The 57,671-nt window shown below is 73.2% G+C and carries 47 protein-coding genes (2 of these 47 only partly in view); 23 read left to right on the top strand and 24 right to left on the bottom strand.

What is annotated here, in order from left to right; all coding sequences use genetic code 11:
- The 3 genes in view from Cus16_RS08955 to Cus16_RS08945 are tightly spaced (each overlapping or abutting the next) and all read left to right on the top strand, a layout consistent with a single transcriptional unit that may run on beyond the window.
- On the top strand, window positions 1-354 hold the final stretch of the coding sequence (locus Cus16_RS08955; protein ID WP_069712272.1) for a DUF4350 domain-containing protein. The gene continues 951 nt to the left of window position 1, outside the view; only the last 354 of its 1,305 coding nucleotides appear in the window; the start codon falls outside the window, past its left edge; it ends in the stop codon at window positions 352-354.
- Entirely contained in the window at window positions 351-1,343 is a 993-nt protein-coding gene (locus tag Cus16_RS08950) for an AAA family ATPase (protein WP_069712271.1), read from the top strand. Before Cus16_RS08955 ends, Cus16_RS08950 begins: the two co-directional genes overlap by 4 nt.
- Window positions 1,343-2,701, top strand: coding sequence for a DUF58 domain-containing protein (locus tag Cus16_RS08945; protein WP_069712270.1), 1,359 nt, complete (start codon window positions 1,343-1,345; stop codon window positions 2,699-2,701). Before Cus16_RS08950 ends, Cus16_RS08945 begins: the two co-directional genes overlap by 1 nt.
- Window positions 2,702-2,707: 6 nt before the next feature.
- Here the strand turns inward: Cus16_RS08945 and Cus16_RS08940 are convergent, their stop codons facing one another.
- Window positions 2,708-3,703, bottom strand: coding sequence for a stage II sporulation protein M (locus Cus16_RS08940; protein ID WP_069712269.1), 996 nt, complete (start codon window positions 3,701-3,703; stop codon window positions 2,708-2,710).
- A gap of 77 nt (window positions 3,704-3,780) precedes the next feature.
- Here Cus16_RS08940 and Cus16_RS08935 point away from each other — a divergent pair, with 77 nt between their 5' ends.
- Window positions 3,781-4,650 carry an RDD family protein gene (locus tag Cus16_RS08935; RefSeq protein WP_069712268.1) on the top strand — a complete coding sequence of 290 codons (870 nt, stop codon included), beginning with the start codon at window positions 3,781-3,783 and terminating at the stop codon, window positions 4,648-4,650.
- Between the two features lie 166 nt (window positions 4,651-4,816).
- Here Cus16_RS08935 and ahcY read toward each other — a convergent pair whose 3' ends face one another.
- Both ahcY and Cus16_RS08925 read right to left on the bottom strand, forming a co-directional pair.
- A complete protein-coding gene (gene ahcY, locus Cus16_RS08930) occupies window positions 4,817-6,295 on the bottom strand; it encodes an adenosylhomocysteinase (RefSeq protein WP_069712267.1) in 1,479 nt (492 codons plus the stop codon).
- A 107-nt stretch (window positions 6,296-6,402) separates the two neighbouring features.
- Window positions 6,403-6,618 (bottom strand): DUF3499 family protein, encoded by a 216-nt coding sequence (locus Cus16_RS08925; RefSeq protein WP_069712266.1) that lies wholly within the window; start codon window positions 6,616-6,618, stop codon window positions 6,403-6,405.
- 80 nt (window positions 6,619-6,698) lie between these two features.
- Between Cus16_RS08925 and Cus16_RS08920 the strand changes: the two genes are divergently transcribed.
- Window positions 6,699-7,139, top strand: a complete 441-nt coding sequence (locus Cus16_RS08920) for a hypothetical protein (protein ID WP_069712265.1) — start codon at window positions 6,699-6,701, stop codon at window positions 7,137-7,139.
- A gap of 22 nt (window positions 7,140-7,161) precedes the next feature.
- Here the strand turns inward: Cus16_RS08920 and Cus16_RS08915 are convergent, their stop codons facing one another.
- From Cus16_RS08915 to manA, 5 genes are all read right to left on the bottom strand, one after another.
- Entirely contained in the window at window positions 7,162-8,565 is a 1,404-nt protein-coding gene (locus Cus16_RS08915) for a DUF5719 family protein (RefSeq protein ID WP_069712264.1), read from the bottom strand.
- Window positions 8,562-11,444: a glycosyltransferase family 2 protein gene (locus tag Cus16_RS08910; protein ID WP_069712359.1), complete on the bottom strand. Its 2,883-nt coding sequence runs from the start codon at window positions 11,442-11,444 to the stop codon at window positions 8,562-8,564. The genes Cus16_RS08915 and Cus16_RS08910 overlap by 4 nt, the downstream gene beginning before the upstream one ends.
- Before the next feature lie 120 nt (window positions 11,445-11,564).
- Window positions 11,565-11,903, bottom strand: coding sequence for a WhiB family transcriptional regulator (locus Cus16_RS08905; RefSeq protein ID WP_083263849.1), 339 nt, complete (start codon window positions 11,901-11,903; stop codon window positions 11,565-11,567).
- A 179-nt stretch (window positions 11,904-12,082) separates the two neighbouring features.
- Window positions 12,083-13,045 carry a UDP-glucose 4-epimerase GalE gene (gene galE, locus Cus16_RS08900; protein ID WP_069712357.1) on the bottom strand — a complete coding sequence of 321 codons (963 nt, stop codon included), beginning with the start codon at window positions 13,043-13,045 and terminating at the stop codon, window positions 12,083-12,085.
- 54 nt (window positions 13,046-13,099) lie between these two features.
- Entirely contained in the window at window positions 13,100-14,308 is a 1,209-nt protein-coding gene (gene manA / locus Cus16_RS08895) for a mannose-6-phosphate isomerase, class I (RefSeq protein ID WP_069712263.1), read from the bottom strand.
- A gap of 41 nt (window positions 14,309-14,349) precedes the next feature.
- Between manA and Cus16_RS08890 the strand changes: the two genes are divergently transcribed.
- Both Cus16_RS08890 and Cus16_RS08885 read left to right on the top strand, forming a co-directional pair.
- Window positions 14,350-16,482: an acyltransferase family protein gene (locus Cus16_RS08890; protein WP_069712262.1), complete on the top strand. Its 2,133-nt coding sequence runs from the start codon at window positions 14,350-14,352 to the stop codon at window positions 16,480-16,482.
- Window positions 16,483-16,532: 50 nt separating this feature from the next.
- Window positions 16,533-17,912 carry an O-antigen ligase family protein gene (locus tag Cus16_RS08885; protein WP_141718891.1) on the top strand — a complete coding sequence of 460 codons (1,380 nt, stop codon included), beginning with the start codon at window positions 16,533-16,535 and terminating at the stop codon, window positions 17,910-17,912.
- A gap of 34 nt (window positions 17,913-17,946) precedes the next feature.
- Here the strand turns inward: Cus16_RS08885 and Cus16_RS08880 are convergent, their stop codons facing one another.
- Window positions 17,947-19,293, bottom strand: a complete 1,347-nt coding sequence (locus tag Cus16_RS08880; RefSeq protein ID WP_141718890.1) for a hypothetical protein — start codon at window positions 19,291-19,293, stop codon at window positions 17,947-17,949.
- Window positions 19,294-19,405: 112 nt separating this feature from the next.
- Between Cus16_RS08880 and Cus16_RS08875 the strand changes: the two genes are divergently transcribed.
- Entirely contained in the window at window positions 19,406-20,692 is a 1,287-nt protein-coding gene (locus Cus16_RS08875) for an O-antigen ligase family protein (protein WP_141718889.1), read from the top strand.
- Window positions 20,693-20,863: 171 nt separating this feature from the next.
- Here Cus16_RS08875 and Cus16_RS08870 read toward each other — a convergent pair whose 3' ends face one another.
- Window positions 20,864-23,353 (bottom strand): glycosyltransferase, encoded by a 2,490-nt coding sequence (locus Cus16_RS08870; protein WP_069712259.1) that lies wholly within the window; start codon window positions 23,351-23,353, stop codon window positions 20,864-20,866.
- Window positions 23,354-23,596: 243 nt separating this feature from the next.
- Here Cus16_RS08870 and Cus16_RS08865 point away from each other — a divergent pair, with 243 nt between their 5' ends.
- Window positions 23,597-24,886, top strand: coding sequence for a glycosyltransferase (locus Cus16_RS08865; protein ID WP_069712258.1), 1,290 nt, complete (start codon window positions 23,597-23,599; stop codon window positions 24,884-24,886).
- A 127-nt stretch (window positions 24,887-25,013) separates the two neighbouring features.
- On the opposite strand, the gene Cus16_RS08860 is transcribed toward Cus16_RS08865, so the two are convergent.
- Together Cus16_RS08860 and Cus16_RS08855 are read right to left on the bottom strand one after the other, a co-directional pair.
- Window positions 25,014-27,551, bottom strand: a complete 2,538-nt coding sequence (locus Cus16_RS08860; RefSeq protein WP_069712257.1) for a hypothetical protein — start codon at window positions 27,549-27,551, stop codon at window positions 25,014-25,016.
- A complete protein-coding gene (locus tag Cus16_RS08855) occupies window positions 27,551-27,997 on the bottom strand; it encodes a hypothetical protein (RefSeq protein ID WP_069712256.1) in 447 nt (148 codons plus the stop codon). The genes Cus16_RS08860 and Cus16_RS08855 overlap by 1 nt, the downstream gene beginning before the upstream one ends.
- Before the next feature lie 354 nt (window positions 27,998-28,351).
- Between Cus16_RS08855 and Cus16_RS08850 the strand changes: the two genes are divergently transcribed.
- The 5 genes from Cus16_RS08850 (at window position 28,352) to Cus16_RS08830 (ending at window position 33,625) form a co-directional block, all read left to right on the top strand.
- On the top strand, window positions 28,352-29,254 hold the full coding sequence (locus Cus16_RS08850; RefSeq protein WP_069712255.1) for an ABC transporter permease: 903 nt from the start codon (window positions 28,352-28,354) through the stop codon (window positions 29,252-29,254).
- A gap of 3 nt (window positions 29,255-29,257) precedes the next feature.
- Entirely contained in the window at window positions 29,258-30,487 is a 1,230-nt protein-coding gene (locus Cus16_RS08845; RefSeq protein WP_069712254.1) for an ABC transporter ATP-binding protein, read from the top strand.
- Window positions 30,406-31,545, top strand: coding sequence for a glycosyltransferase (locus Cus16_RS08840; RefSeq protein ID WP_083263841.1), 1,140 nt, complete (start codon window positions 30,406-30,408; stop codon window positions 31,543-31,545). The genes Cus16_RS08845 and Cus16_RS08840 overlap by 82 nt, the downstream gene beginning before the upstream one ends.
- A 74-nt stretch (window positions 31,546-31,619) precedes the next feature.
- Window positions 31,620-32,768: a glycosyltransferase family 4 protein gene (locus Cus16_RS08835; protein ID WP_069712252.1), complete on the top strand. Its 1,149-nt coding sequence runs from the start codon at window positions 31,620-31,622 to the stop codon at window positions 32,766-32,768.
- Window positions 32,765-33,625, top strand: a complete 861-nt coding sequence (locus Cus16_RS08830; protein ID WP_069712251.1) for a glycosyltransferase family 2 protein — start codon at window positions 32,765-32,767, stop codon at window positions 33,623-33,625. The genes Cus16_RS08835 and Cus16_RS08830 overlap by 4 nt, the downstream gene beginning before the upstream one ends.
- 166 nt (window positions 33,626-33,791) lie before the next feature.
- Here Cus16_RS08830 and Cus16_RS08825 read toward each other — a convergent pair whose 3' ends face one another.
- From Cus16_RS08825 to Cus16_RS08810, 4 genes are all read right to left on the bottom strand, one after another.
- Window positions 33,792-35,513: a glycosyltransferase gene (locus Cus16_RS08825; protein ID WP_069712250.1), complete on the bottom strand. Its 1,722-nt coding sequence runs from the start codon at window positions 35,511-35,513 to the stop codon at window positions 33,792-33,794.
- A gap of 99 nt (window positions 35,514-35,612) precedes the next feature.
- Window positions 35,613-36,476, bottom strand: a complete 864-nt coding sequence (gene rfbA / locus Cus16_RS08820; protein ID WP_069712249.1) for a glucose-1-phosphate thymidylyltransferase RfbA — start codon at window positions 36,474-36,476, stop codon at window positions 35,613-35,615.
- Window positions 36,477-36,489: 13 nt separating this feature from the next.
- Window positions 36,490-37,098, bottom strand: a complete 609-nt coding sequence (locus Cus16_RS08815; RefSeq protein WP_069712248.1) for a dTDP-4-dehydrorhamnose 3,5-epimerase family protein — start codon at window positions 37,096-37,098, stop codon at window positions 36,490-36,492.
- 24 nt (window positions 37,099-37,122) lie between these two features.
- On the bottom strand, window positions 37,123-38,832 hold the full coding sequence (locus tag Cus16_RS08810; protein WP_189319562.1) for a glycosyltransferase family 39 protein: 1,710 nt from the start codon (window positions 38,830-38,832) through the stop codon (window positions 37,123-37,125).
- Window positions 38,833-38,987: 155 nt separating this feature from the next.
- Here Cus16_RS08810 and Cus16_RS08805 point away from each other — a divergent pair, with 155 nt between their 5' ends.
- The 5 genes from Cus16_RS08805 to Cus16_RS08785 all read left to right on the top strand — a co-directional run bounded on the left by Cus16_RS08805 (window position 38,988) and on the right by Cus16_RS08785 (window position 44,417).
- Window positions 38,988-39,929, top strand: a complete 942-nt coding sequence (locus tag Cus16_RS08805; RefSeq protein WP_069712246.1) for a glycosyltransferase family 2 protein — start codon at window positions 38,988-38,990, stop codon at window positions 39,927-39,929.
- Window positions 39,929-41,497: a DUF2142 domain-containing protein gene (locus tag Cus16_RS08800; protein WP_069712245.1), complete on the top strand. Its 1,569-nt coding sequence runs from the start codon at window positions 39,929-39,931 to the stop codon at window positions 41,495-41,497. The genes Cus16_RS08805 and Cus16_RS08800 overlap by 1 nt, the downstream gene beginning before the upstream one ends.
- Window positions 41,498-41,632: 135 nt before the next feature.
- The gene (gene rfbB, locus Cus16_RS08795) at window positions 41,633-42,619 is read left to right on the top strand and encodes a dTDP-glucose 4,6-dehydratase (protein WP_069712244.1); all 987 of its coding nucleotides are present in this window, start codon (window positions 41,633-41,635) and stop codon (window positions 42,617-42,619) included.
- Window positions 42,616-43,467, top strand: coding sequence for a dTDP-4-dehydrorhamnose reductase (gene rfbD / locus Cus16_RS08790; RefSeq protein WP_069712243.1), 852 nt, complete (start codon window positions 42,616-42,618; stop codon window positions 43,465-43,467). Before rfbB ends, rfbD begins: the two co-directional genes overlap by 4 nt.
- Before the next feature lie 53 nt (window positions 43,468-43,520).
- Window positions 43,521-44,417, top strand: coding sequence for a lysylphosphatidylglycerol synthase domain-containing protein (locus Cus16_RS08785; RefSeq protein WP_141718888.1), 897 nt, complete (start codon window positions 43,521-43,523; stop codon window positions 44,415-44,417).
- 117 nt (window positions 44,418-44,534) lie between these two features.
- Here the strand turns inward: Cus16_RS08785 and Cus16_RS08780 are convergent, their stop codons facing one another.
- Window positions 44,535-45,668, bottom strand: a complete 1,134-nt coding sequence (locus Cus16_RS08780; protein ID WP_069712241.1) for a glycosyltransferase family 4 protein — start codon at window positions 45,666-45,668, stop codon at window positions 44,535-44,537.
- Window positions 45,669-45,802: 134 nt separating this feature from the next.
- Between Cus16_RS08780 and Cus16_RS08775 the strand changes: the two genes are divergently transcribed.
- Window positions 45,803-46,945, top strand: coding sequence for a glycosyltransferase family 4 protein (locus tag Cus16_RS08775; RefSeq protein WP_069712240.1), 1,143 nt, complete (start codon window positions 45,803-45,805; stop codon window positions 46,943-46,945).
- A gap of 71 nt (window positions 46,946-47,016) precedes the next feature.
- Here Cus16_RS08775 and purE read toward each other — a convergent pair whose 3' ends face one another.
- From purE to Cus16_RS08755, 4 genes are all read right to left on the bottom strand, one after another.
- On the bottom strand, window positions 47,017-47,526 hold the full coding sequence (gene purE, locus Cus16_RS08770; RefSeq protein ID WP_223246565.1) for a 5-(carboxyamino)imidazole ribonucleotide mutase: 510 nt from the start codon (window positions 47,524-47,526) through the stop codon (window positions 47,017-47,019).
- Between the two features lie 9 nt (window positions 47,527-47,535).
- Window positions 47,536-48,651: a hypothetical protein gene (locus tag Cus16_RS08765; protein ID WP_069712239.1), complete on the bottom strand. Its 1,116-nt coding sequence runs from the start codon at window positions 48,649-48,651 to the stop codon at window positions 47,536-47,538.
- Window positions 48,652-48,709: 58 nt separating this feature from the next.
- Entirely contained in the window at window positions 48,710-50,170 is a 1,461-nt protein-coding gene (locus Cus16_RS08760) for a glycoside hydrolase family 6 protein (protein ID WP_069712238.1), read from the bottom strand.
- A gap of 128 nt (window positions 50,171-50,298) precedes the next feature.
- A complete protein-coding gene (locus Cus16_RS08755; protein ID WP_069712237.1) occupies window positions 50,299-51,435 on the bottom strand; it encodes a 5-(carboxyamino)imidazole ribonucleotide synthase in 1,137 nt (378 codons plus the stop codon).
- 141 nt (window positions 51,436-51,576) lie between these two features.
- Here Cus16_RS08755 and Cus16_RS08750 point away from each other — a divergent pair, with 141 nt between their 5' ends.
- Window positions 51,577-52,077 (top strand): GtrA family protein, encoded by a 501-nt coding sequence (locus Cus16_RS08750; protein WP_069712236.1) that lies wholly within the window; start codon window positions 51,577-51,579, stop codon window positions 52,075-52,077.
- A 48-nt stretch (window positions 52,078-52,125) separates the two neighbouring features.
- Window positions 52,126-53,742, top strand: a complete 1,617-nt coding sequence (locus tag Cus16_RS08745) for a DUF2142 domain-containing protein (protein ID WP_069712235.1) — start codon at window positions 52,126-52,128, stop codon at window positions 53,740-53,742.
- Window positions 53,743-53,856: 114 nt separating this feature from the next.
- Here Cus16_RS08745 and Cus16_RS08740 read toward each other — a convergent pair whose 3' ends face one another.
- The 3 genes from Cus16_RS08740 to Cus16_RS08730 are packed head-to-tail and all read right to left on the bottom strand — an operon-like array spanning window position 53,857 to window position 56,627.
- Window positions 53,857-55,164 (bottom strand): UDP-glucose dehydrogenase family protein, encoded by a 1,308-nt coding sequence (locus Cus16_RS08740; RefSeq protein ID WP_069712234.1) that lies wholly within the window; start codon window positions 55,162-55,164, stop codon window positions 53,857-53,859.
- A gap of 52 nt (window positions 55,165-55,216) precedes the next feature.
- The gene (locus Cus16_RS08735) at window positions 55,217-55,765 is read right to left on the bottom strand and encodes a PH domain-containing protein (protein ID WP_069712233.1); all 549 of its coding nucleotides are present in this window, start codon (window positions 55,763-55,765) and stop codon (window positions 55,217-55,219) included.
- Window positions 55,766-55,769: 4 nt separating this feature from the next.
- The gene (locus Cus16_RS08730; protein WP_083263837.1) at window positions 55,770-56,627 is read right to left on the bottom strand and encodes a biotin--[acetyl-CoA-carboxylase] ligase; all 858 of its coding nucleotides are present in this window, start codon (window positions 56,625-56,627) and stop codon (window positions 55,770-55,772) included.
- A gap of 75 nt (window positions 56,628-56,702) precedes the next feature.
- Here Cus16_RS08730 and Cus16_RS08725 point away from each other — a divergent pair, with 75 nt between their 5' ends.
- On the top strand, window positions 56,703-57,671 hold the 5' portion of the coding sequence (locus Cus16_RS08725) for an acyl-CoA carboxylase subunit beta (protein WP_069712232.1). Its footprint extends 627 nt past the window's final position; only the first 969 of its 1,596 coding nucleotides appear in the window; its start codon is at window positions 56,703-56,705; its stop codon lies beyond the right edge, outside the window.

Below are 57,671 nucleotides of genomic sequence, written 5' to 3'. Positions count from 1 at the left end.
GGCCGGGCCCGGCTCTACGCCCGCACCCGCGACCGGACGCACGCCCTCGACACCCTCCGGATCGCGGCCATCCGACGGACCGCACGCCGGCTCGGTCTCCCACCGGGGGCACACGTCGACGAGGTCGTGCGCGCCGCCGCCCGCGCGACCGGGCGGCCGGACACCGCCGTCGGTGCCGTCCTCGTGGGTGGGCCGACGCACGACGACCGCGCCCTCGTCGACGGCGCCGCGGCCCTCGACGAGCTCGAGCGGGCCGTCCGCACGGCGACCGGCGAGGTGGCCGCCGGCTCCACCGCGACCGCACCCACGACCACACCCACGACCCACCGCAACCGACGAGGAGCACGACCGTGACCGATCCGTCCCCCGCCCACACCCCGACGGCCGCCGTCCCGGACCCGCTCCGGGAGGCCTTCGGTCGCCTGCGCGCCGAGGTCGGCAAGGCCGTGGTCGGGCAGGAGGGCGCCGTGTCCGGCATGATCGTCGGCATCCTGGCGCAGGGGCACGTGCTGCTCGAGGGCGTCCCCGGGGTCGCGAAGACCCTGCTCGTCCGGAGCGTCGCGGCAGCGATGTCGCTCGACACCAAGCGCATCCAGTTCACGCCCGACCTGATGCCCGGCGACGTCACGGGATCGCTCGTCTTCGACGCGTCGACCGGCACCTTCCCGTTCCGTGAGGGACCGGTGTTCACGAACGTGCTGCTGGCCGACGAGGTCAACCGGACGCCGCCGAAGACGCAGTCGGCGCTGCTCGAGGCGATGGAGGAGCGCCAGGTCAGCGTCGACGGCGAGGCACGCCCGCTCCCCGAGCCCTTCCTCGTCGCCGCGACGATGAACCCGATCGAGTTCGAGGGCACCTACACGCTGCCCGAGGCACAGCTCGACCGCTTCCTCGTGAAGCTCACGCTCGAGGTGCCCCCGCGGGACGTCGAGTGGCAGGTCCTGCGCCGGCACGCGGACGGCTTCGTCGCGCGGGACGTCCGCTCCGCCGGGATCCGACCGGTGCTCGGCGCCGACGAGGTGCTCGCGGCACAGCGGGCGGTCCGCGCGGTCCGAGCACGGGACGACGTCCTCGCGTACGTGGTCGACCTCGCCCGCGCGACACGACAGGCGCCGTCGGTCCGGGTCGGCGTCAGCCCGCGCGGCGCGACCGCGCTCCTCGCCGCGGCGAAGGCGTGGGCCTGGCTCACCGGGTACGACGCCGTCACCCCGGACCACGTGCAGGCGATGCTCCTGCCGGTCTGGCGGCACCGGCTCCGGGTGGCCGCGGACGCCGAGCTCGAGGGCGTCGGTGCGGAGGGCGTGCTGCAGCAGGTCGTCGAGCAGGTCCGGGTCCCGTTCTAGTGGCGGTCTCCGGTCGGTTCGTCGCGCTCCTCGCCGTCGCGATCGTCCCCGTCGTGCTGCTCGGGAGCGCGTGGGCCGGTGTGGCGTGGGTGGTGGTCGTCGTGCTCGCCGCGGGGCTCGACGTCCTGCTCGCCGCGGACCTGCGGCAGGTGCGGGTCGAGCGCCGGATGCCGCGGCTCGCGCGACGGGGCACGACCGCCGACGGCACCCTCGTCCTCGTCAACGACGGCTCCCGCACCCTGCGCGCCCTCGCCCGGGACATGTGGGAGCCGTCCGCGGGTCAGACGCCCCGACGACTCCGCGCGACGGTGCCCTCCGGGGAGCGCCGCGCGCTCCGCGTCCGCTTCGCACCGTTCCGCCGTGGGCGGCGCTCGACCACCGGTGTCGCCGTCCGGGCCGCCGGCCCCCTCGGGCTCGCCGCCCGGCAGCGGGTCGTCGCGGCGCCCGCGGAACTCGTCGTCACGCCACCGTTCCGCTCACGCCGCCACCTGCCCTCGCGGCTCGCGCGGTTGCGGGAGCTCGACGGCGAAACCACCCTGCAGCTCCGCGGCCACGGCACCGAGTTCGACTCCCTGCGTGACTACGTCCGCGGCGACGACGTGCGGTCGATCGACTGGCGCGCCACCGCCCGACGACAGGACCTGGTGGTCCGCACCTGGCGTCCCGAGCGCGACCGACGGGTCGTCGTGGTCGTCGACGGCGGTCGGGCGGGAGCCGGTCGGGTGGAGGACGAGCCCCGACTCGACACGTTCATCGAGACGGCGCTCCTCCTCGGCGCGCTCGCGTCGGCGGCGGGCGACCGCGTGGACCTCGTCGTGCTCGACGACGGCGTGCGCCAGCGGGTCCACGGCGCGACGCGGACCGACGTCGTCCGGCGCTTCGGCGAGGCCCTCGCCCTCGCGGAGCCCGGGCTCGCGGCGACGGACTGGGCGGCGGTGCCCGGCCTGGTCGACGCGGTGACGACCTCGCGCTCCCTCGTCGTGCTCGTCTCCAGCCTCGACTCCGTCGGCGCCTCGGCGGACCTGCTCGCCGTGCTCCCGCGGCTCACGCGGCGGCACGCCGTCGTCGTGACCAGCGTCACCGACCCGACCGTCGAGCGGATGGCGGACGGGGTCCCGGAGCCGGGACGCGCGGAACCGGACCGGCGGGGCGGACGGGTACCGGGCCTCCCGTCCGGGTCCGGTGCCGAACGCGACGTGTACCGACGCGCTGCGGCGACCCGCACGCTGCTCGACGCGGACGGTGTCGGGGACGTCGCGCGTCGCGCCGGGGCCGAGGTCGTCCGCGGCACGCCCGAGCAGGTCCCGCCGGCCGTGGCGGACGCGTACGTCCGCGCCAAGGCGACCGGGCGGCTCTGACGCCGGTCAGCCGGCGGTGAGCGCGGTCGCGCCGCGCTCGAACTCCTCGACGTCACCGCGCTCGCCCGCACGGTGCGCGCGGCCGCCGAGCACCCACTGGTACCAGAGCACCGCGGCGAGGGCGACCGTGCCGATGCCGATCTTGACCGGCCACGGCCACTCCTGGCGGGTGACGACGCCCTCGACGAGGCCGGAGAGCAGCAGCGTGAGGACCAGACCCACCGCGACGGTGATCAGCGCTCGGCCGTCCTCGGCGAGCGCCTGGGCCCGCGTCCGCGCGCCGGGGGCGACCCAGGACCAGGCGATCATCAGACCGGCTCCCCCCGCGAGGAAGACCGAGTACAGCTCGAGCTGTCCGTGCGGCGCGATATACAGGAAGAAGTCCCCGAGCCGGCCCTGCGAGTGCATGATCGCGGCGGACACGCCCAGGCTCACGGCGTTCTGCACGATCGAGACGGGCACGTAGAGGCCGGTGATGCCGAAGGCCACCATCCGTGCGGCGATGAAGGCGTTGTTCGACCACACCTGCGCCGAGAACGCGCCGAGACCGTGGTCCGAGTAGTACGCCTGGAAGTCCTCGGTGGCGTACTGCCGGAGTGCCGCCGGTGAGCCGAAGGTTGCCGTGGCGCCGGGGGTGGTCGTGATCCACACGGCCACGATCACGGCGATCGCCGCGGTGGCGGCGCCCACCCACAGCGTCGTCCAGCGGATGCGGTACATCGCCGCGGGGAGCTGGCGGACGAAGAAGGCCGAGAGCGCCGTCAGCGGGTCGACCGGCGTGCCCGTGAAGCGGAGCCGTGCCCGCGACACCACGAGGGACAGCCGGTCCCCGGTCGCCGTGCGGGGTGCTGCGCCGCGGATGCGGGCGAGGTCGGTGGCGGCCTCCTGGTACCCGGCGACGAGCCGGTCGGCGTCCGCCCCGGAGGTGCGGCGGGTCCGGGCGAGCCGGTCGAGCTCCTGCCAGCGGTCGCCGTGCACCGCGCTGTAGGCCTCCAGGTCCACGTGACTCCCCACCGTCCCGAGCACGCCCCGCCGGATCCGCCCGCGCGGTCGGCGACGTGCTCCGTCAGAATGATCCCATGTCGAAGACCCGTGCGCCGCGCGACCTGGCCGACGCCCGCTTCGGGGCGGTCCTCGACGACACCGCCGACGAGCTCGTCGTCGGCGAGGCCGTCGCACTCGACGTGCAGCCCGCGGGCATCGCGCTCCGGCTCGCCGCGGCACTGCTCGACGCACTCTGCCTCGTCGTGCTGTTCGTCCTGCTGCTGCTCGGGCTGTCCCGTGTCCTGCCCAGCGGGATCGACGGCGCGTGGCTCGTCCCGCTGCAGATCGGTTCGGTCGTCACCGTGCTCGTGCTCGTGCCCGCCGCGGTCGAGACCGTGACCCGCGGCAAGAGCGTCGGCCGCTACGCCACCGGCACCCGGGTCGTCCGTGTCGACGGCGGCGCGATCGGGTTCCGCCACGCGTTCACCCGGGCGCTGGTCGGCCTGCTCGAGCTCTGGACCACCTTCGGGTCGATCGCGTTGCTCGTCGCGCTGTTCGGGAGCCGGCCGCGGCGCCTCGGGGACCTGCTCGCCGGAACCTTCGTGCAGCACGAACGCGCGGCACGGGTCCGTGGCGTCGAGGTGCTGCTGCCGGTCGAACTCGTGGGGTGGGCGGGCGTCGCCGACGTGTCCGCGCTGCCGCAACGGCTGGAGAACCGGCTCGGCGCGTTCTTCCGCGGCGCCGCCGACGTGCGTCCGGATGCGCGGGCCGCGGCGGCCGAGCGGCTCGCGGCGGCGGTCGTGCCGTACGTGCACCCGGTGCCGCCCGTCCCGGCGGAGTCCTTGCTGGCCGGCGTCACCGTCCTGCGCCGCGCTCGCGACGAGCGGGCGCTCCGGGCGCGGGCGGCGCTGCTCGACCGGGCGGCGGCGGCGGCCGCGGCGCGGCCGCCGGGCTTCCCGCGCTGAGCCCGCGGCGCGCGCCCCGCGCCCCCTCGCCGCGCACGGCTGGGTCGAACCATGGATGCGACGTCGAACCGGCCCGCGGGCCTGGTTCGATGTCGCATCCGTGGTTCGTCCCGGAGCGCCCGCGCGGTGACGCGCGACCGGCGCGCCGCGGCGCGCCCGCCGCGGCTCAGTACCGGTAGTGCTCGGGCTTGTACGGCCCCTCGACCGCGACACCGATGTAGGCGGCCTGCTCCGGCCGCAGCTCGGTCAACTGCACGCCGAGCGCGTCGAGGTGCAGCCGCGCGACCTTCTCGTCCAGGTGCTTCGGCAGCACGTACACGCCCGTCGGGTACTGCTCGCGCCGGGTGTGCAGCTCGATCTGCGCGAGCACCTGGTTCGTGAACGAGTTGCTCATCACGAACGACGGGTGCCCGGTCGCGTTGCCGAGGTTCATGAGCCGCCCCTCGCTGAGCACGAGGATCGAGCGCCCGTTCGGCAGCCGCCACTCGTGCACCTGCGGCTTGATCTCGACCTTCTCGACGCCGGCCAGCGCCTCGAGCCCGGCCATGTCGATCTCGTTGTCGAAGTGCCCGACGTTCGCGACGACCGCGAGGTGCTTCAGCGCGAGCATCTCGTCGACACCGACGACGCCGAGGTTGCCGGTGCACGTGACGACCATGTCGACCTGGTCGGCGACGTCCGCGAGCCGGGCCACCTGGTAGCCGTCCATCGCGGCCTGCAGCGCGCAGATCGGGTCGACCTCGGACACGATGACCCGGGCGCCCTGGCCGCGCAGGGCCTCCGCGGCCCCCTTGCCCACGTCGCCGTACCCGACGACGAACGCGACCTTGCCGCCGATCAGGACGTCCGTCGCGCGGTTCAGGCCGTCGGGCAGCGAGTGCCGGATGCCGTACTTGTTGTCGAACTTCGACTTCGTGACCGAGTCGTTGACGTTGATCGCCGGGAAGCGCAGCTCGCCGTTCCGCGCGAGCTCGTACAGGCGGTGCACGCCGGTGGTGGTCTCCTCGGTCACGCCCTCGATCTCGGCGGCGATCCGGGTCCAGCGGTCCGGGGACTCCTCGAGCGAGGCGGCGACGGTGGCGAGGACGATCCGCCACTCGGCACTCGCGTCGTCACCCGCGTCCGGCACGCGACCGGCGGTCTCGGCGTCGGCTCCGGTGTGCACGAGCATCGTCGCGTCACCGCCGTCGTCGAGGACGAGGTTCGGTCCCGACCAGTCGGCACCCGCGGCCGCGGCCTCGGCACTCCAGTCGAAGATGCGGCTCGTGCACCACCAGTACTCCTCGAGCGTCTCGCCCTTCCACGCGAAGACCGGCACGCCGGCGGGTGCGTCGGGCGTCCCCGTCGGGCCGACGGCCACGGCGGCGGCGGCCTCGTCCTGCGTCGAGAAGATGTTGCAGCTGGCCCAGCGGACCTGCGCGCCGAGGGCGACGAGCGTCTCGATGAGGACCGCCGTCTGCACCGTCATGTGCAGGGACCCGGCGATGCGCGCGCCGGCGAGCGGCTGCGTCGCGCCGAACTCCTCGCGCAGGGACATCAGCCCCGGCATCTCGTTCTCGGCGAGCCGGATCTGGTGGCGACCCGCCTCGGCGAGGGTGAGGTCGGCGACACGGAACGGTGCTGCGGTGCGGGTCTCGGTGGACATGCGGCCAGTCTTCCACGCCCGGCCGGGAGGCGCGGGTCGTCCGACGACGTCGGTGCCGTCCGCAGCGCCTCCCGTCCGCAGCGCGCACCGCGACGCACAGGTCGGCCTCAGTCGGCGTCGCGGCGGAGCGGCTCGCGCCGCACCACGTCCCACCCACGCGGCACGCGCAGCCGCGCCGCGTGGCGCGCGCAGAGGTCGTACCCGTGCGGCTCGACGCGGATCGACAGCGGTCCGACGACGACCATGGAGTCGGCGTAGTCGTACGTCAGGGTCGCCGACGCGCTCGCGCCACAGGCGACCTTGCTGCAGATCCGTACGTCCATACCGGCACCGACCCTACCCGCCGCCCTCCGGTGCCCGGCTGCGGGCGGAGCGGACGGACCCCGCCGCGTACGATGGCGGGATGCGTCGGAAGCCTCCTCTCGTCACCCCGGTCGACCGTGCCCGGGGGCGTTCCCGGCACGGACGCGGCGGGCGGTCGAGCGTGACCGGACCGGAGCTCGCGCCCGTGGTCACCCGTGCCGAGACCTTCGACCGGATCGTCGGCGACACCGCGCACTACCTGGTCGGGATGTGGCCGGACGAGCTCGCGGGCGTGGTGTTCCAGGTGGCGGACATGCCGACCGACCGGGACCTGCCGGACCGCCTGCCCCGCTGGCGGGTGGACCGCGACGACCGACGCGTGACGCTGTTCCGGATCCCCGTCGAGCGGGTGACCCACAGTCCCGAGAAGGACGACACGGACCGCCGCGTCGTCGTCGAGACCGCGGTGTTCCGGGCGGTGGGCGAGTTGATCGACAAGGATCCGTGGGACCTGGCGCCGGACCGCTTCCGGCACTGGTGACCCGACCGGGTCGGACGAGCGTCTAGGGGTAGACGCGGAGCGGCGTCGAGACGTCGGTCGCCGGGCGGACCGGGAAGCCACCGATGCCGTCGCTGCCGTCGTAGCCGACCCCGGCGACGAGCCCGGCGGCACCCACGAGCTCGAGCTGCGTCGACGTGGGGACGCTGACGGTCGCCGTCGCACCGGACGCCACGGTCACCTCCTGCTCCCGGTCGCCCGACCGGATCGTCACCTGCGCGTCGGACCGCGTCGGGTTGACCAGCGAGAGCTTCGGGTCGCGCCCCGGTGCCACGGCCGTGATCGCGTCGTCACCGAGCGGCTCGGCCGACGCGAACCAGCCGAGGTCGGTGCGGTCGTCGTCCGTGGGTGCCGTCGTGCGGGCCCCGGCGACGAGGGGCTGCGTCGAGGTGACGGTGAACGAGTACCGGCCGTCCGGGAAGTCGTCGAGCGCCACGTCGGTGACCACACCGGGCTCGGCGGTCGCGTTGACGGTCGAACCGCCGCCGTCCGCGGTCGTGATGCCCAGCGTCACCCGGGCGGCCTCGTCGCCGGGGACGAAGAGCCGCACGACCGGTGCGGCGTCCGCGGCGTCGTCCCCGCGCTGGGCCTCCTGCGCGCCGCGGAGCACCACGGCGGGGATGATCTGCGAGGTCGACGGCGCCGCGCCGCCCGAGACGACGTCGTACCCGCCAGGCACGAGCGTGCGCACGATGCTCTCCTGCATGTGCGCGACGATCTGCCCGCCGGTCGAGGTCACGTGCACGACCGTCGACCCCTGGCCGGAGACGAAGCCGGACAGGGGCACGACCTTCTGCGTGTTCGGCGCGACCACGATGCCCGTGGTGCCGGGCGCGGTCACCGTGCCGGACGCGTCGTAGACCGCGAGGTCGACGGTCGCGTTGACGTCGGTGGGGTTCGACAGGGTGACCAGGCTCGTCCGTCCCGTCTCGGTCGAGCCGCCCACCAGCCAGGTCGACTGCCCCGGGTCGTCGCACGACGCGGCGCCGAAGCCGACGAGGTCGCCCGACGACACGGTCTGCGCGCTGCTGCCGGCGACCTGCGGCGTCGTGCGACCCGCGGGCGCCGTGAGGAGCTGCGGCGCACTGCCCCCGGTCGTGGACGACCCGAGGGTCGAACGGTCGACGGTGGAGCCGGCGGTCGCGGTCGCGACGGTCGCCGACCCGACGGTGCTCGCCGTCGTCGCGTCGTTGCCCGATTCGTCGGACAGCCGCAGGGCGCTGCCGGCGCACACGCGCTCGGCGTCGGCGGGGACGGGCGTGACGGTGCGGCCCGCCGGACGGGCCGGCGTGCTCTCGGTGCCGATCGCGTGGGCGGCCGTCACGGCCCCGGCCGCCACGACCACGGCGACCGCGGTCGCGGTACCGCGGACGACCCAGCGTCGGACGGACCGTGGGCTGGCACTCATTCGTCGCGCTCCTCGTCGAAGGTGGTGGCGGGTTCCTCGGCCTCGATGACGTTCGAGGTGGCGCGGCGACGGCGGGGGGCCGTCGGGACCGCGAGCAGGGCGGCCGCGCCGAAGACGATCCCGAGCACCACCAGGTAGAGCACGTGGGTCGCCTGTGTGGCCGCCGAGCCCGAGGCGACGCGGTCGACGTCGCCCTCGTAGTGGAAGAGCTGGCCCGTGGCCGTCTCACCGATGCTCGTGAAGCGCGCGTCCTGCCCGATGGCTCCGGCCGCCCGGTCGTGCACGGCCTCGGCCGCGGCGTCGTCCGGAGCGTCGTCGAGCAGCACGAACGAGATGCCGAGGCTGCGCAGGGCGGGCTCGGGGTCGTACCCGCTGCGGCTCGCGAGGTTGCCGGCGAGCGTCGCGAGCTCCGTCCCCTTGCTGCTGAGCCGCAGCGCCGTCGCGTCGAGGGTGGTCTGGTCGTCGAGGGTCGAGCCCTGCCCGCGCTCGAGCGACACCGCGAGGGAGCCGTCCGTCTGCGGGTCGACGACGAGCGTGCCGACGTCGGGGTTCGCCTGCGCCTCGGCGTTCACGTACGCGCTGAGCACACGGCCGGTGGTCGGCTGCAGCACGGTGTCGCCGAGCGTGGACGCGGCGAAGGCCGGGGCGACCGCGACGCCCGCGAACACCGCGGCGACGATGCCGGTGACGGGAGCCGTCCGCGGCAGGACGTCGATGCCGATGCAGGCGGCCAGGACGAGACCGAGGGCGGAGACGGAGAGCGCGCTGCCGGGCCAGACGATCGTGGTCGTCGACCCCACGCCGGTCACGGTGACGTGCGTGGCGGCGACGGCGGTCGCGAACCCGAGCAGGGCGAGGACGAGCGCGGCCCCGGCGACCGCCCAGCGGTGGCCGAGCACCGCCCCGACGGCGAGCAGGGCGACGGGCAGTGCGAGCACGGCCATCGCGATCGGCAGCACTGCCGCGGCGAGTCCGAGCGTCGAGGTGGCGGGCAGCCAGCCGCTCCAGTCCGGCAGGGGCTGCCCGATCGCGAGCTGGAAGGCGGACGGGGCACGGGTCGCGGACGGCACACCGGGGTCGGCGAGGACCGCGAGCGGGTTGCCCCTGGCGACCTGCGCCAGCACGAGCGGCAGGAAGAGCACCGCGGCGGGCACCGGGATGAAGACCCGACGGTGCGCGCGACGCCACCCGACCACCAGCGAGACCACCCAGCCGACCAGGAGCACCGGCAGCAGGGACGGGGCCGAGGCCGCGACCACCGCGAACAGCAGCGCGGCGCCGGAGGCCCACGCCCACGAGCGGTGCGCCTCGAGCACGGCGAGCAGCAGCCACGGCAGGAGCACGTGCGCGATCACGGCGCCGAGGTGGCCGGTCGTGAGGGCGCCGACGAGCGCCGGTGCGATCGTGTACAGCGCGGCGCCGATCACCGGCACCCAGGTGCGCGTGGTGACCTTGCGGACCGCGAACCACGCACCGAGCGCCGCCATCGGCAGGGCGAGCAGGAGCACGACGACGACCCCGGTCGACGGCGACCAGGCGAAGACCGACCCGAGCACGGCGAGCACGGCCGTGAACGGGTCGCCGGGGCCCGTCGAGCCGGTGCCGATGGAGTGCCAGCCGTACCCGACGTTCTGCCAGAGCCGTCCGACCGAGGTGCTGAGCGGGAGCAGACCGCCGCCGGTCACCGCGGGGCTGCTGAGGAGCGGGTAGAGCGTGACGACACTGAGGACCGCCGCGGCGAGCACGACCCACACGCCGCCGTCGCCGAGGAACGACGCCCGCGCGATGGGGGCGTCCTCGACCCGGGCGAGCTCGACGTCACGCGAGGTGGTGCGACGCTCGTGCACCCGACGCCAGCTGACGCGCAGGGGTTCGATCGCGGTCCAGCCCACCCGTCGGGTCCTGGCGGCGTTCTTCCGCGCACGCCGCACCCCGCCCCCGAAGGCGACGGCGAACGCTGCGGCGAGCTCGCCCGAGACCGCGGCGGGGTGCTTCGCGACGAGGTGTCCGACGGCGCGACCGGCCGCGAACGGCACGAGGAGCAGCCAGTGCAGCCAGAGCAGCCCGGCCGGCGCCGCGGTGAGGCGTCGGTGCAGCTGCGCCTGCCGGTGCAGGCGGACGCGACGGGCCTCGGACACCCGCTTCCGACCGAACTCCTCGATCGGACCCGCGCTCGTCACGCGGGCCTCGGGCACGACGGCGACGCGGTGGCCGGCGAGGCGGGCGCGGATGCAGAAGTCGAGCGCGGCGTCGACGTCGGGCAGGGCCGGGTCGAAGCCGCGCAGGTCCCGCCAGACCGAGCGGCGGACGAGCATGCCGCCCGCGGCGACCCCCATCACGTCGGTGTGCCGGTCGTGCTGGCCCTGGTCGAGCTCGTCCTGCACGAGGCCGAGCGAGCGGCCGAAGCGCGTGGTGCTCTCGCCGAAGGCGCGGATGAGCGAGGGGTCCTCGGTGGCGACGAGCTTGGGGCCGGCGACGGCGACCGACGGCGCGATCTCCACCGCGGAGAGCATCTCGGCCAGTGCGTCCGGTGCGGGGGCGTTGTCGTGGCCCAGGATCCAGAGCCACTCGTCGGACGGTCCGTCCGCGTCGGCGACCGCCGCCTCGCGCTCGGCCACCGCCACCGCCTCGCCGAACGGCCGTCCGGCGGGGAGCCGGACCAGACCGGCGGAGCCGCCGAGCGCGATGTCGGTCGTGGAGCCGTCGGACGAGCCGATGTCGACGACGACGAGTCCGTCGGGGTGCCGGGTCTGGGCGACGAGGGCGTCCAGGGTCCGGTCGAGGTGTCCGCCACCGTTCGCCGCCACCAGCACCGCGGTGACGCGGGGCTGGGCGGACCGGGACGGGGCCGACCGGGTTTGCGCGGGACTGGTCTGCATGACGCGCGTCACTCTACGGTCTGCCGGGCGGGGCTCCCGCGCCCGCCGGCGGCGTGCCGTGAACCTGTGGGACCCATCAACGCGAGGTGCCGGACGGGGCCGGCACCTGCCTCCAGGCCGTCAGGCGCGGCGGCGGAGCTTGCGGCGCTCGCGCTCGGACAGCCCGCCCCAGATCCCGAAGCGCTCGTCGTTCTCGAGCGCGTACTCCAGGCACTGCGACCGGACCTCGCAGGACGTGCAGATCTTCTTCGCCTCGCGCGTCGAGCCGCCCTTCTCGGGGAAGAACGCCTCGGGGTCGGTCTGCGCGCACAGCGAGTCGACCTGCCACGCGAGCGGGTTCTCCTCGTCGGCCTCGGCGCGACGGACGCCGGGGACGCCGAGCGCCACCGGATCGACGTGCCAGTCCTCCGGCACGTCGGCGTGGAAGTCGGAACCGTTCACCCTGATCACCCCTGACATGTCGACGACGGCCTGCAACGACCGGAGCCGCTGCCTGTAATTACAGCGGTGTCATTCGCCGGAGTCAAGTCGCGGATCATAGGAGGCTCTGACCGTCGCGGCGTGTCATGTCCCCCGTACGGGCGTGTCGCAGCGGTTCTGTCCTGCCGATGGGGGACACGTCAGGCACCGGGCCGGGGTCAGCCGACGCGGCGACGGGCCTCCCACGCGCTCGACACCATCTCGTCGAGCGTGTGCCGCATCGCCCACTCGAGGTCGCGGGCCGCGGCCTCGCCGGTGGCGACGATCCTGGCCGGGTCGCCCGGGCGACGCGGGGCGACCTCGGGCTCGAAGGCGATGCCGGTACCGGCCGCCATCGCGTCCATGATCTGCCGCACGCTCACGCCGTCCCCGCTGCCGAGGTTGTAGGCGCGCTCGAGCTGCTCCCCCGCCTCGAGCTTCCGGGCCGCGACCGCGTGCGAGTGCGCGAGGTCGGCGACGTGGATGTAATCACGCACGCACGTGCCGTCCGGGGTGTCGTAGTCGGTGCCGTTGATGCGCGGCGTCCGGCCCGCGAGCAGCGCGTCGAACACCAGGGGGAACAGGTTGTGCGGGCTCGCGTCGTACAGGTCGGGCTCCCCGGAGCCCACGACGTTGAAGTAGCGCAGCGAGGTCGTGGTGAAGCCCGCGGCGACCTCCATGTCGCGCAGGAGCCACTCGCCGATGAGCTTCGACTCGCCGTAGGGCGACTCCGGTGCCTTCGGGGTGTCCTCGACGACGACGTCGACGTCCGGCGTGCCGTAGACCGCGGCGCTCGAGGAGAACACGGCCTTGGTGGCGCCGTGCTCGGCCATGGCCCGGAGCAGGGTCGCGGTGCCGGTGACGTTCTGCTCGTACGTGTGCAGCGGACGCTCGACGGAGACGCCGGCGTACTTGAAGCCCGCGACGTGGACCACGCCGGTGACGGCGTGCTCGCGCAGCGTGCCGGCGACCAGGTCACCGTCGAGGATCGTCCCCTCGACGAACGGCACGTCCTCCGGCACGAAGGCGCGGAAGCCGCTCGACAGGTCGTCGAACGCGACCGTGTCGAGGCCGGCGGCGCGCAGGGCGCGGACGACGTGGGACCCGATGTACCCGGCACCGCCGGTGACCAGCCAACTCATGCTCGTCACGCTAGCGGACGGCGTGGCACCGATCGGCCGCACGTCGGTGCGTGTTCACGCACCCGTCGCGATGAAGACCGTCGAGGTGACCCCGGCGGCGACGTCCGCCTCGACGGTGACGTCCCCCTCGTCCGGCGTGACGTAGCAGGACTCCCCCTGCCGGAGCAGCGTCGCCGACCGCGCACCCACCAGCGTCACGGCACCCGCGGTGCACACCGCGATCGACGGACCGGACAGCGGGGCGACCCCGCCCGTGCCGAGTCCGACCGGACGACCGTCGCCGGTGACGCGCACGAGGGCGAAGCCGACGCCCTCCGGCGCGAAGCGGTCGACCCCGGCGTCCAGGTGCTCCGGCACGAGGACCGGTGCCGGGTACGCCGTGAAGTCGAGCACGCGGAGCAGTTCGGGGACGTCGACGTGCTTCGCCGTCAGGCCGCCGCGCAGCACGTTGTCGGACGGCGCCATCAGCTCGACGCCGAGACCGTCGAGGTAGGCGTGGACGTTGCCGGCGGGCAGGTACATCGCCTCGCCCGCGGCGAGCGTGACCCGGTGCACGAGCAGCGACACGACGACGCCGGGGTCGCCCGGGTACGCCTCGGCGAGGTCGACGACCGTCTGCACGTTCGGGGTGCGCTCGCCCTCGGGCAGGGCCGACGCGAGGTCCGACGCGGCCTGCACCACGGCGAGCGCCGAGGGATCGGCCGTCTCCAGCCAGCGGACGGTGTCCTCGAGCCCGTGCGCCAGGTGCGCCAGCAGCGGGCCGAGCCGACCGCTCCCGGCGTCGAGCGCCTCGACCTCGACGGTGGTGTCGGCGACCGGGCGGAACCCGCTGAGCGCCTCGAAGCGCTCGCTCAGCGCGACGACGAGCTCGGGCTTCGGGAACGGGTCCTTGTAGTTGCGGGACGGGTCGTCGAGCGGGACGCCCGCTGCCTCCTCGCGCGCGAAGCCCTCCTCGGCCTGCTCCGGCGTGGGGTGCGCCTGCAGCGAGAGCGGCGCGGCGGCGGCGAGGAGCTTCAGCAGGAACGGCAGACCGCTCCGGTCCGGACCGAGGGCGACCTCGGGTTCCGCGTCGATCCAGTCGCGCAGCGTGTCCGCGCCACCGACCATCGCCGGGTTCACGACGACGCTCGGGCTGCCGGCGTGGGCGCCGAGCCAGAGCTCCGCCTGCGGCGCCCCCGTGACGGTCCGACCGAGCAGTTCGGGGATCGCGGTGACGGATCCCCACGCGTAGTCGCGAGGCGTGTTGGTGATGCCGAGGAACATGCGGCGAGCCTACCGGCCGTGCCCGCCTAGACTCGTGCGCGATGAACGCGAGCACGGCCCAGGCCCCCACGAGCCCGTCCTCGCGTCCCGGGACGGACGCCGCGGCGCACGCGACCCGCTGGGACGTCCAGGGACTCCGCGCGTTCGCGGTCCTCTCCGTGGTGCTCTACCACCTGTGGCCCGCCCGGCTCCCCGGTGGGTTCGTCGGTGTCGACGTCTTCTTCGTCATCTCCGGGTTCCTCATCACCGGGCACCTGCTGCGCGAGGTCGTCACGACGGGCCGGATCCGGCTCGGTGCCTTCTGGTCGCGTCGCGCGAAGCGCCTGCTCCCCGGCGCGTTCCTGACCCTCGCCGCCACCGGGGTCGCCGTGCTGGTGTGGGTCCCGAGCTCGTCGTGGGGACAGTACGGGCGCGAGCTGATCGCGTCGACCGTGTACGTCCAGAACTGGCGGCTCGCCGCGGACTCCGTCGACTACCTGGCACAGGGCAACCAGCCGTCGCCGTACCAGCACTTCTGGTCGCTCTCGGTCGAGGAGCAGTTCTACATCGCCCTGCCGCTCGTGCTGCTCGCGGCGCTCTGGGTCGCCCGTCGTCGTGGGGCCCCCTCGCCGGTCGTGACCGTCCGGGTCCTGCTCGGGGCGGTGGTCCTGCTCTCGCTGGCGTGGAGCGTCGTGCAGACGGAGACGGCAGCCGGCGTCGCGTACTTCTCGACGGCGACCCGGGCCTGGGAGTTCGCGCTCGGCGGGCTGGCGGCGACCCTGTCGCTCGGTCGTCCCCGCACGCCGGTCGCCCGAGCCGTGCGGGTCGTCGGAGCGTGGGTCGGTGTCGTGCTGCTCCTGGTGTCCCTGGCGGTCATCTCCGGGTCGACCCCGTTCCCCGGGATCGCGGCGGCGCTTCCCGTGCTGGGCGCGACGCTCGTCGTGCTGCTCGGTGAGCACAGCGGCCTGCCGTCGTTCGGACGGGTCGCCCCGGTCGCCTTCGTGGGCCGGATCTCGTACGCGGTGTACCTCTGGCACTGGCCGATGGTCGTGGTGCTGCCGATCGCCCTCCGGCACGAGCTGACCCTGAAGGACAAGGCGGCGGTGCTGGTCGGCGCCCTCGTGCTGGCCTCGCTGACGACGCTGCTCGTCGAGGAGCCGCTGCGGTTCTCGCGTCGCGTCCGGGTGCTCCGGCCGCGGTCCGTCGCCCTGTTCGGCGCCGTCGCGACGCTCCTCGTCGTGGCGCTCGGTGCGTCGTCCCTCGTCGCCCTGCACGTCCAGCAGGACCAGGCGGCCCGCTTCGCCGCTCGCCTCGACGCCGGCGACGTGCGGTGCTTCGGCGCGGCGGCGCGCATCTCGTCGGCCGACCCGTGTGTGAACCCGGCCCTGGCGGACGTCCGGGTGCCTGCGGCGGCCAACGCCGTGCAGGACGACGCGAACCGCGCCGCGTGCTGGTCGAACGACTCCGACGCGTTCAACGTGTGCCGACTCGGCCCCGCGACGGGGTGGAAGAAGCACCTCATCGCGATCGGCGACTCACACAACAACGTGCTCGTGGACACCTACGAGCGGATCGCCGAGGAGCACGACTGGCGGATCGACCTCGCCGGGCACATCAGCTGCTACCTCACGACCGCGCAGCAGCAGGCCGCGTCCCAGCAGCAGGTGGACCTCTGCGACGGCTGGAAGCGCAACGCGCTCGAGTACCTGCGGACCCACCCCGACCTCGACGGCCTGCTCGTCACGCACTCGACGGGCAACGGCAGGGTCGTCGCAGCCGACGGCCGGTCGGCAGACGACACCGTGGTCGACGGTCTGGTCGACGCGTGGCAGGTGGCGGCGAACGCGGGGATCCCGGTCGTCGCGCTCCGGGACAACCCGACCGCCCGTGCGGACGTCGTCTCCTGCGTCGCCCAGATGTCCGGTCCCACCACCGACGCGTGCGACAGCAGGCGCAGCGACGCGCTCGCGCTGTTCGACGGCAGCGCCGAGGCGGTCGACCTGATGCCGCCGGGCACCGCCCGGCTGATCGACCTCACGCAGTACTACTGCACGGAGCAGGTGTGCCCCGCGGTGATCGGCGGCGTGCTCGTGCACCGCGACCCCACCCACCTGACCAACACCTTCGCGAAGACCCTCGCGCCGTACCTCGGCGACGAGATCGCTTCGGCGCTCGACGCGGTGGACCGACGGTGACCGGGACGGGTCGCCTCCCGACGGACTCCGGCGCCGGTACCCTTGCGACCGTGACGAACACCTGGCCGGCTGCCCGCGGGACCGTTCCCGAGCGTGAGGCCTTCGCGTACGCCTCCGCCGTGCTGTTCGTCCTCTTCGCCGGCGACGCCGTCCCGAACGCGATCACGTGGTGGGGCGCAGGAACGCTGTGGGGTGCGGTCGCGGTGTGGGGCGTCACCGTGCTCGTCCGCGCTCGACCGTCGATCGCACGGACGCCGCGGTCCCTGTGGCTCTTCCTGGCATGGTGCCTCGTGTCCGTCCTGTGGTCGCACTGGCGCCCGGCCACCCTCGCCAGCCTGACCGTGCAGGTGGTCTGCGCCGGCGTGGCCTTCGCCGTCGCCTCGACCCTGAGCTGGCGTCGGATCACGGACGCCGCGAGCCTGGCGTTCCGCTGGGTCGTGCTGCTCTCGCTGGTCTTCGAGGCGTTCGTCGCCGTCGTCGTCCGGCACCCGGTCGCGCCGGTCTGGACCGACTACGGCAGCCGCGACGTGCCCGATGCCTTCTACGCCTCGCGCGCCGCGCTCTTCACCGGCGGGCAGGTCCAGGGCCTGCCCGGCAACGGCAACCTCCTGGCGATGGTCGCCCTGCTCGCCGCGATCGCCGTCGCCGTGCAGCTCGCCGAGGGACGCATGCGGCCGCACCGGGCCATCGCGTGGTTCGTCGTGTCCGGCGTCACCCTCGTCTGTGCCCGGTCGTCCACCGTGCTCCTGGCCGCCGTGGCGGTCGTGGTGGCGCTCTTCGTCGCCCTCTGGATCCGACGGGTTCCGGACGGGCGGCGCGGTCCGCACACGCTGCTGCTCGTGGGTGGGGGCGCCGTCGTGGTCGTCGCCGGGGTGCTCGGCCGCAGCATCGTGTCCGAGGTGCTCGGCAAGGGCACCGACGCCACCGGCCGCGGGGTCATCTGGGAACGGGTGTACGGACTCGTCGAGCAGCACCCGGTCGTGGGCTGGGGGTGGATCGGGTACTGGTGGCCCGACATCCCGACGCTGGCGGACCTGTACCAGCGGAACGGTGTGACGTACCTGCAGGCCCACGACGCCTGGCTCGACGTCTGGATGCAGACCGGCATCGTCGGGCTCCTGCTGTTCGGGATCTACGTGCTCACGACGCTCCAGCGCTCCTGGGCCTCCGCCACCCGGATCGTGTACGACGCCGAGCTGCGCCCGCGCCCCTTCGACCCGGTGTCGCTCTTCCCGCTGCTCGTCGTCGTCGCGCTCCTGGTGCAGTCCGTCGCGGAGTCGCGCCTGCTCTACCAGGGCAACTGGCTGCTGCTGGCGCTCATCGCGGTGAAGACGCGGAACGTGCTCGTCGGCGACGAGCCGCCCTCCACCGGCGACGGCGCACGGACGCCGCGCACGAAGCGCGAGTTCCGGCAGCCGACCGGTCGCTGATCGTCGCCGGACGACGCGGGAGGTCAGCGCGTGGTCAGCGTCCGACCAGCCGACCGCAGGGGACCGTCGCATCCCACGGCGCCGCGCGGACCACGACCGTCCCGCCCGGATCCCGCTCGCACGCGACCCGCGCCGCGGCCACCTGGTCCGCCCAGATCGGTCCGTCGGCGCGTCGGGTCGGGCCCGGCGCGGCGTTGCCCAGGGTGGCGACGACCACCACCCCGACGAGCGCCCACCCACCGATGCGCGCGAGCACCACACCCGTCCGTCGGTGCCGGGCGAGTGCGCCCGCCGCGACCAGCGTCGCGGCGAGCAGGAACGCACCGGACGGTGCCGCGTACCGCAGCGGGGGCACCCTCCCGAGCGACTCGGACGGCGACGCCCACGGCACGTGCACCGGGTTCGCCGACAGCGCCGCCCACCAGACCGCGAGGGAGGCGGTGGTCGTCGCCAGGAGGAACCACCGGGTACGCCACGGGGCGACGACGGCCGCCGCGACGAGCAGCAGGACCAGGATGCCGACGGGGACGAGCACGGCTGCCCAGCCGTCGACGGCGACGGCGCGGACCACGGCGCCGACGTCCGGCTGCCACAGGGCCGCCACCGGCTGGAGGAGCCACCCCGCGACGATGTCCGTGGCGCCCGCACCACCGGGACGCGACGCTCGGTGCGTCGTCACCGCCGTGACCACCTGCGCCGCGCTCCCGCCCAGTGCGAGGACGACCACGGGGACCGCACGTACCCGTCCGGAAGCCCTGCCGCCGGGTGTCCGTGCCGTCGGTCCCGGGAGCAGCGCCAGCGCCAGCAGCGGGAGGAACAGGACCGCCTGGACCTCGCTGAGCACCACGAGCGCCGCCAGGGCGGCCTGCACCGCGGCTCCCGACCAGGTGCGGGCCTGGTACGCGAACAACCACGGCGCCAGGAAGAGCAGGGTCCAGTGCACGTTCGCGGCGTTGCCGAGGACCTCGTACGGACCGAGCGGCACGAGGGCGGGCACGAGGGCGAGGAGCACGCGCGCCGGCCACCACGGCACGACGTCGCGGGCCAGCACCGTCACCGCGGTCGCGGCGACTCCGACGATCCCGCAGGCGCCGAGGGCGAGCGCGACCGCGTACCACTGCACCGGGAGCGCCCAGGCGGCGTCCACGAGCAGGCGCGGGACCAGGTGCAGGTAGCCCGCGTAGGGGTGCAGCAGGGAGTCGACGGGCCCGAGTGCGATCCGGTCGCGCAGGAAGCGCCCGGCGTCCTCGGCCCAGGCGGTCCCGAGGGTGACCGCGCCGAGGCGCCAGGCGGCGACGGCGGCCGCGAGGAGTCCGAGCGCCACCGCGACCGAGGCGCGGGACAGTGCGGCCCCACGACCAGCTCGGGGTGTCTCGTCCATCGCGGATCGACGATAGTGCGATATCGCCGATCCGGGATGCCACCACCCGGAGCGTCCCCGATGCGTCGTCCAGCGGCGAGTAGGACAAGATGGTCGGGTGAGCGACGGACGGGTGACCAGGCACGTGCTGGCGCGCCGATACCTGTCCGCCTGGATCGGTTTCTCCGCCGGGGGCCGGTTCAGCCAGGCACTCGCGACCGTCATCGTGCTCTTCGCGTTCGGTCAGCCGACCGTCGAGCGACTGGTCGGCACCGCCGGCGACCAGGCCGTGCTCCTGACCCTCGTCGTGCTCGCCGGGCTGAGCCTGCTCGGGCAGCGCTACCGGATCGAGTGGCACGGGGTGCTCCCCCTGTCGCTGCTCGCCTTCGTGGGGTACTGCGCGCTCAGCGTGCTCTGGAGCCAGTACTCGTGGACGGCCCTCCGCGGCTTCGGCGGCACCCTCTGCTTCGTCGGCCTCGGGCTGTACCTCGCCCTCGGCCGCGACCTCGTCCAGGTGATCCGGGCATCGGGCGACGCGTTCCGCATCCTGCTCGTGGCGGCGCTCGGGCTCGAGGTCCTCTCCGGACTCGTGCTCGACCTGCCGATCCCCGGGTTGGGCATCCAGGGCGACATCGCCTACGGCGGTCCGATCCAGGGCATCGGCGGCACCCGCAACTTCATGGGCTTCATCGCTGCGACCGCCCTCGTCACGTTCGTCGTCGAGTTCCTCACGCGGTCGGTGAGCGTCGGGCGCGCGGTCACCTCGATCACGCTGGCCGTGATCACCCTGATGCTCGTACAGTCCCCCATCACCGGACTGTCGATGATCGCCCTGGCCGTCGTCGCGCTCGCGATCTGGTCGTTGCGGCACGCCCGACCGACCACGAGACCGGTGGTGAACACCGTCCTCGGCGCGACGGTGCTCCTCATGGCCGTCGTCCTCGTCGTCGCCCGCCAGCGGGTGCTGGCCGAGATCGGGGCGGCCGGCGGCACGGCGACCCGTCTGCAGCTCTGGTCCGAGATCCGTACCTTCATCGCGCAGTACCCCATCCAGGGCTGGGGCTGGGTCGGCACCTGGCCGCACGAGCCGGTGGTGCCGTTCGTGACCTTCGTCGCGCCGTCCGGCGCGCCCTACCCGTCGGGCCTCAACGCCTTCGTCGACGCCTGGCTGCAGATCGGACTCGCCGGCACGATCCTGCTCGGGGTCGCCGCGCTGCTGGCCTTCGCACGGGCCTGGGTGACCGCGACGACGTACCCCGGTGTGGCCTACGTGTGGCCGGCGGCGGTGCTGGTGCTCCTCGCGGTGACGAGCACGGCGGAGAGCTACCTGCTGCACGGGGCCGGGCTCATGCTCTTCGTGACGGTGCTCGTGGTCGCCGCCCGACGCCGGTCCTGGCGGCGGCACCTGCCGCGCGGCTGACGCGTCGCACACCGGACCCGCCAGTCGCTCTCGCGCCGCCGACGGCGGACGCACGGCCCGACCGCACCCGGAACGCACCCGTGACCGCGGACGCCCGCGTCACGCGGGTGCGTGACGCGGGCGTCCGTGGTGACCGGGACCGGGCCGCCGAGGCGGCACGGTCGTCCGGGATCAGCGGTTGCGCAGGCGGTGCGCGACCTTGGCAGCGACGCTCCGCGGTCCCTCTGCGCGCAGGTAGTGCACGGCGCGCCCGAGGTCGTGGCGGACGCCGTACAGCTTCTTGCGGTCCGGCACGCGCACGCGCATCTGGTGTGCCTCGAGCGCGGCCGCGGGTTCGCGCACCGACTTGTCGGCGGCGCGGACGGGGTTCCGGCAGAACTCGACGAGCGGCTCGAGCGCGTTCTCCCACGTGAACTGCTCGCGGATGCGGTCGACGTTGCCGATGAAGCCGGCGCGGGCCTCCTCGTCGAACAGTGCCGTCTCGAGCGCGGCCGCGAGGCCGTCGACGTCCTGCTCGTGCACCGCGACGCCGAGCTGCTCGGCCGCCACGAGGTCGCCGAACGAGTCGCCTGCGGTCGTCACGATGGGCAGACGCGCCCACAGGTAGTCGAGGATCCGGGTCCGGAACGAGAACGTCGTCTCGAGGTGCTCGTAGTGTGTCGAGACGCCGGCATCGGCCTCGAGCAGGTACGCCCCGCGCTCCTCGTACGGGATCCACGAGTCGTTGAAGAAGACGTTCGTGCCGGTGAGCCCGAGGGCGTCGGCCTCTGCACGCACCTTGGCGACGATGTCCATCTCGGGCACATCGGGGTTCGGGTGCTGCACGCCCATGAAGAGGAGCTTGACGCTCGGGCGTCGCTCGGCCAGCTGCCCGATCGAGCGCACCAGCGTGATGGGGTCGAACCAGTCGTAGATGCCACCACCCCAGACGACCAGGTGGTCGTCCTCGCCGATGCCGGGGATGACGCCCTTGACGCGCTGCCGGTCGTGCACGGGTGGGGTGGACGACAGCCCGAACGGCACGACGCCGATGAGCGATCGGAGGTCGGGGTCACGCGAGTACGTGCGAGCGTTGACCCGGCCGGAGCCCGCGAGCTGCCCGAGCCAGAACATCCGCTGCCGTTCCGAGGCGCAGATGAAGTAGTCCCCGAGCTCGAGCTGGTGGTTCAAGGTGTCGGAGGCGTCGAGGATCTGCCGGTTCCACTGGTCGACGTCGTCGCTGCGGCCCTGCTCGAGCTGCTCGAGGTGCAGCGGATCGTAGACGTCGACCACGAGGATCTTGCGCGTCGCCTCGAGGACCGGGAACAGACGGAGTGCGTGCCCCTGCACGACGATGACGTCCGCCCATGCCTCGTGCTCGACCATCTGGCGCGGGTGCCGGTGCGGCACCGTCACGACCTCGTACGACGGGTCGACGGACGTGGAGCGGGTGAGGCTGATCACGCGCACGTCGTGCTCACCGGCGAGCTGCTTCGCCATCTGGGTCGCACGGATGGCCGGGCCCGCCATCTTCTCGCCGATCGAGTCGCCGGTGATGATGAGGACCCGACGGCGGGTGCCGACCTCGAGCACGCCGAGCGAGTGCACGATCTTGTCGTAGCCGGCGAGGTAGTCCGGGATCGGGTAGGCCGGCTCGTCGCGGTTGCCGAACAGTCGGAGGAGCTCGCGGTCGCTGCGTACGCGGGTCGCCTGGATCTCGCGGCGGGACTCGGTCATGGAGGGCAGCTGCTCGACGAACTGGTCGACGCCGTAGATGCCCGCCATGCTCGTCTTGGGCACCGGGATCGTCGGCACGCTGTCGTCGCCGGGGTTGCGGAGGTCGAGCGCGGTCGAGTCGAGCTCGCCGCGGCCGACGGCACGGCGGACGGCCAGGGCGATCGAGCCGGGCAGGGCGGCGGCGAGCTGCTCGTCACCGAGGTTCTTGTAGAGCGTGAACAGCGCGTTCCGCTCGAGCAGGTAGGTCTCGCGGAAGTCGCCGAACTTGTTCATCGACGCGTGGTGCTTGTGGAACGCGACCGACTTCGGCTGGTACCGGAAGCGCCAGCCGAGCAGGTTGAGCCGCCACCCGAGGTCGACGTCCTCGTAGAACATGAAGTAGCGGTCGTCGAAGCCGCCGAGCTGCTCGAACAGCTCCGCGCGGACGAACATGGCCGCACCCGTGCCGAACAGGACGTCGGTCTCGGACTCCCAGCGGCCGGTGTCGGGCGAGCCGGCGAACGGCTTGTAGCCCATGCCGTACCAGGTCATCGCGGCCTCGGTGAAGTCGACGTTGACGCCCTCCCAGTCGAGGACCTTCGAGGCGACAGCGCCGATGTCCGCGCCGGAGGCGAACGTCGCCATCGCCTCGCGCACCCAGCCCGCGTCGGGGCGGGCGTCGTTGTTGAGGAACGCCACGATCTCGCCGGAGGTGTGCTCGACGCCGAGGTTGCAGCCGCCCGTGAACCCGAGGTTGGCCCCGGAGTCGACGAGGGTGAAGTCCAGCGACGAGGCCTTGAGCCGTCCGACGTGCTCCGGACCCGAGCCGTTGTCGACGACGACGACCTCGAGGCGGTCCTGCGGCCAGTCCTGCTTGCGGAGCTCGGCGATGCTCGTCAGGGTGTCGTCGGTGCCCTTGTAGTTCACGAGGACGACGGAGACGACTCCCGGCTTGCGCTCTGTCACGGCGGGTTCCTCCAGCGTGCCGCGTCAGCGGCGGGATCGGTGGTGCGGTGCCGACGGAGCCCGCCGACCGTCATCACTGTACAAGCCCGGCCCCCGGTGCCCGTGCTCGCACACGCGGGGAACCGCCCGGTCCGTGCGGCCGCGATCGCGCGCCGGTCGTGCACAATGGCTGACGGCCGCCACCGAAGGCCATCGCGCGCGACACCCGGTCGTCGCGCCGTCCACCGCCGAACCGGAGCACCCGTGCCGCAGTCCTCGATCCCGATCTCTCCCGCCCGCTCCCCGCTCGCGGAGGACTACGAGGCCCTGGCGCGCGGCGAGCACGCCGCCGGCCGCCGCGGCACGATCCGCTTCGCGGTGTCGACGGACGACCCGGCGGAGGGCAAGGGCGACCTCTTCGTCGCGCTCGGCCTCGCGCGGGCGCTCCGGGCCGAGGGCTGGGGCGTGGCGATGTGGCCGACCTCGCGCTGGGCCGAGGAGGTCCCGGCCGACACCGTCGCCCTGATCAGCATGATCGAGTCGTTCGTCCCGGGCCTCGTGCCCGCGGCGACCGCGACCGTCGCCTGGGTACGGAACTGGACCGCCACGTGGGCGGTGTCCGCGCACCTGGCCGAGTTCGACGCCGTGTGGACGTCGTCCACGCCGGCGCGCGACGCGATCGCGGCGGTGTTCAGCGGACCCGTCGAGGTGGTCCCGATCGCGGTCGACCCCGAGCTCTTCACCACCGGCGACGAGGCGACCCGGACCAGCCGTGCCGTCGCGACCGTCAACTTCTGGGGTGCTCGCCGCGCCGTGCAGGACGTGCTCCTCGAGGTCAGGCCGCCCGAGCCCGTCGTGTGGTTCGCGGCGAACGTCGAGCACGTGGAGCCGTCCGACGGCGTCGAGCTCCGGCCGGCCGTCTCCTTCTTCTCGTTGCCGGAGGTCTACCGCGCGGCAGCCGTGGTGGTCGACGACGTCATCGCCCCGGCAGCCGCCTACGGCACGCTGAACGCACGGCTGTACGAGTCGCTGGCGTGCGGCGCGCTGCCGGTCACCGACTGCGCGCTCGGTCTCGACGAGCTCGGCCTCGGCGAGGTCCCGGTCTTCACCGACGCGCCGTCGCTCGAGCGCGCGCTCGCGATGCCGGCGGACGAACGCGCCGCCAGGGTCCGCCGTCTGCGCGAGGTCGTCCTCGAGCGGCACACGTACGCCGTACGCGCCGCAGGCGTCGGCCCGTCGCTCGACCGCGCGGTGGCCGCGGCAGCCGGCCGGTCCGGCGACCGCTCCGCACTGCTCCGGTGGGCGACCCTGCTCCGTGAGGAGCTGCGCGCGACGACCGTCGAGCGCGACGTGCACCGGTCCGGGGTCGAGGAGATCAACCAGCGCCTCATCGTGTCCGAGCAGGCCGTGGCGGTCATCGACGCAGCCCGCAAGGCGGCGGAGGCCGAGCGCGACGCGATCGCACTGCGCTACGAGACGCTCACGCACTCTGCCGAGTTCCGCGTGCTGGACCGGCTGGGCGGCGTCGCGCGGGTCCTGCGTCGACGCCCCTGAGCTGGCGGGCGAGGAGCGCGGACGCCACAGACGGTCCGGACGCGACCGGTGGCCGGAACGTCACCGACGACGGACGGGAGGCGCGGTGCCGGCCGGCACCGCGCCTCCCGTCCGGTGGTGGATCGCGTCAGGAGACCCTGACGGTCTTCGTCCCGAAGTCCTTCCACCCACCGCTCGGCAGGTCCTGGTACCAGACGCGCACCGTGTGGTCGCCGGGCGTGACGCCGGTCAGCTGCGTGCTCAGCCCGACGTCCGGTCCCCAGCCGGGGTGGACCCGCTCGACGTCCGTGCGGACGGCGTCCGCCGTCGCCGTCCGGGCGCCGACACCGTCGAGGTGCACCTTGACCTGCACCGGCGAGGACGTGTCCGGGTCGATGGCCCAGCCCGTGATCCGGACGGTGCCCTTGCCGCCCACCGCGGTGTCGAACGAGCCGTAGACCGCGCCGGTCCGCCCGGTGCCCGAGGGCTCCGGCGTGGCCGTGACCGGCGTCGGAGCGGATCCGGCGACGGCCACGGTCTTCGTGCCGAAGTCGCGGTACGAGCCGCTCGGCAGGTCCTGGTACCAGACCCGCACGGTGTGCTCGCCGGCGGCGACCCCGGTCAGGGTCAGCGCCACGCCCACCTCAGACGACCGCCCGGCTGTCTGCGCGACGAGGTCGGTCCGGACGACGTCGGCGTTGCCGGAGCGGGCCCCCGCACCGTCGAGGTGGATCTTGACCTTCACGGGGTCGTAGCGGTCGGGGTCGATCGCCCACCCCTTGACCGCGATGGTGTTCCCGCTGACCGTCGCGGACTCGAACGCTCCGGTGACGGTGCCGGACTTCCCGGTCGCGCCGGTGCTCGGCGGCGCCGGGACGGTGACGGTCTTCGTCCCGAAGTCCTTGTACGAGCCGCTCGGCAGGTCCTGGTACCAGACCCGGACGGTGTGCTTGCCGGGCGTGACACCGGTGAGGGTCCGGGACAGCCCGGCGTCCGAGCCCCACTGCGGGAAGCGCGCCGCGATGTCGGCCCGCGCCGTCGAGGCGCTGCCGGCGGCGACACCCACGCCGTCCAGGTGGATCTTGTACGCGACCGGTGAGTAGGTGTCGGGGTCGACGGCCCAGCCGGTGACGGCGATGGTGCCGACCCCGGTCGTGGCGGACTCGAAGGCTCCCTGCACCGCGCCCGTGGCCGTGGGCTTCGCGGTCACCGTCGTCTGCTTCTCGGCGACCCGGACCCAGCCGGAGCCCGGCTTGTCCTGCGTCCAGAGGGACACGGTCCGCGTACCGGCGGCGACGTTGCTGATCGTCCGCGAGAACCCGACCGTCGTCCCGGCACCGGCGTTCACCGCGGCGACGTCGGTCCGCTGCACATCGGCGGTCGCCGAGACCACACCGACGCCGTCGACCTGCACCTTGTACCAGGTCGCGGCGGTGGTGTCGCGGTCGACCGCCCAGCCCGACACGGTGATGGCCCCTTCACCACCGACGACCGACTCGAGGACACCGGTGGGCCTGTTGCCGGTCACGCTGACCTGACGGCACTCGAGGAGCGTGTTCCCGCCGGCGCCGACGTTGATGCCGTAGACGCAGACGTCGTGCTTCCCGGACGCGACACCGGTCAGGGTCCTGCTGAACCCGTGCGCGGTGTTGTTCGCCCCGAGGGCGTTCGCCAGGTCGCCGCGCACGTCGTCAGCCGGCACGGACGCCTTGCCGACGCCGTCGACGTACAAGTGCACGGCGATCGGCGCGGTGGTGTCCGGGTCCGCAGCCCACCCCGAGACGGTGATGCTGCCGGCGCCGGTGGTCATCGAGTCGACCGAACCGATCGGCGACGTGTTCCCGCCCGTCGGCGAGCCGAACCAGTCGGAGTACATCCGCCAGAAGTTGCGGTTGCCGTACGCGCCGCAGGCGTCACCGGACCCGTACAGGTTGTTCAGCGACGACTGGTTCGGCGTGTACGGGGTGTAGATGTACAGGCCCGCGGTCGCCTGGTTCTGGATGTAGACCGTCTTGCGTCCGCACGCGGCGTTCGGGTTGTAGAGGATCGAGTTGTTGCGACCCGCCTGGTACGCCCAGGAGCTCGGGCTCGCCTGGTAGCGCTTGAACTGCAGCGCCGCGGCGTAGACCTGCTGCGCGAAACCGCGGTACGCGGGGTCGCACGGCGCGGTGTCGGGACACGCGAAGCCGGTCGCGTGCTGGTACATCCAGTTCGTCGGCGCGCTCGTCGCGACGATCCCCTGCTCCTTCTGCAGGAGCACGAGCAACGCCTTCTGGCTGACGCCGCACGCGGCACCGACCTGGGCGATGATCGTCGCCGCGGACTTGTTGCCGCCCGCGATCGCCGCGCACCGACCGGAGACGGCCCCGATGGTGCTGACGTTCTGCGTGAAGTCCTTCAGGCAGACAGGCCCACCGGACTGCTGCCGGCAGTTCGCGGCCACGTTGTTGAGGAACGACTGCACCGCAGCGGCGTTCATGGCCGAGCCGTTGTAGAAGTTCGCGTCGCTGATGATGTTGCCGGGGTCGAAGTCGGCCGCGACCGCAGCCGACGCGGGCTGGGTCGTGGTCTCCTCGGAGACCAGTGCCCCGACGGTCAGGCCGCTGACGGCGATCGCGAGCGCGGCGACCATGCCGAGCGCTCCGCGGAACGGCCGACGCCGTCCGTCCTTCGTGGTGGGTCGCATCACGGCACCTCCGCCGTCATCGGTTCGGACGTGGTCGACTCCGACCCGACCGCGTACTCGAGGGTGATCGACCAGGTGCCGGACGACACCTGGCTGGCGGGGAAGGAGACCTGCGCGCAGTTGACGGACGAGGCGCTGGCCTCGGCCGCGCTCGTCGCGGTGCGCGTCGTGCCGCCCTTCGTCGCGGTGAACGTGCAGGAGCCGGACGCGTCGACCGTGCCGGTGACGAGTCCGCCGGCCTGCAGGGTCCGGCTGCCGGTGTCCCAGCCGGCGAACGACACGACCGCGGTGGCTGGGTAGGCCCCGGGGTCGGTGTCGGGTTCGGCGGTCTGGCCGGTGCCCGGGAAGGCACCGGGGGTGTCGTCCTCGGCGGGGGTGTCCGTGCCTCCGGTGGGCTCCGCGGCGGGGGCCGTCGCGGTCGGTGCGGTCGTCGCGGACGGCGTCACCGAGGCGGAGGCCGAGGCGGACCGGGTCGGGGACGGGGATGGATCTGGACCGTCCTGCCCGGCGGAACACCCCGCCGAGAGGATCGTGAGAACGCCGACCACCGCGAGGGCAGCGATCGGCCGTGGAGCAAGCTGCATGCTGACGGGCCGTCCTGTGGGTGCTGACAAGGGTCCGGGTTGCGACAACGGTAACCCGAAACCCGAGGTGGAGGGTTGGTTCCGGCAACATTCACCCCCGGTCGGGGTGCACGTCGGACGTCGTCCTCCGGGCACGCTCGTCCCCGCGGGTGTCGGGGTGCGGGGAGGCCCGGTGAGTATGCTGTTCCGGTCCTGCCCCCACGAACGAAGAGACGCATGGTCGATCAAGCTCGAATGACGGCGCTCGCGAACGAGCCCCTCGTCGTGGTGGGCGCTCCGACGAGCGCCTTCCGCGGTACCTGGCGTGAGCTCCGCGACGTCTTCCGGCAGCGCGAGATGCTCGGCATGCTCGTCCGCCGTGACCTCAAGGCGCGGTACAAGGACTCAGCGCTCGGGTTCGTCTGGACGCTGGTCCGGCCGCTGACGCAGCTCCTCATCTACTACTTCGTGATGGGGCAGATCCTCGGTGCGGCCAAGGGCATCGACAACTTCGCCATCTACGTGTTCACCGGCCTCAGCGTGTACACGCTGTTCAGCGAGATCGTCGCCGGCTCGACCAGTTCCATCGTCGGCAACTCGGGGCTCATCAAGAAGGTCTACGTGCCGCGGGAGGTCTTCCCGCTCGCGAGCGTCGGCGCCGCCCTGGTGAACTACACGATCCAGTTCGGCATCCTGATCGTCGCGACGCTCGTGATCGGGGTCTTCCCCTGGCACGAGGGCCTGGTCTACCTCGTCCCGTCGCTGCTCGTGATCCTGGTCTACGGCGCGGCGATCGGGCTGGTCCTCGCGGCGCTCAACGTCTACCTCCGCGACGTGCAGTTCGTGATCGACGTCGGTCTCATGGTCCTGCTGTGGGCATCGCCGATCGTGTACTCGTACTCGATGGTGCTCGACCGGCTCCGGGTGGACTGGCTGCTCGCGGTCTACACGAACAACCCGCTGACGCTGGCGGTGCTCGGCATGCAGAACGCGATCTGGCTGCACGACCCCGCCGACGTCACCTACCCGTCCCACCTCATGCTGCGCCTGCTCGTCGCCTTCGTGATCGGGCTGTTCCTGCTCGTCGGCGCACAGCGGGTCTTCTCGCGCCTGCAGGGCAACTTCGCGCAGGAGCTCTAGACCATGGCCATCAGCACCCCCGTCACCCCGTCGACCCCCACGACCGGGACCGAGCGCCCCGACGTCATCGTCATCGACCAGGTGCGCAAGCGCTTCACGGTCCGCAAGGACAACACCATCCGGGAACGGATCGTCACGCTCGGTCGAGCGGGACGCAAGCACCGGCAGGACTTCTGGGCGCTGGACGGCGTCACGACGACGATCAAGGCGGGCTCGACCGTCGGCCTGATCGGGCAGAACGGTTCCGGCAAGTCGACGCTCCTCAAGGCGATCGGGGGTATCATCCAGCCGACCTCCGGCACCGTGTCCCGCCGTGGGCGTCTCGCCGCGCTGCTCGAGCTCGGCGCCGGCTTCCACCCCGACCTCTCCGGCCGTGAGAACGTGTTCCTCAACGCCAGCCTGCTCGGACTGAGCCGCGCGGAGACCGAGGAGCGCTTCGACGACATCCTGGCGTTCTCGGGGATCGGGGACTTCATCGACACCCAGGTGAAGTTCTACTCGTCCGGCATGTACGTGCGACTCGCCTTCGCCGTGGCCGTGCACACCGACCCGGACGTGCTGCTCGTCGACGAGGTCCTGGCCGTCGGCGACGAGGCGTTCCAGCGCAAGTGCCTCGACCGCATCCGCTCGTTCCAGGAGCAGGGCAAGACGATCATCATCGTCACGCACTCGCTCAGCCAGGTGCAGGAGATGTGCGACCGCGTGGTCCTGCTCAACAAGGGCAAGGTGCTGCACGACGGCGACCCGATCGCCGCGGTCAGCATGTTCCGCGACGTGCTCGAGGAGCGTCGGTCCGGTGAGCTCAGCGCCGACGTGGCCGTGGGGCGTGGCACCGTCGTCGGCGCGACCGTGCACGCCGACGGCAAGGGCCAGCGCGACGGGGTCACACCGGGCGACGACCTCGTCGTGGAGATGGAGTTCGAGCACCTGGACGGCGTCTCGGACTGGGAAGCCGCGGTGCAGATCAACAACACCGCCGGCCAGGTCGTCTACGGCACCACCACCGGCATCATGGGGATCCACCTCGAGCCGTTGCACGGCCGCCGGAAGCTCCGCCTCCGCATCGCCGACACGAACTTCGGCACCGGCAAGTACTTCATCAACGTCTCGATGATGGACTCGGCCGGACGGCACCTGCACGACCTGCCGGAGTGCGACTCGTTCGAGGTCCCCTCGTTCGGCGACGCCGTCGGCACCGTCTACGCGAAGCCCTCGATCGAGGAGCTCGACTGACCCCGGGCCCCGACGGCCTCCGCACGGCGGTCGTCGTCGTGAACTGGAACCGCGCGGACCTCACCACGCGTGCCGCGCGCGCCGTGCTCGACGACGGTGCCGCGGACGAGGTCGTCGTGGTCGACAACGGCTCGTCCGACGACTCCGTCGCGGTGCTGCGTCGCGACCTGCCCGGTGCCGTCGTCCTCGCACGCCCGGAGAACGGCGGCTTCGCCGCCGGGGCGAACGCCGGTGTCCGCGCCACCGACGCCGACGTCGTGGTGCTCCTCAACAACGACGCCGAGCCTGCACCGGGCTTCGTCGCGACGCTCCGAGACCACCTGGTCGCGGCGCGGCCCGAGGTCGCCGCGGTGACGGGCCGCATCGTGCTCGCCGGACGCTGGACGCGCCTCCCGGCCGGCACCGCCCCGGCTCCCGACCATCGCGTGCTGCGGGACCACGCCGGCCACGTGTGGACCCCCGCGCCGGACGGCGAGGTGCGGCTGAACTCCACCGGTGTGCTCGTCGACCGCGACGGCAACGGCATGGACCGCGACTGGTTCGCGCCCGCTGACCGTGCCGCGGCCGTCGACGTGTTCGGGTTCTCCGGCGGTGCGTCCGCGCTCCGCCGGTCCGCGCTCGACGACGTCGGTCTGCTCGACGAGTCCCTCTTCATGTACTACGAGGACACCGAGCTCGCCTGGCGCCTCCGACGCCGCGGATGGCGCATCGAGTACGCCGACGCCGTCGTCGTGCACGACCACTCGGCCTCGTCCGGCGTGCAGAGCGACCTGTTCGTCTTCCGCAACGCCCGCAACCGGCTCGTCGTCGCGCTCTGGCACGCGCCGTGGCGGACGGTCCTGCGGGCCGGCGTCCGCACCGCGGCGCGCGTGGTCCGCGTGGCGGCACGGCCGGGGGCCGGTCGGGAGGCGCGACTCGTCCTGGCAGCGCTGGCCGACGTCGCGGGACACCTCCCCTCGCACCTCGCCCGCCGGCGCCGTGAGACGCGTGCGGCATCCGTGCCCCGGCGCGCGGTGCGCACCGACCGACCCGGCGGAGCCGGAGGCCCGGGCGCATGAGCGCGCCGGGCTATCCTGGACACTCCCCCGTCGACGGTCCCGGCCGCGGCGCCCCCGCACGGAAGGACCCCCGCGTGCCGCAGACCACCGTCCTCGTCGACGGGACCGCGGTACCGCGCGACCTCGGCGGTGTCGGACGCTACGTCGAGGGTGTCGTGTCGCACCTCGCCGCCGCCGACGCCGGCCTCGACGTGCACCTCGTGGTGCGGCCCGGGCACGCGGAGCACTTCGCCGCGATCGCACCGGACGTCACCGTCCACCGGGCGCCGGCGTGGACCGACTCGGTGCCGCTGCGCTTCCTCTGGGAGCAGACCGGCCTCCCGGCACTCGGGCGACGCCTCGGGGCGTCCGTGCTGCACTCACCGCACTACACGTTCCCGTTCGGCTGGCGTCGCGGGTCCGTCGTCACGCTGCACGACGCCACGTTCTTCTCGAACCCGGAGTGGCACTCGCGGCTGAAGCGCACGTTCTTCACGTGGTGGAGCCGACGGTCCCTCCGCTCCCGTCCCGTGGTCCTCGTCCCGAGTGCGGCCACCGCGACCGAGGCAGCCCGTGTCGTCGCGGGCATCCGGGCGGACGTCCGGGTGGCACCGCTCGGGGTCGACCGAGCGCGCTTCCACGAGCCCTCCGTCGCCGAGGTCGAGGACGCCCGCATCGCCGCCGGGCTGCCCGACGACGCCGAGTGGATCGCCTTCCTCGGCACGATCGAGCCGCGCAAGAACGTGACCGCGCTCCTCGACGCCCACGCCGCCGTCCGAGCAGCCCGCGCCACCACCGGTTCGTCGACCCCGTGGCTGGTGCTGTCCGGCGCCCGCGGCTGGGACACGTCGGCCACGGAGCGCCTCGACGCCCTGCAGGACGACGACCACGTCGTCGAGGCCGGCTACCTGCCGCTCGAGGACCTCGCCGGGTTCCTGGGCGGAGCGCGGTTCGTCGTCTACCCGTCCCTCGGCGAGGGCTTCGGGCTCCCCGTGGTCGAGGCGATGGCGACCGGCGCGTGCGTGCTCACGACCCGCCGGCTCTCGCTGCCCGAGGTCGGCGGGGACGCCGCGGTCTACACCGAGCCGGATGCCGAGTCGCTCGCGAGCGCGATGGCCGCCCTCCTCGACGAGCCCGACCGCGTCGCAGCCCACCGGACCGCCGCGCTCGACCGTGCCGCCTCCTTCACGTGGGACGCCACCGCGGCCGTGCACGCCGCCGCGTACCGCGAGGTCGCCCGGTGAGCGCGCCCCGCGTCGCCGTCCTCACGGTGACCTACAACACCGGCGAGACGATCCGGCCCTTCCTCGAGAGCACGGTGCACGCCTCGACGTCGCCGCTCGCGGTCGTCGTCGCGGACAACGGGTCCACCGACCTCGACGCGCTGCGGGCGATCGGCGAGTCGTACGGCGCCGTCGTGGTGTCCTCCGGCGGCAACCGCGGGTACGGCGGGGGCATCGACGCCGCGCTCGCGGCGCTGGACGACGTGCTGCCCGACGTGCAACCCGAGTACCTGCTCGTGACGAACCCCGACGTGGTGCTCGCGCCGGGCTCGGTCGACGAACTCGTCGCTGCCGCCGACCGGCTGCCGACCGGTGGGTCCTTCGGCCCCAGGATCCTCGACGAGCAGGGCGAGACCTACCCGTCCGCGCGCCAGCTGCCCTCGCTGCGTACCGGGCTCGGGCACGCGGCGTTCTCGCGGTTCTGGCCGGCGAACCCCTGGAGCCAGCGGTACTGGTCGACCACCGAGGTCGTCGAGCGCGAGGCCGGTTGGCTCTCCGGCGCGTGCTTCCTCATCCGCACCGACCTGTTCCGGCAGCTCGGCGGCTTCGACGAGTCGTACTTCATGTACTTCGAGGACGTCGACCTCGGGCAGCGCGTGGGCCGCGCCGGACGGGCGAACGTGTACGTGCCGACCGCCGTGGTCGTGCACACCGGGGCGCACTCGACGTCGTCGAACCGCCGCCGGATGGAGGTCGAACACCACCGGAGCGCCTACCGGTACCTCTCGCGGAAGTACCGGGCGTGGTGGCTGTGGCCGCTCCGTGTGGCGCTGCGGGCGGGGCTCTCGGCCCGCGCCCGCTGGGTGACGCGCAAGTAGCGACGACGGGCCCCGCGTCGCGTCGCGTCGGCGTCGGCGTCGGCGTCGGCGTCGGCGTCGGCGTCGGCGTCGAACCAGGCTTGCGACGTCGAACCAGCGCCGGCGCCTGGTTGCACGTCGTGTTCGTGGTTCGACGCGCAGCCGGCGCCGCGGTGGTCGGGGCGGGTCAGTGCCGCAGGCGTGCGCGCTCGGCGCGGGCGGCGTCGAGCAGCACGCGGGCACGCGCGTCGAACGAGTGCTCGGCGGCGATGCGCGTCGCGATCGCAGCACGCTCCGCCGCCGTCGGCCAGGGGCGGGACGGGTCGAGCAGCGCCGCGAGGTCGTCCCGCGACCGTGCGACCGCGAGCGTCGGGACGTCGAGCACGTCCTGCAGCCCGGCGACCTCGTCGGTGACGACGACTCCCCCGGCGGCGAGCACGTCGAACACCCGGTTCGACACGAAGCCCCCCGCCGCCATGTCCGGCCAGTGGTCGTTGAGGACGACCCGTGCGGACGCGTACGCGCGTGCGACGTCGGCCCGTGGGAGCGAGACCGACCCGAGCGCGGTCGCGGGCACGAGTGCGTCCCATCCGGGACCGTGCACGACGAGGTCGGCCCCGACGGCGACGGCGTCACGCACGACGGCCCGCTCGGCCCCGCGGGTCGAGCCGACGAACACCACGCGCCCGGCGTCCGTGCTCGGCGCCGCCCCTGCCGTCGACAGGGGGTGGAACACCGTCGGGTCGGTGGCCTGCAACAGCGTCCGCACCGGCACGCCCGAGCGTCGAGCAGCGCTCGCGGCCCAGACCGGACCGGCCGCGAAGACGGCGTCGAACGATCGCAACTCGGTGTCGGTCACGTCGTCCGGGTGGCTGATCACCCAGAGCAGGTTCACGGTTGCCGGGTTCGGCGGCACCCGGTCGAGGCCGCGCACGACGAGCGTGACGTCGTCCTCGTCGTCGTCGGGGCGCACGTGGGCATCACGGCGGTCGACCCGGACGCGCTGGCCGAGCCGGACGAGCGCCGCCGCGAGCTCGTCGGCGAAGTGCACGTCGCCCCAGCCGTCGCCGTCGGGCCCGGCGGGCGCGGCGATCTTCAGCGACCACGACGAGCGGTCGTCGCCCTCGTCGCGCTGCCGGACGATCGGCGTCACCGGTCGCGCGCCCCACGGCGGCAGCGGCGCTCCGGCGGCGACCGGATCACGCCCGCCGGCGCGGTCCCGCCACGAGGCGACGACGTCCACCACCGCGGCGTCCACGGTGCGACCGGGCTCGACGGTCCGCACGACCGCCCCGACGTCACACAGGCGCGCCGTCGACGCCACCGCATCGGCACCCGCGAGCGTCCAGGCCGTCAACGACGTGCGCTCGTCCGGGAGGCACGGGGCCGGCACCACCGCACGCTGCGGCATCGAGACCACCGGCTGGTCGGCGCCGAGGACGCGGTCGTCAGCGGGGTCGGTCCGGTCGTCGGACCACGGCAGGGCACCGGGACGGAGGAGCCGGGCACCGTTCCGCACGGCACCGGCGCGCGTGCCCACGCGGGCCTGCACCGGAACGTCCAGCTCGACCGCGGCCGCCGCGAGGGCCCGGAGGGACTCGGCATCGAGCACCACCGAGGTGTCGACGAGCACGAGCGTCCGTCCGACGCCGGCAGCGACCCCGGCGTTCACCGCCGAACCGAGGCCGTCGACGTGCTCCGAGCCGACCCACGGCAGCGTGGGGTCGAACGGGTCCCGTGGTGAGGCGTCCGCGACGAAGGACACCGCACGGACGTCCGCGTCCGTACCGAACGCCTCGCGGGCGGTCGCGACGAGCCGTGCGACGTCGGCGTGCCGGTCGGACCGGGTCGTGACGACCACGGTGACGGGCCTGTCCAGGTGCGGCAGCACGCCGTCCCACCCGGCCACCCGGACGACGGACGCCGCCGAGGCGGACGCGGGGCGCGCCTCCAGGCCGGGGCCGGAGGGCGCCGCATCGCGACGGCGGCGTCTGCCGAACACCGTGGGTCAGGCGGCGAGGAGTCGCTGCAGGTAGACGCCGTAGCCGCCCTTGACGAGCGGGGCGGCGAGGTCGGCGAGCTGCGCGTCGTCGATCCAGCCGTTGCGCCAGGCGATCTCCTCGATGCAGCCGATCTTGAACCCCTGTCGGTCCTCGATGACCTTGACGTACTCGGACGCCTGCATCATCGACTCGAACGTGCCGGTGTCGAGCCAGGCGGTGCCGCGGTCGAGGACCTGGACGCCGAGCTCCCCCGCCTCGAGGTAGCGTTCGTTGACCGTCGAGATCTCGAGCTCGCCGCGGGCGCTCGGCTCGATGGTCTTCGCGATCTCGATGACCTTGTTGTCGTAGAAGTAGAGACCGGGAACGGCGTAGTTCGACTTCGGCTGAGCGGGCTTCTCCTCGATGGAGACAGCCGTGAAGTCGTCGTCGAACTCGACCACGCCGTACGCGGTCGGGTCGGCCACGTGGTAGGCGAAGATCGTCGCGCCGTCGACCTCGGTGTTCTTCCGGAGGTTCGTGCCGAGGCCGGTGCCGTGGAAGATGTTGTCGCCGAGGACGAGCGCGACGCTGTCGTCGCCGATGAAGTCCTCGCCGATGACGAAGGCCTGCGCGAGACCGTCCGGGCTCGGCTGCACCGCGTACTGGATGTCCATGCCGAGGCTCGACCCGTCGCCGAGCAGCGCCTTGAACTGCTCGTTGTACTCGGGCGTCGTGATGACGAGGACCTCGCGGATGCCCGCCATCATGAGCGTCGACAGCGGGTAGTAGACCATCGGCTTGTCGTAGATCGGCATGAGCTGCTTGCTGATGCCCTTGGTGATCGGCCACAGGCGGGTGCCGGAACCACCGGCGAGGATGATGCCCTTCATCGGGTCGTCTCCCTTACTTCTTCGTGCGGAGCGACTCGGTGTACGCGAGCGCTTCCTCGTAGGTCGGCAGGAGTCCCTGCTCCGCGGCCTGCTCGAGCGTCGGTGCGGTGGTGTCCTTCTCGGACAGCACCGGCTCGCCGAGGCCCTCCGGCAGCTCGAGCCCGACGGTCGGGTCGAGGATCGTGATCCCCTTCTCGCGCTGCGGGTCGTAGTGGGCGCTGACGAGGTAGTTCACGGTGGAACGGTCCTCGAGCGCGACGATCGCGTGGCCGAGGCCCTCGGAGAGGTACACGGCCCTGCGGTCGACGTCGTCGATGCGCACGCTGTCCCACTGGCCGAACGTGGGCGACCCGACCCGGATGTCGACGATGTAGTCGATGAACGCACCGCGGACGGCGGTGACGTACTTCGCCTGGCTCGGCGCGACGAGGGCGTAGTGGATGCCCCGGGCGACGCCGGCGGACGAGATCGACATGTTCACCTGGCGGAGGTCGAGCGGGTGGCCCACCGTCTCCTCGAGGACGTCGGCCCGGTACGCCTCGAGGAATGCTCCTCGTGCGTCGCCGTGCTGGACGGGCGTGAACTCCCACGCACCGGGGATCTTCAGTTCGCGGATCTGCACCGGGGCAGCCTAGCAACCTGCTCGCTACCGACGGGCGAGGGTGTCCCGGAGTGGCGCAGCGCGCTCCGGACCTGGTGCACCCTCGGGCTCCGGCTCCGGCTCCGGCTCGGCCTCGGGCTCCGGCTCCGGCTCCGGCTCCGGCTCGGCCTCGGGCTCGGGCTCGGCCTCGGGCTCGGGCTCGGCCTCGGGCTCGGCCTCGGGCTCGGGCTCGGGTGCCTGCTGGTCCTGGCCCGTCACGGTCCGCTCCTGACGCACGGGCACTCCGTCCCGGCGGAGCAGCAGGGCGCACACCCCGACGAGCATCGCGGCGAAGCAGACGAGCGCGACCACGAACGTCAGCCGGGACACCTCGAGCGTCCGCTCGACCCCGAACGCCGGGTCCTGCAGGTCCTGGATCTGGAACCAGATGTAGCCCGTCACCTGCATCCACACGACGACCACCACGGTCGACACCAGTCGTCCGAGTCCGGTCAGCCCGATCGCCATCGGGACGGCGAGCATCGGCAGGACCGCCAACGAGTACCGGACGTTCGGGGCGCCGCCGGTGGTCGAGAAGCGGACCTGTCCGACCAGGACGGCGGCGGTCAGGCCGACGAGCATCGCGGCCACGAGCAGGTCTGCGACGACCTCCTCGCGCGGACGGACCGCGCCGGACCGGCCGTCACCCGTCGTCGGGCGAGCCGCGCGGTGCGCGCCGGTCCCGGGCGCGACCGGACCCCGAGCGCGCCGCACCCGACGGACAGCGGTGCGTGCCGCGACGAAGAGGCCGACGAGCAGCCCGAGCACGAGCGGCACGACCAGCAGCGAGTAGGTCCAGTCGACGTTGCCGGGCAGGTGGCCCTTGTACAGCGCGAACAGGCTCTTCCACCACTGGTCGTTCGTCACGACCTGGGTGGGCGTCAGCTGGACCCGGCCGAGGTGCTCCTCGCCCCAGGCGACGTCGTTGCCGACGATCGTTCCCATGAGCCGGATGTTGCGGAGCCAGAACCAGGTCGACGCCGCGACGGGTGCGGCGACGACGGCCACGACCGCGACGACGTGCCCGCGCCAGTCGGTCCAGAACCCCGAGCGACGCCAGCGCGCCAGCAGGAAGGCGACGACCACCGCGAGGACGAACACGACGAAGGTGAGTCTGGTGAGCATCCCCAGCGTCGTCACCACCGTCGCGGCCACCACGAGCCGAGCGGAGAGCCCCGAGCGCAGGGCGCGCGCGCCGATGCCGACCGCCAGGGCGGCGAGCGCCATGTTCGGCAGGTCGTTGTAGATCGCCCCGCCGACGAGGAGGAACATGCCGGTCAGGGACACGATCACCGCGGCGACCGCGGCGACCTCCGGGCGGCGCGGGACGACCCGGCGCGTGGCCCATCCGACGGCGAGCACCGTGGCCGCGGCGAAGGCGGCGTTCGCCGACCGACCGGCGAGCACCGACGCGTACGGGTGCCCGGCGTCCCAGAGCGGACCGACGACGGGCGCGAGGACGAGGTAGAAGAACGGCGGGTGCTGCGACACCCACTGCACGGGCGGGAGCGCTCCGAACGGCGGCTTGATCGTCAGGCCGTCGTAGAAGTACGGCAGGTGCCCGTGCCACACGTCGACGGCGTAGTCGAGGTGTGCCGCCTCGTCACCGGAGTTCAGCGGCGCCTGGCTCCAGGCGCAGACCAGGGACGCGGCGGCGGCGAACAGCGCGGCCACCAGGCACACCCAGGTCGCAGGGTCGGTTCGGAGGCGTCGCACGCACGGCAGTCTCGCACAGCGTTCCCGTGCCCCCCCACCCCGGCCCGGCGGACCAGCGCCGGCCCGTGCACCGCTAGGCTGTCGCAGTCGACAGGCGCGTCGAGCAGACGGCGCGCACCGCATTCCCGCCCCGAGACGAGACGACAGCAGCGCCCGTGAAACTATTCGTCCAGATCCCCTGCCTCAACGAGGAGCACACCCTCGCCTCCGTCATCGACTCGATCCCGCGCGAGATCGAGGGCATCGACGAGATCGAGATCCTGGTCATCGACGACGGCAGCTCCGACCGCACGGTCGAGGTCGCGAAGGCCCACGGAGTCCGGCACTTCGTCCGGCACACCACGAACATGGGCCTCGCCCGGTCGTTCCGCGACGGCGTCGACTACGCGCTCCTGCACGGCGCGGACATCGTCGTGAACACCGACGGTGACAACCAGTACCCGCAGGCACAGATCGCCGAGCTCGTGCAGCCGATCGTCCACGGACAGGCCGACATCGTCATCGGCGACCGGCAGACGCGCACCATCGAACACTTCTCGGGCTTCAAGAAGGCCATGCAGCAGTTCGGTTCCTGGGTCGCCTCCCGCGCGGCCGGGCTCGACCTGCCGGACGCTGCGAGCGGCTTCCGCGCGTACTCGAAGTACTCGCTCATCCGGCTCAACATCGTCACGCGCTTCAGCTACTGCATGGAGACCATCGTGCAGGCCGGCTACAAGCGCCTGGCGATCGCGAGCATCCCGATCACGACGAACCCGAAGACCCGCGAGTCGCGCCTCTTCAAGAACATCTGGCAGCACATGTTCCAGTCCGGCTCGGCCATCGCCCGCGTCTACCTGATGTACCGCCCGATGGCGCTGTTCCTCTGGGTCGCCGCCGTGCTCGGGGTGCTGGGGCTCTGGCCGCTCGTCCGGTACCTCGTGCTCCTCGCCACGGACACCGGCGGGAACCACCTCCAGTCGATCATCCTCGGTGTCGTCCTGCTCATCACCGCGGTGCTGTCGATGGTGATCGGCGTGGTCGCCGACCTCACGAGACTCAACCGGACGCTCACCGAGGAACAGCTCGACCTGCAGAAGTTGCAGCGGTACGGCGACTGATGTCCGACCACGACCCGTACAGGGACGGGCCACCGGTCTCCCGCGCCGAGCGCACCGCCGTCATCGCCCTCACTGCTGCGTTCGCGCTGCTGCTGACGCTCTGGGCGTTCGTCACGCCGATGTTCGCCGCCCCGGACGAGGCGGCGCACTTCGACGCCGCCGAGCAGATCGCGATCGGCAACGGCTGGCCGGATCCGGGCGAGATGGACCTCCTCGCGGTCACCTACGCCGAACAGCAACAGACGATGACGGTGTCCGCAGCGGACCGTCAGACCGTCGCCGAGCTGGTCGCCCAGAACCCCGGCTCGCACGACTACCCGAACCAGATGTCGCAGCACCCGCCGACCTACTACGCGGTGGCCGCGCTCGTGCTCAAGGTCGCCGGGTTCTTCCACCACCGGTGGGACGTCGGTGTGATGGTGCTGCGGCTCTTCGACGTGCTCCTCGTGCTCCCGATGCCGTTCCTCGTGTGGAGCACGGTCCGGCGGGTCACGCGGTCCCCGCGCACGGCCGTCGTCGGTGCCGTCGCGCTCTTCGCGGTGCCCCAGCTCGCGCAGATCGGTTCCGCCGTCACGAACGACGCCCCGGTGATCGTGCTCGGCGGGGTGATCACCTGGCTGGTCGCACGGACGATGACCGGCGACCACCGCTGGCGCACGGTCGTCTGGCTCGCGCTCGCCGTCGCCGCCGTCTGCTCGGTCAAGGGCACCGGCCTCCCGACCGTGCCCTTCGTGGCGGTCGCGCTGATCGTGGCCGGACACGGTGTGCTGTCCGTCCGCGCCCGGCTCGTCCGGACCGCGGTCGCGGGTGCGATCGTCGCGCTCCTCGGCAGCTGGTGGTGGATCCGGAACCTCGTGCTGTTCCAGACCGTGCAGCCGAAGGGCGCCGGAGACCTCCGCGAGGTCAAGCCGTGGGGCGACCAGACCAGCGCCGACTTCGGGGTGTTCATCAACACGGTGTGGGATCGGCTCAGCACGTCGTTCTGGGGCCAGTTCGGTGCCCTGCAGTACTCGATGACCCCGATCCTGACGGACACGCTCACCGTGCTGTCGCTCGTGGTGGTCATCGGGTGGGCGTTCCGTCGGAGCCCCCACCGGGGCGTCGCGATCGTGATGGCGGTGCTGCCCGCACTGACCCTCGTGATCCAGGTGCAGGACAACTTCCGCTCCTACGACGACACGCAGGTCATCGCCGGGGTGCAGGGTCGGTACCTCTTCACCTCGCTCGTGGCCCTCGTGACCGTCGCCGCGATCGCCTGGCGGAACCTGCTCTCCGCACCGGCCGACCGGGCCCGCTTCGGCACGGTCTTCCGGTGGGCGTTCGCAGTCGTCGGTCTCTACGGGCTCAGCGTCGCGTACCGCGGCTTCTACGAGGACTCACACCTGCAGGCGACCTTCCACGGTCTGGGCCTCCTCGCGAACCTCACCCCGATCGGGCAGTCCGGCATCATCGCGCTCCTCGTCGTCACCGTCGTGGTGGGACTCTGGTCGTTCCTCGCGGTCCGGCAGCTCGTGCGCGCCGGCGGGACGTCGACGACCGCGCCGGACCGCAGCACGATCGACGCCTGACCGCGCTGCGACGCCGGTCGTGGACCTGCCGCGCGCCCGGCAGGACCGACCGGATCGATCGCTCCCCCTACAATGGTGGCCGTCCGAAGCCGCCACCACCACGCGCCGAGCGGCGCCCCCGGAAGGAACCAACACGTGAAGATCCTCGTCACCGGAGGAGCCGGCTTCATCGGCTCGAACTTCGTCCGCCGCACGCTCGAGGACGCCTACCCCGGCCTCGAGGGCGCCGAGGTCGTGGTCTACGACGCACTGACCTACTCCGGCAACCTCGAGAACCTCGCCCCGGTCGCCGACTCCCCGCGCTACACCTTCGTCCAGGGCGACATCCGCGACGCCGAGAAGCTCGACGAGGTCGTCCCCGGCATCGACGCGATCGTGCACTTCGCCGCCGAGTCCCACGTCGACCGCTCGGTCCGCGACTCCGGCATCTTCGTCGAGACGAACGTCGTCGGCACGCAGCGCCTGCTCGACGCCGCGCTCCGCCACGGCACCGAGCGCTTCGTGCACGTGTCCACCGACGAGGTCTACGGCTCGATCAGCGAGGGCTCGTGGGACGAGGAGCGCCCCCTCGAGCCGAACTCGCCGTACTCGGCGTCGAAGGCCGGCAGCGACCTGCTCGCCCGCAGCTACCACCGCACGCACGGGCTGAACCTCTCGATCACGCGCTGCTCGAACAACTACGGGCCGTACCACTTCCCCGAGAAGGTCATCCCCCTCTTCGTCACGAACCTCATCGACGGCAAGACCGTGCCGCTGTACGGCGAGGGCAACAACATCCGCGACTGGCTGCACGTCGACGACCACACCCGCGGCATCGCGCTCGTGCTCACGAAGGGCCGCGCGGGCGAGATCTACAACATCGGTGGCGGCACCGAGCTGACGAACAAGGAGCTCACGCAGCTGCTCCTCGACGCGACCGGCAAGGACTGGTCCTCCGTCGAGCACGTGCAGGACCGCCTCGGCCACGACCTGCGCTACTCGGTCGACATCTCGAAGATCCGCGCCGAGCTCGGCTACGAGCCGCAGGTGCCGTTCGAACAGGGCCTGGCCGACGTCGTGCAGTGGTACCGGGACAACCGCGCCTGGTGGGAGCCGCTGAAGGAGCGCGCGGCACTCGCATGAGCCGCTTCCTGATCACCGGCGCCGCCGGCATGCTCGGTCGCGACCTGCAGCTCGCGCTGCGGGACCGTGACGTCACCGCGCTCGGACGCGCCGACCTCGACATCACCGATCCCGACGCGGTCGACGCCGCGGTCGCCGGGCACGACGTGGTCGTCAACTCGGCGGCGTACACGAAGGTCGACGACGCCGAGACCCACGAGGACGAGGCCGCCGCCGTGAACGCGACCGGGCCGGCACTGCTCGCCGAGGCCGCGGTCCGGCACGGTGCGAAGCTCGTGACGATCTCGACGGACTACGTCTTCGACGGCAACGGCACCGCGCCCTACGCCGAGGACGCCCCCACCGACCCGATCAACGCATACGGCCGCACGAAGGCCGCCGGCGAGGCAGCGGTGCGCCGGATCGCCCCCGACTCGTCCTACGTCGTGCGTACCGCGTGGATCTACGGTGCGCACGGTCCGAACTTCGCGGCGACGATGCTCCGTCTGGCGGCGAGCCACGACACCGTGTCCGTCGTCACCGACCAGGTCGGCCAGCCCACCTGGACCGGTGAGCTGGCGGCACGCATCGTCGAGCTCGTCGACGCGGACGCCCCGGCAGGCACCTACCACGGCACGAACGCGGGCCAGGCCTCCTGGTACGACTTCACCAGGGCGATCTTCGCCGAGTCCGGGCTCGACCCGGAGCGCGTGCTCCCGACCGACAGTGCGGCGTTCGTGCGCCCCGCCCCGCGTCCGGCGTACAGCGTCCTCGGGCACGAGGGCTGGTCGCGCGCCGGGCTCGCGCCGATGCGCGACTGGCGCGAGGCGCTGGCCGCCGCCGTGCAGGCCGGAGCGCTCGCCCGGTGACGGCCCCGCAGGTCGCACCGCCCGCCGAACGCCCACGCTGGCGTCGGTGGGCGGTGAACGGGATCAAGATCGCGTTCATGGTCGCCGTGGTCGTCGCGGGCGCGCTGTACGTGGCCGGCCAGTGGGACGAGGTGTCCGACGCGGTCGCCTCGATGAACCCCTGGTTGCTCGTCCTCGCCCTCGTGTCGGTGGTCGCCGCGCTCGTGGTCTCGATGCTGTCCTGGATCGTGGTCTGGCCGGCCTTCGGCGTCCGGCTGCCGGTGCTCCGCGGTGCCCGGGTCTTCTTCGTCAGTCAGCTCGGCAAGTACCTGCCCGGGTCGGTCTGGCCGATCGCAGCACAGGCGCAGATGGCCGGGGAGGTCGGCCTCGCGAAGTCCTCGTCGATCGTCCTGAGCCTCATCGCGATGCTCGTCTCGATCGCCACGGGACTCGGGGTCGGTGCCGTCCTGCTCCCCTTCATCGACGTCCGCCTGCTGCAGGACTACTGGTGGCTGCCGATCGTCGGGATCGCCTTCCTGGTCTGCCTGACGCCGCCGGTGATGCGGTTCGGCGTGCGGCTGGCCCTGCGCGTGCTGCGTCGCCCGGACGCACCGTTCCGGTACGGGTGGCGGGTCGCGGGGTCCAGCTCCGGCCTGCAGGTGACGAACTGGCTCTTCGGCGGCGTGCAGCTCTGGCTCGTGCTCATCGGACTGGGGGTCGACCCGGCACGGAGCTTCGTACCGGCGGTGGCCGGCTTCGCGCTGGCCTTCGCGCTCGGCGTGCTCCTCATCCCCTTCCCCGCCGGCCTCGGGGTCCGCGAGGTCGTCATCGCGCTCGTCCTCGCCTCCGTCACCACGGCGGGCGTCGCGGCGACCGCCGCGATCCTGTCCCGGCTGCTCTACGCCGTGGCCGACTTCGGCCTCGCCGGGGTCGCTGCGGCGGTCGGACGCCGACGTGCGGGGCGAGGCTGACGACCGCCGGACCGACACGCGAGTGACGGGAGGCGCGGTGCCGGCTGGCACCGCGCCTCCCGTCCGTCACGGGTCACCCCGGTCCGACCGCGCCGGCCGTTCCTCGCGCGGCGGCGGTCAGTCGCGCGCGAAGGCGGCGACGGTGTCCGTGTACTCGCGCCAGCGCCGGTCCGCACCGGCGGCGTCCACCCCGTCACGCAGCCGCGCGAGCGCGCCGGGCTCGACGAGCCGGCGCAACGCGTCGGTGAGCGCCGGGACGTCGTCCGCGGGTACCACCAGGCCGTCGACGCCGTCGCGGACGTCCAGCGGGAGCGTGCCGGCGTCCGAGACGAGCGCGGGGACGCCGAACCGGTGCGCCAGCGCGACGTTGATCGTCGACGACGCGGTGCGGTACGGGAGCGCGACGACGTCGAAGTCGGTGATCGTGCGGGCCATGTCGGACATCGCGACGTAGCCGTCGACGATCTCCACGCGGTCCTCGACCCCGAGGGACCGGACCTGCTCGCGGTACTCCTCGACGGGCTGCCAGAACTCGCCGCGGACGACGACACGGATGCCGGGCACCCGCGACGCAGCCTCGATGAGCTGGTCGACGCCCTTGTAGCGGCGGACCATGCCGAAGAAGCCGACCGTGACCGGGTCCCCCGGCGTGCCCGACGGCACCGGGTGCGGCGCCTCGCCGGGGGCGCCGAGGAGCAGGTCGGCCAGCGGGAGCCTCGTGACCCGGACCTCCACGGGGCTGTCCGGACCGAGGATGCGGCGGGCGATCGCGGCCTGCTCGTCGCTGTGCACGAGGACCGCGCCGTACTGCCGGTAGAGCAGCCGGATCAGGGCCTCGTCGAACCGGCCGTGCTCGTGCGGCAGCACGTTGTGCGCGAGGACGACACCGCGTGCACGCCGCCCAGCGGCGAGACGCAGCACCGCGTACGGGACCGCGTGGTACGGCGTCACCGCGGTGACGAGCACCACGTCGGCGCGACGGACGGACCACCCCGCGCGGAACCACGAGGTCGGGTCGTACCAGGCGAGCTTCGCGGAACTGCGGTCGAAGGGTCGCACCTCGGGTTCGGACTCCGGTACACGCGTCGTGCCGGACCGCAGGAACGCGGGGTACTGCGCCTTCCAGGACAGCAGCCGGACGTCGTGTCCGGCGGCACGGAGCCGGTGCGCGAGCGAGGTCGTGTGGGTCGCGATGCCGCCGGAGTACGGGTGCGTGGGCCCGACGATCGCGATACGGAGGGAGCGGGGCACCGGTCGAGCATAACGGCCGTGTCCTCGCGGACCGAGCGGTGTCACGGCGCCCGTGCTCCCGGGAGCGCCCTGGTAGGGTCGGGGCGCCACGGACCGCTCGACGGGCCGTGACGGACGGAAGGAACCAGCCCGCCATGACGACGCTCCGCGTGATCCTGGACCAGGTGATCGCACCGGTCCCCGGCGGCATCGGCCGCTACGCGGAGGAACTCACCCGACAGCTGATCGCCACCGCCCCGGCCGGCTGCGACGTCGAGGGCATGGTGTCCGCCTGCTCCCGTGCCGAGCTCGAGCGGCTCGACACGCTCCTCCCGGGCCTGAGCACCCTGCACCGGTTGCCGCTCGGACGTCGGGAGTTGTCCCTCGCCTGGCAGGCCGGTCTCGTCGGCTCCGCATCCGAGGGCCTGGTCCACGCTCCGAGCGTCCTCGCGCCGCTCGTCAAGCACGACCGCGGCACGGAACCCGGCCGACAGGTCGTCGTCACGGTGCACGACACCGTTCCGTGGACCCATCCGGAGACCCTGACACCCCGCGGCGTGCACTTCCACAAGGCGATGGTGCACCGGGCGTGGAAGCACGCCGACGCCGTCGTGGTGCCGACCCACGCGGTCGCGGCCGAGCTCGACTCGATCCGACGCTTCGACGACCGCCTCCGGGTGATCGGCGGGGCGCCGAGCCCGCGCCTGGCAGTGCCGGTCGACGCCGACCTGCGCGCCGAGCGCCTCGGGCTCCCGCCGCGCTACGTGCTCGCGGTCGGGACCCTCGAGCCCCGCAAGGGCCTGGCGTACCTGATCCGTGCGATGGCCCACCCCGAGGCCCCGAGCGACGTGCCCCTGGTGGTGGCCGGCCCGGACGGCTGGGGCGACATCGACGTCTACGGGCTCGCGGAGTCCGCCGGGCTCGCACGCGACCGTCTCCTGGTGCTGGGGCGCCTCGAGGACGCCGACCTCGCGGTGGCGTACGACCGGGCGACCGTCTTCGTCTTCCCAAGCCTGGCCGAGGGCTTCGGGCTGCCGGTGATCGAGGCGATGCACTTCGGCACTCCCGTCGTGCACTCCGACGACGCCGCCGTGCGCGAGGTCGCCGCCGACGCCGGCGTGATGGTCGCACGCGACCCGCGCGACTCCTACCCCGAGCGGCTCGCCCAGGCGGTCTACCAGGTCACGAACGACCGGACGCTCGCGGAGCGGCTCGCGGTGGCGGGACCGGACCGAGCCCGCATGTACGACTGGCAGGACGCCGCGACGGAGACCTGGCAGCTGCACGCCGACCTCTGAGTGGACGGCACGCGCCGACGACGCCCGCCCTCGGTACCCGCCGTCGACGATCCTGCCGCTCGGCGTGCGGGCTAGAGCGCGTCGCGCAGCCGGGTCGCCTTCTCCTCGACGAGCTGCTCCAGCTCGAGGGCGTGTGCGGCCAGCCGCTCGGCGACGACCGGCTCGGACGACCCGATGATGCGGGCGGCCAGCAGGCCGGCGTTCGCGGCGCCGTTGATCGCCACGGTCGCCACCGGGATGCCGGCCGGCATCTGGACGATCGAGAGCAGGGAGTCGAGGCCGTCGAGCCGGGCCAGCTGCACCGGCACGCCGATGACGGGCAGCGTGGTCATCGACGCGACCATGCCCGGGAGGTGCGCTGCCCCGCCGGCACCGGCGATCACCACACGGATGCCCCGTCCGGCGGCGGCGCGGGCGTAGCGGACCATCTTGTCGGGGGTGCGGTGGGCCGACACGACGTCCGCCTCGAACGGTACGTCGAGCTGCTCGAGCGTCTCGGCGGCGGCCCGCATGGTCGGCCAGTCCGAGTCCGAACCCATGATGATCGAGACGAGGGGCTGGGCGGCTGCGGTGTCGGTCACGGCACGAGCCTAGCCGAGCAGCAGGTCGCGCCAGGCGTCGCCGTCGCGCCCGACGAAGCGTCCGTCGCGCACCCACGCGGCGGCGGCGGGATCGGCGTGACCGCGGGCGACGGCAGCGACGACGGCGGCCCGCCACGCAGCCGGGTCGTCGGGCACGGTCGTGACACCGTGCTGGCCGGCGAGGCGGTAGGACGGCCGGTCCGACACCACCGCGGGCAGGTCGAGCGCGGTGTACTCGATCGCCTTGAGGTCGCTCTTGGCCCGGTTGAAGACCGCGTCCTCGAGCGGGGCGACCCCGGCCCGCCACCGGCGACGGTGCGTCACGAGCCAGCGGGCGAACGCCGGGTAGTGCCCGTCCGGTACCTCGATCCGCCGGTACCAGCCGCCGTCGGCGTCCTCGGTGACGCCGATCACCTCGAGCCGGACCGGCAACCCGTCCGCGGCCACCAGGTCGGTGAACACGTCGCGGAGCAGGGCGAGGTCCGCGGCGTGCGTGAGCGTGCCCATGTAGAGGACGCGGTGCTCCCCCGTGGGCCGGTCGTCGTCGGTCTCCTGGTCGGACCCGTCGGCGGCCACCGTCCACAGCGTGGGGTCGAGGGCGTTCGGCACGACGACCGTCTGCCGGGCGATCGGCCGGACCAGGCGGTCGAGCTCGTCGGTGCTGACCACCACGGTGTCCGCGGCGCGGACCAGGGCGTCGATCGAGGCCAGGCGGTCCGGGTCGTACTCCGCCCGTGCCAGCCGGTCGCGGCCGGATGCAGTGAAGAAGTCGTCGTCCACCTCGGCGACGACGCGGACGGCCCTGGCCCGCAAGGCCGTGAGGAACGGCTCGACGAGGTCGGAGCGCAGGGCGTCGCGTTGCACGAGCACCGAGCGGTACGCCGTCGTGTCGGTGCCGTCGAGGACCGCCGACGGGTCGACCTGCCGGACCTCGGCCACGCCGCTGGCGGCGAGGTGCTCGGTACGGCGCACCACACGAACGTGCGCGGAGGCCGGGTGGGCACCGTCCGCCCCGGCCACGACGTACCCCACCACGGGTGGGCGAGCGGGGTCCGGGACCGACCGGATGCCGGTCAGGGTGCGGCGCAGACGGCCGACGGCTCGGCGGACGAGGGCGTTCGACATGCGGCCATCCTGCCGCACCGGGCAGCGGGCTCCGCGTCGCGGGACGCTCGGGCGCGGTTCAGCGGACCGTGACCGCGACGCAGCCCAGGTCCGTGTTGCCGCCCTCGCCGACCCCGACGGCGGTCAGGCAGACCGTGCGCTTCCCGCTCGCGGCGGCGACCGTCGCGCGGAACCCGTGCGCCGTCCCGACCCCGAACGCCCGGTCGACGTCGGGGCGCGACCCGTTCGCCGCGGTCGTCGCGACCAGCCGGCCGTCGACCGTGATCCGGACGGACACGGCGCTGCGCGGGTCGTCACGGTCGAAGGCCCAGCCGCTGACGCTGACCTGCCGGGCTGCGGGCGACGTGGCCCGGTCCCGGTGGGCGGTGGGACGGACCTTCGGCGCCGGGCCCGCCTTCGGCTTCGGCGAGGGCTTCGGGGTCGTCTTCGCGGAGGGCGCCGGCGTCGTCTTCGCGGAGGGCGCCGGCGTCGCGGTCGGTGCGGGTGCCGGGACCGGCGTCCCGAGCCGTGCGTTCGCGACCAGGCCCTGCGCGAACGACGACCACCACTTCCCCGCGGCCGGTCCCCCGCCGCACGTGCCGTCGCTCGCTCCCGGGGTCTTCACCCAGAGCAGCGCGTCCAGCCGACTGCCGTCCCCGACGACGCGCGGCGTGGTGCCGAGTCCGGCTCCGGGCCCGTTGCACCACGTCCCCCGCCAGCCCTGCCCGTTCCGCGAGGTGTCGATCACGTAGTGCGACCCACCGGTCGCGGCGGACACCTGCTCGGCGTAGGCCTGTTCCTGGGCGGTCGGGTAGTAGTTCGCGACGTTCGTGAAGAACCCACGGGCCTTCCGCACCCCGGCGGCGTCGAGCCGTGCGGCCATCGTCGTGGGCTGGACCCAGTTGGAGTTCCCGGCGTCGAGGTACGCCGCGACGCCGGCCGCGGCGAAGGCGTCGACCTCGCGCGACAGGATCCTGGTGCGCTCCTGTCCGAGCCGCGCATCGCACGCGCTGTTGCTGAGCATCGCGAGCGAGTCCGGCTCGACGACGACCGCAGCGCGGTGTCCGGCGAGCCGCGTCGCGATCCGGTCCACCCACGCGGTGTAGGTCGGCTCGTCGAAGCCACCCGCGGAGTAGCCGCCACAGTCACGGTGCGGGATCGCGTAGGTCACGAAGACCGGTGTCGTGCCGTCCTCCGCAGCCCCGGCGAGGGCCGCGTCGATCGTCCGGTCGAGCGTCGACCCCGTCGTCCAGTCCCCGAGCCACGTCGCCACCGGGTACGTCGCGATCGTCCGCGCGGCGGCGGCCCCGGCGGGGTCGGTCGCGGCGAGCGCGGTCGCGGCCCGTGCGGCCTCGCTCGTGTCCGAGCGGTACGGCCCGGCACCGTACAGCTGGGCCGCGGTCAGCGTCCGGACGTCGGTGGCCGCGACCGCCGGCGGAGCCGTGAGCACTCCGGCGGCGAGGGTCGCGAACGCGGCGACCGCGGCGGCGGTCCCGAGGACGGTCGAGGTGCGGTCGGCGGAGCGTCGCGGGCGGCGCATGGTGGGCTCCCTGGGTGCGGTCGGACGGAGCACCCAGGACACCACTTCGAGGACCACCCGACCACTCGCCAGATCGGGTGGCACCCGAGCGGGTGTCCGCCGTCCTGCGGACACCGCGAACGACGACGTCAGTCGTCGAAGTGCGCCGCCGCCGCGCGTGCTCGGTAGGCGACGTCGTCGACGTCGTCACCGATGACCGTCACGTGCCCGATCTTCCGACCGGGACGCGGGGCCTTGCCGTAGAAGTGGAACTTCGCCTCGGGGTGGTCGGCGAGGGCGGCCGGGTACCGCGCCGCCAGGTCGCCGTCGGCGGGGCCGCCGAGCACGTTGATCATGACCGCGGCCCGCCGGTGTGTGCCCGTCGCCCCGAGCGGCAGGTCGAGCACCGCGCGCAGGTGCTGCTCGAACTGACTCGTCGTCGCACCGTCGATCGTCCAGTGACCCGTGTTGTGCGGACGCATCGCGAGTTCGTTCACCAGGATCCGCTCGTCCGGGGTCTGGAACAGCTCCACGGCGAGGACGCCGGTCACCCCGAGTTCCTCGGCGATCCGGACGGCCAGGTCCTCGGCTGCGTCGGCCAGCCGCCCGGCGCTGTCCGGCGCGGGGGCCACGACCTCGGCGCACACGCCGTCGCGCTGCACGGTCTCGACCAGCGGCCAGGCGACGACCTCACCCGAGGGACGTCGGGCGACGGACTGCGCGAGCTCGCGGGTGAAGGGGACGAGCTCCTCCACCAGCAGGGCCTGCTCGCCGGCGGCCTCCGCGACGGCGGAGAACCAGTCCTCGACGTCGGCGGCGTCCGTGACGACCCGGACGCCCTTGCCGTCGTAGCCGCCGCGCGGCGTCTTCACCACCGCGCGTCCCCCGTGTCCCGCCAGGAAGCGCCCGAGCTCGGCGGCGTCGTGCACCGCGGCCCAGTCCGGGACGGGGACGCCGAGCTCGCTGAGCCGTCGCCGCATCTCGATCTTGTCCTGGGCGACCGCCAGCGCCTGGGGACCCGGGCGCACGGCGACGCCGGCGTCCTCCAGCGCCCGCAGGACGTCCTGCGGCACGTGCTCGTGGTCGAACGTGACGACGTCGACCTCGCGCGCGAACGACAGCACCGTGTCGGCGTCGTGGTAGTCGCCCTCGGCGGTGGCGGCTATGGCCGCCGACATGTCCGGACCCTCCGCCAGGACCCGGATGTCGAGGCCGAGCTCGACCGCCGCGGGCACCATCATCCGTGCCAGCTGTCCCCCACCGACGACCCCGACGCGCAACGCCATGCTGAGTGTTCCCTCCGTCGTTCCCACCGTCCGGCGAGCACGCTCTGTCTAGACTCGGTCTTCGCCGCCGGCGCCCTCGCGAGCGCGACGCGGCCCGTGCCCTGCACGGTCAGCGACAACTCTACGGACCCTGGAGACACCGTGCGGCGACTCATTGCACAACTGGCGCGCTTCGGTGTCGTCGGTGCGGTCGGCTTCGTCGTGGACTTCACGATCTTCAACGTGCTGCGCGCCACGGTGCTCAGCCCGGACGAGGTCCACTCGGGTCCCTTCTGGGCCAAGGTCGCGTCCACGGTGGTCGCGATCTTCGTGAACTGGATGGGCAACCGCTACTGGACGTTCCGCGACCAGCGACGCGCGGTCGCCACCCGCGAGGGCGTCGAGTTCGTCGTCGTCTCGCTGGGCGGGATGGTCATCTCGCTCGGATGCCTGGGCGTCTCCCACTACGTGCTCGGACTGACCTCGGCGCTGGCCGACAACGTCTCGGGCAACGTCATCGGCCTGGCCCTCGGCACGGCGTTCCGGTTCTGGCTGTACAAGGTCTGGGTCTACCACCCCGACCGCGCCGACCGGGCCGTCGACGCCACGGCCGACCCGGCACGGCCGGACACCCAGGGCAACCGCGTCTCGACCGGCGTCTGACACGGGCCGCCCGCGCGGAGCCGTCGCACACCCCGGTACCGTTGGAGCGTGACGTCGACACGAGTCCCCGAGCCCACGCCGACCGCCGCGACGGTGACTCCCGCGAGCGGCGCGACGCACCCGGCGGTCGCCGCCTGGGAACGCGTGGCCGTCGCCGTCGTCACGGTGACCTTCACGCTCTGGCTCGTCGTCTGGGCCCTCGTCGTCCCCGTGTTCCAGGCGCCGGACGAACGCGCACACGTCGACGCCACGGTGCAGCTGGCGCTCGGGAACGCGTGGGCGCCCCCGGGAGACCTGCGCATCCTCGACGCCGTCACGGCCGCGCAGCAGGAGCAGGCCGCCGGGCCGGCCCCCACGTGGTCGACCGTCACCGAGCTGCTCGCCACCGCCCCCGGCACGAGCGACACCGTCGACCAGATGACCCAGCACCCGCCCACCGCGTACCTCGTCGGTGCCGCGGCGCTGCGGGTCGCGCACTACGGCGACCTGCGGTGGGACCGGGCGATCGAGGTGCTCCGGCTCGTGGACGTCGCATGGACCGCGGCGCTCCCGCTGCTGGCGTGGGCGACCGTCCGCCGGCTCACCCGGTCGCCGCGTGCCGCCCTCGTCGGCGCCGTCGCGCTGTTCGCGACCCCGCAGCTGGCGTCGATCGCGTCGTCGGTGACGAACGACGCCCCGGTGATGCTCCTGGGTGCCGTCGTCACCTGGCTCGCGACCCGGATGCTCACCGGCGACCTGCGGCGGCGCACGCTGGTCGGCACCGCGGTCGCGCTGGCCGCGCTGGTCTGGTGCAAGGGGACGGGGCTCCCGGCGGTCCCGTTCGTCGCCGTGGTCGTCCTCGTCGCCGGCGCGGGCGTCCTGCCGCTCGCGCGGCGCGTCGGACGCACGGTGACCGTGATGGTCGTCTCGGGCCTCCTCGGCGCGTGGTGGTGGCTGCACAACCTCGTCACGACCGGACACCTGCAGCCGAACGGGTACGAGCAGTACCGCCCGCCGAAGCCGTTCCCGCCCGGCGAGGGTCCGGAGCTCCGGACCTTCCTCGACGTGAGCTGGGGCACCATCACCCGCACGTTCTGGGGCAGCCCCGGCGGTGGCGCGCAGGTCAGCATCGGTGCCGTGCTCACCGCCGTCCTGACCGTGGTCGCGCTCGGCGTCGTGCTGGTCTGGGCGTTCCGCCGCTCGACGGTCCGCCCGGTCGTGCTCTGCCTGGCCGTCTTCCCGGCCCTGCTGATCGCCGGCCAGACGTGGACGAGCGCGCACGCGTACCTGTCGACGACCTTCGTCGCGGCGACGCAGGGCCGCTACTACTTCCCCGCGATCGTCTGCCTGGTCGCGCTGAGCGCCGTCGCGTGGCGTCGCATCCCGCGGACCGACCGGGGGCGCGGCGTCCTGGCGACGGTGCTCGCCGTCGGTTCGGTCGTGCTCGGCTGGTACGGGCTCGGGGTCGTGACCGCGTGGTTCTGGAACGCTGCGCGGGGACCGGTGACGGCAGCGGGGCTCGAGCGCTGGGCCGCGGCCGGCCCCGTTCCCGTCGGCGTCGTCGGTGTCCTGCTCCTGCTCGTCGCCGCCGGCTGCGTCTGGACGCTCGTGCGGGTGGCGCGGGCTCCGGGCGTACCGCGGCTGGCCGACCCCGACCGGGAGCCGTCCGTCCCCCGGCGCGCCTGACGGGACGTGCCCTGATCTGACGCGACGCACAGACGCACCGACACACAGACGAACCGACGGCCGGCGACCACGTGGGTGGTCACCGGCCGTCGGCGCGTCGGGGTGCGGGAGCGCTCAGCGCCCCATGCCGCGGTAGGTGAAGCCGGCGGCCGTCCAGGCATCGCGGTCGAGGCAGTTGCGCCCGTCGACGACGACCGGGACCGCCACGAGCGACGCCGCCTCGGTCGGGTCGAGCTCGCGGAACGCCGTCCACTCGGTGAGCACCAGCACGAGGTCCGCCCCGGTCAGCGCCGCGGTGGCCGACTCCGCGTAGTCGAGCTCCGGGTGCAGCCGCCGCGCCGTGCCGACCGCCTCGGGGTCGTACGCGGCGACGGACGCGCCGAGCTCGTGCAGTCGCGCCGCGATGTCGAGCGCCGGGGAGTCGCGGACGTCGTCGGAGTTCGGCTTGAACGCCAGGCCGAGCACGGCCACGCGCTTGCCCGAGGCCGAGCCGCCGAGCAGCTCGGTCGCAAGGTCCACCACGTGCGCCCGACGACGGAGGTTGGTGGCGTCGACGTCGGCCAGGAACGCGAGGGACTCGCCCACGCCCAGTTCGTCGGCGCGGGCCTGGAAGGCACGGATGTCCTTCGGCAGGCAGCCGCCACCGAAGCCGAGGCCGGCGTTGAGGAACTTGCGACCGATGCGGTCGTCGTGCCCGATGGCGTCGGCGAGCGCCGTGACGTCCGCTCCGGCGACCTCGGCGATCTCCGCCATCGCGTTGATGAAGGAGATCTTCGTGGCGAGGAACGCGTTCGCGCTGATCTTCACGAGCTCGGCGGTGGGCAGGTTCACGACGAGCCGGGGCGTGCCCGCGGCGAGCGCCTGCGCGTAGACCTCGTCGAGCGCGGCGACGGCCCGCTCGCCGGACTCGCCCTCGGGGACGCCGTAGACGAACCGGTCGGGCGAGATGGTGTCCTGCACGGCGAAGCCCTCGCGGAGGAACTCGGGGTTCCAGACGAGCGTCGCTCCCGGCACGGCCTGCTCGACCTCGGCGGCGAGCCGGGCGGCGGTGCCCACCGGCACCGTGGACTTGCCGACGACGAACTCACCGGCGGACAGGTGCGGCGTCAGCGCGGCGACGGCGGCGTCCACGTACGTGAGGTCCGCGGCACCGGTCGGCCCCTGCGGGGTCCCGACGGCCAGGAAGTGCACCGTGGACCCGGCGACCTCGGCCATGTCCGTGGTGAAGCGGATGCGCCCGGAGGCGAGCGCCTCGGTCAGGATCTCGGGCAGTCCCGGTTCGAAGAACGGGGCGTCGCCGGACGCGAGACGCTCGATCTTGGCGGGGTCGACGTCGACCGCGACGACCTCGTGCCCGAGCTTGGCCATGGAAGCGGCGTGCACGGCACCGAGGTACCCGCAGCCGATGACGGAGATACGCACGGCACGACGCTACCGGCTCGCGGGGGACGAACCCAATCCTCGGTCGAGGACGTCAGCGTCGGTCGTCACCCCACGGCGGTCGCGCGGGACCGCCGACGATCTCGTCCCAGTCGGGTTCGCGGTGGCGGCGGCGGGCCTCGTACGCCTCGACGAGGTCGTGCAGCACCGCGACCACGAGGTCGGCGTGCGGCACGTCGGCGAGCACGAGCGGCGGCTCGTCGCCGGGGAACACGAGCACGTCGCCCGAGCGCCACACCCCCTGCATGCCCTGCCGCCGGACCGTCACGTCGTACCCGCGGGAGTGCAGGAGCTCGCGGCGGGTGCGGGTGCCGAGACCGTGCGACACGACGAGCCGCCGGGTCGTGACGACGTACCGCTCGGACATCCACCGCAGCAGCGGGACGAGTCCCCCGAGCACCACGAGCAGCACGGTCAGACCGGCGACGACGACGTTGAGCCAGGCGAGCTGCGCCCGGAAGACGCCGAAGCCGAAGCCCCCGGCGAGTGCCACGAGCACGACGAAGACGGCCGGGCGGACCAGCCGGCGGGCGTGGGGCCGGAGTCGCGCGACGACGCGTTCGGGCGGCGTCTCGGCGGTCATGCCGTCATGCATACCGCAGGTGGGTGAGGTCCCCCACCGCGACGCCCCCGGACCGGCCGTCCCGATCCCGGATCGTGATGCGGCCGTCGTCGTCGATGCCGGTGGCGTCGACCTCCTCCACCGTGCCGTCGGGCAGCTCCAGGCGGACACGGCGACCGATCGTGCCGCAGGCGGCCCGGACGCGGGACCGCACCGTCTGCGCGGCGTGACCGCCCGCGACCAGGGCGGCCACCGCCTCCAGGACGGCCGACGTGGCGGCGGACAGCACCGCGTCCGCCAGGGCGGGTGCGTCGTCGACGGCACCCGCGACCGCGAGCGAGGTGGAGGTCGGCGTCGGCAGGCGGTCGGCGGGGATGGTCAGGTTGACGCCGGCCCCGACGACGACGCTGCCGTCCGACGCGACCTGGCAGAGGATGCCGGAGACCTTGCGGCCGTCGACGAGGACGTCGTTCGGCCACTTCACCAGCACGCGCGGCTCCGTCGTGCCGCCTGCAGCGTCGTCGGTCGGACGGGAGGCGCGGTCCGGCCCGGTCGTGTCCGGCAGCACCGCGGTCACCGCGTCGCGCATCGCGAGTCCGGCGACGAGCGGCAGCCAGCCGCGGTCGCGGTCGTCGAGGTCGGCCCGGACGAGGACGCTCGCGGCGAGCGCCTGCCCGGCCGGGGCGCTCCAGGTGCGGTCGAGACGCCCGCGACCCGCGGTCTGGTCGAGGGTCACCACGACGCTGCCGTGCGGCCGCGCCGGCGCGACGGCGAGCAGGTCGGCGTTCGTCGAACCGGTCCGGTCGCGGCGGTCGAAGCGCCCGCCCGCGGCCTCGACGACGGCACGGGATCGCGGCAGGTCGGCCTGCTCCGGTGTGGACATGCACGCAAATGTACGGGCAGGAACCGTGGGGGTCCTCCAACCGGGGCCGTCCGTGCCCGCCGGTAGGGTGAGCGGGTGACCACAGGAGACACCCCCGACCTCTCGACCACGGCCGGTCGCCTCGCGGACCTGCGCGACCGGTACCACGAGGCCGTGACCGCCGCGGGCGAGGCCGCCATCGCGAAGCAGCACGCGAAGGGCAAGGGCACCGCCCGCGAGCGCATCGAGCAGCTCCTCGACGAGAACTCGTTCGTCGAGTTCGACGAGTTCGTCCGCCACCGCACGACGTCGTTCGGCATGGACGCCAAGCGCCCCTACGGCGACGCGGTCGTGACCGGCGTCGGCACGATCCACGGCCGCAACGTCGCGGTCTACGCGCAGGACTTCACCGTCTTCGGCGGGTCCCTGGGCGAGGTCGCCGGCGAGAAGATCGTCAAGGTGATGCAGCACGCGCTGAAGACCGGGGTGCCGATCATCGGCATCCTCGACTCCGGTGGTGCCCGCATCCAGGAGGGCGTCGTCGCCCTCGGCAAGTACGGCGAGATCTTCCGGCTCAACACCCAGGCGTCTGGTGTCATCCCGCAGATCTCGATCGTGATGGGCCCGGCCGCCGGCGGTGCGGTCTACTCCCCCGCCCTGACCGACTTCGTGATCATGGTGGACAAGACGAGCCACATGTTCGTCACCGGACCGGACGTCATCAAGACCGTGACCGGCGAGGACGTCGGCTTCGAGGAGCTCGGCGGTGCACAGACGCACAACGCCGTCTCCGGGGTCGCGCACTACCTGGCGGAGGACGAGTCCGACGCGCTCGACTACGCCCGCTCGCTCGTCGGCTTCCTGCCCGACAACAACCTGTCCGACGCACCCGCCTACGACGTCGCGCCCGAGCTCGAGACCACCGACGCCGACCACGAGCTCGACACCGTCATCCCGGACTCGACGAACCAGCCGTACGACGTCACGACGATCATCGAGCACGTCGTGGACGACGGCGAGTTCCTCGAGGTCCAGCCGCTCTTCGCGCCGAACATCATGGTCGGC

Source organism: Curtobacterium sp. ER1/6, assembly GCF_001742745.1.
Classification (GTDB): Bacteria; Actinomycetota; Actinomycetes; order Actinomycetales; family Microbacteriaceae; genus Curtobacterium; species Curtobacterium citri.
Note: the sequence above shows the minus strand (reverse complement) of the source record. Positions and strands in the feature narration are given on the sequence as shown.

What these genes read in the sequence shown, in the direction of transcription:
- Cus16_RS08935 (WP_069712268.1), top strand. Translation starts at nt 3,781, where the DNA reads ATGTCGAAGACCCGTGCGCCGCGCGACCTGGCCGACGCCCGCTTCGGG.
- ahcY (WP_069712267.1), bottom strand. Translation starts at nt 6,295, where the DNA reads ATGTCCACCGAGACCCGCACCGCAGCACCGTTCCGTGTCGCCGACCTC.
- Cus16_RS08925 (WP_069712266.1), bottom strand. Translation starts at nt 6,618, where the DNA reads ATGGACGTACGGATCTGCAGCAAGGTCGCCTGTGGCGCGAGCGCGTCG.
- Cus16_RS08920 (WP_069712265.1), top strand. Translation starts at nt 6,699, where the DNA reads ATGCGTCGGAAGCCTCCTCTCGTCACCCCGGTCGACCGTGCCCGGGGG.
- Cus16_RS08915 (WP_069712264.1), bottom strand. Translation starts at nt 8,565, where the DNA reads ATGAGTGCCAGCCCACGGTCCGTCCGACGCTGGGTCGTCCGCGGTACC.
- Cus16_RS08910 (WP_069712359.1), bottom strand. Translation starts at nt 11,444, where the DNA reads ATGCAGACCAGTCCCGCGCAAACCCGGTCGGCCCCGTCCCGGTCCGCC.
- Cus16_RS08905 (WP_083263849.1), bottom strand. Translation starts at nt 11,903, where the DNA reads ATGTCAGGGGTGATCAGGGTGAACGGTTCCGACTTCCACGCCGACGTG.
- galE (WP_069712357.1), bottom strand. Translation starts at nt 13,045, where the DNA reads ATGAGTTGGCTGGTCACCGGCGGTGCCGGGTACATCGGGTCCCACGTC.
- manA (WP_069712263.1), bottom strand. Translation starts at nt 14,308, where the DNA reads ATGTTCCTCGGCATCACCAACACGCCTCGCGACTACGCGTGGGGATCC.
- Cus16_RS08890 (WP_069712262.1), top strand. Translation starts at nt 14,350, where the DNA reads ATGAACGCGAGCACGGCCCAGGCCCCCACGAGCCCGTCCTCGCGTCCC.
- Cus16_RS08880 (WP_141718890.1), bottom strand. Translation starts at nt 19,293, where the DNA reads ATGGACGAGACACCCCGAGCTGGTCGTGGGGCCGCACTGTCCCGCGCC.
- Cus16_RS08860 (WP_069712257.1), bottom strand. Translation starts at nt 27,551, where the DNA reads ATGCGACCCACCACGAAGGACGGACGGCGTCGGCCGTTCCGCGGAGCG.
- Cus16_RS08850 (WP_069712255.1), top strand. Translation starts at nt 28,352, where the DNA reads ATGGTCGATCAAGCTCGAATGACGGCGCTCGCGAACGAGCCCCTCGTC.
- Cus16_RS08845 (WP_069712254.1), top strand. Translation starts at nt 29,258, where the DNA reads ATGGCCATCAGCACCCCCGTCACCCCGTCGACCCCCACGACCGGGACC.
- rfbA (WP_069712249.1), bottom strand. Translation starts at nt 36,476, where the DNA reads ATGAAGGGCATCATCCTCGCCGGTGGTTCCGGCACCCGCCTGTGGCCG.
- Cus16_RS08800 (WP_069712245.1), top strand. Translation starts at nt 39,929, where the DNA reads ATGTCCGACCACGACCCGTACAGGGACGGGCCACCGGTCTCCCGCGCC.
- rfbD (WP_069712243.1), top strand. Translation starts at nt 42,616, where the DNA reads ATGAGCCGCTTCCTGATCACCGGCGCCGCCGGCATGCTCGGTCGCGAC.
- Cus16_RS08775 (WP_069712240.1), top strand. Translation starts at nt 45,803, where the DNA reads ATGACGACGCTCCGCGTGATCCTGGACCAGGTGATCGCACCGGTCCCC.
- Cus16_RS08765 (WP_069712239.1), bottom strand. Translation starts at nt 48,651, where the DNA reads ATGTCGAACGCCCTCGTCCGCCGAGCCGTCGGCCGTCTGCGCCGCACC.
- Cus16_RS08760 (WP_069712238.1), bottom strand. Translation starts at nt 50,170, where the DNA reads ATGCGCCGCCCGCGACGCTCCGCCGACCGCACCTCGACCGTCCTCGGG.
- Cus16_RS08755 (WP_069712237.1), bottom strand. Translation starts at nt 51,435, where the DNA reads ATGGCGTTGCGCGTCGGGGTCGTCGGTGGGGGACAGCTGGCACGGATG.
- Cus16_RS08735 (WP_069712233.1), bottom strand. Translation starts at nt 55,765, where the DNA reads ATGACCGCCGAGACGCCGCCCGAACGCGTCGTCGCGCGACTCCGGCCC.
- Cus16_RS08730 (WP_083263837.1), bottom strand. Translation starts at nt 56,627, where the DNA reads ATGTCCACACCGGAGCAGGCCGACCTGCCGCGATCCCGTGCCGTCGTC.